At 61.8% G+C, this 57,671-nt stretch carries 50 protein-coding genes (1 of these 50 running past the window's edge); 22 read left to right on the top strand and 28 right to left on the bottom strand.

Going from position 1 to position 57,671, the window contains the following annotated elements:
* The 3 genes from ORL50_RS21720 to nahK form a co-directional block, all read left to right on the top strand.
* Positions 1 to 972, top strand: partial view of a porin gene (locus tag ORL50_RS21720; protein ID WP_266017906.1) — the 3' portion only. Its footprint begins 213 nt before the window's first position; 972 of the gene's 1,185 nt are visible here — the last part of the coding sequence; its start codon lies beyond the left edge, outside the window; the stop codon is at positions 970 to 972.
* A gap of 318 nt (positions 973 to 1,290) precedes the next feature.
* Positions 1,291 to 2,454 (top strand): nitric oxide-sensing protein NosP, encoded by a 1,164-nt coding sequence (gene nosP / locus ORL50_RS21715; protein ID WP_266017905.1) that lies wholly within the window; start codon positions 1,291 to 1,293, stop codon positions 2,452 to 2,454.
* Positions 2,423 to 5,017, top strand: a complete 2,595-nt coding sequence (nahK, locus tag ORL50_RS21710; protein WP_266018005.1) for a hybrid sensor histidine kinase/response regulator NahK/ErcS' — start codon at positions 2,423 to 2,425, stop codon at positions 5,015 to 5,017. The genes nosP and nahK overlap by 32 nt, the downstream gene beginning before the upstream one ends.
* 235 nt (positions 5,018 to 5,252) lie before the next feature.
* On the opposite strand, the gene ORL50_RS21705 is transcribed toward nahK, so the two are convergent.
* The 6 genes from ORL50_RS21705 to ORL50_RS21680 form a co-directional block, all read right to left on the bottom strand.
* Entirely contained in the window at positions 5,253 to 5,918 is a 666-nt protein-coding gene (locus ORL50_RS21705; protein WP_266017904.1) for a response regulator, read from the bottom strand.
* Positions 5,919 to 5,974: 56 nt separating this feature from the next.
* Positions 5,975 to 6,532 carry a PQQ-dependent catabolism-associated CXXCW motif protein gene (locus ORL50_RS21700; RefSeq protein ID WP_266017903.1) on the bottom strand — a complete coding sequence of 186 codons (558 nt, stop codon included), beginning with the start codon at positions 6,530 to 6,532 and terminating at the stop codon, positions 5,975 to 5,977.
* Between the two features lie 252 nt (positions 6,533 to 6,784).
* Entirely contained in the window at positions 6,785 to 7,576 is a 792-nt protein-coding gene (locus ORL50_RS21695) for an ABC transporter permease (protein ID WP_266017902.1), read from the bottom strand.
* Positions 7,573 to 8,304: an ABC transporter ATP-binding protein gene (locus ORL50_RS21690; protein WP_266017901.1), complete on the bottom strand. Its 732-nt coding sequence runs from the start codon at positions 8,302 to 8,304 to the stop codon at positions 7,573 to 7,575. Before ORL50_RS21690 ends, ORL50_RS21695 begins: the two co-directional genes overlap by 4 nt.
* Positions 8,301 to 9,260 (bottom strand): YVTN family beta-propeller repeat protein, encoded by a 960-nt coding sequence (locus tag ORL50_RS21685; RefSeq protein WP_266017900.1) that lies wholly within the window; start codon positions 9,258 to 9,260, stop codon positions 8,301 to 8,303. Before ORL50_RS21685 ends, ORL50_RS21690 begins: the two co-directional genes overlap by 4 nt.
* 42 nt (positions 9,261 to 9,302) lie before the next feature.
* The gene (locus tag ORL50_RS21680) at positions 9,303 to 10,487 is read right to left on the bottom strand and encodes an ABC transporter substrate-binding protein (protein WP_266017899.1); all 1,185 of its coding nucleotides are present in this window, start codon (positions 10,485 to 10,487) and stop codon (positions 9,303 to 9,305) included.
* Positions 10,488 to 10,606: 119 nt separating this feature from the next.
* Here ORL50_RS21680 and ORL50_RS21675 point away from each other — a divergent pair, with 119 nt between their 5' ends.
* From ORL50_RS21675 to ORL50_RS21665, 3 genes are read left to right on the top strand one after another with little or no spacing between them, the layout of a single operon-like run.
* Positions 10,607 to 10,768, top strand: a complete 162-nt coding sequence (locus tag ORL50_RS21675) for a hypothetical protein (RefSeq protein WP_266018008.1) — start codon at positions 10,607 to 10,609, stop codon at positions 10,766 to 10,768.
* 2 nt (positions 10,769 to 10,770) lie between these two features.
* A complete protein-coding gene (locus ORL50_RS21670) occupies positions 10,771 to 12,030 on the top strand; it encodes a sensor histidine kinase (protein WP_266017898.1) in 1,260 nt (419 codons plus the stop codon).
* Positions 12,030 to 12,668 (top strand): response regulator, encoded by a 639-nt coding sequence (locus tag ORL50_RS21665; protein ID WP_266017897.1) that lies wholly within the window; start codon positions 12,030 to 12,032, stop codon positions 12,666 to 12,668. Before ORL50_RS21670 ends, ORL50_RS21665 begins: the two co-directional genes overlap by 1 nt.
* 142 nt (positions 12,669 to 12,810) lie before the next feature.
* Here ORL50_RS21665 and ORL50_RS21660 read toward each other — a convergent pair whose 3' ends face one another.
* Positions 12,811 to 13,452, bottom strand: a complete 642-nt coding sequence (locus tag ORL50_RS21660; protein WP_266017896.1) for a pentapeptide repeat-containing protein — start codon at positions 13,450 to 13,452, stop codon at positions 12,811 to 12,813.
* A 125-nt stretch (positions 13,453 to 13,577) separates the two neighbouring features.
* The gene (exaA, locus tag ORL50_RS21655) at positions 13,578 to 15,470 is read right to left on the bottom strand and encodes a quinoprotein ethanol dehydrogenase (RefSeq protein ID WP_266017894.1); all 1,893 of its coding nucleotides are present in this window, start codon (positions 15,468 to 15,470) and stop codon (positions 13,578 to 13,580) included.
* Between the two features lie 254 nt (positions 15,471 to 15,724).
* Between exaA and pedF the strand changes: the two genes are divergently transcribed.
* The 11 genes from pedF (at position 15,725) to ORL50_RS21600 (ending at position 27,966) form a co-directional block, all read left to right on the top strand.
* Positions 15,725 to 16,186: a cytochrome c-550 PedF gene (gene pedF, locus ORL50_RS21650; protein ID WP_266017893.1), complete on the top strand. Its 462-nt coding sequence runs from the start codon at positions 15,725 to 15,727 to the stop codon at positions 16,184 to 16,186.
* Positions 16,187 to 16,189: 3 nt separating this feature from the next.
* Positions 16,190 to 17,068, top strand: coding sequence for a substrate-binding periplasmic protein (locus tag ORL50_RS21645; protein ID WP_266017892.1), 879 nt, complete (start codon positions 16,190 to 16,192; stop codon positions 17,066 to 17,068).
* Positions 17,065 to 17,826 (top strand): quinoprotein dehydrogenase-associated SoxYZ-like carrier, encoded by a 762-nt coding sequence (locus ORL50_RS21640; protein WP_266017891.1) that lies wholly within the window; start codon positions 17,065 to 17,067, stop codon positions 17,824 to 17,826. Before ORL50_RS21645 ends, ORL50_RS21640 begins: the two co-directional genes overlap by 4 nt.
* 16 nt (positions 17,827 to 17,842) lie before the next feature.
* Complete coding sequence (locus tag ORL50_RS21635; protein WP_266017890.1) at positions 17,843 to 18,781, top strand: quinoprotein relay system zinc metallohydrolase 1; 939 nt, start codon at positions 17,843 to 17,845, stop codon at positions 18,779 to 18,781.
* 266 nt (positions 18,782 to 19,047) lie between these two features.
* Entirely contained in the window at positions 19,048 to 20,826 is a 1,779-nt protein-coding gene (locus tag ORL50_RS21630; RefSeq protein WP_266017888.1) for a PQQ-dependent methanol/ethanol family dehydrogenase, read from the top strand.
* Positions 20,827 to 21,091: 265 nt separating this feature from the next.
* Positions 21,092 to 22,612, top strand: coding sequence for an acetaldehyde dehydrogenase ExaC (gene exaC / locus ORL50_RS21625; RefSeq protein WP_266017887.1), 1,521 nt, complete (start codon positions 21,092 to 21,094; stop codon positions 22,610 to 22,612).
* Between the two features lie 240 nt (positions 22,613 to 22,852).
* Entirely contained in the window at positions 22,853 to 22,924 is a 72-nt protein-coding gene (gene pqqA / locus ORL50_RS21620) for a pyrroloquinoline quinone precursor peptide PqqA (RefSeq protein WP_081499480.1), read from the top strand.
* Between the two features lie 128 nt (positions 22,925 to 23,052).
* Positions 23,053 to 23,805, top strand: coding sequence for a pyrroloquinoline-quinone synthase PqqC (gene pqqC, locus ORL50_RS21615; RefSeq protein ID WP_266017886.1), 753 nt, complete (start codon positions 23,053 to 23,055; stop codon positions 23,803 to 23,805).
* Positions 23,802 to 24,935: a pyrroloquinoline quinone biosynthesis protein PqqE gene (gene pqqE, locus ORL50_RS21610; RefSeq protein WP_266017885.1), complete on the top strand. Its 1,134-nt coding sequence runs from the start codon at positions 23,802 to 23,804 to the stop codon at positions 24,933 to 24,935. Before pqqC ends, pqqE begins: the two co-directional genes overlap by 4 nt.
* A gap of 219 nt (positions 24,936 to 25,154) precedes the next feature.
* Positions 25,155 to 26,318: an alcohol dehydrogenase-like regulatory protein ErcA gene (gene ercA, locus ORL50_RS21605; protein WP_266017883.1), complete on the top strand. Its 1,164-nt coding sequence runs from the start codon at positions 25,155 to 25,157 to the stop codon at positions 26,316 to 26,318.
* Entirely contained in the window at positions 26,302 to 27,966 is a 1,665-nt protein-coding gene (locus ORL50_RS21600) for a PAS domain-containing hybrid sensor histidine kinase/response regulator (protein WP_266017882.1), read from the top strand. Before ercA ends, ORL50_RS21600 begins: the two co-directional genes overlap by 17 nt.
* Here ORL50_RS21600 and ORL50_RS21595 read toward each other — a convergent pair.
* From ORL50_RS21595 to ORL50_RS21565, 7 genes are all read right to left on the bottom strand, one after another.
* Positions 27,963 to 28,835, bottom strand: coding sequence for an aldose 1-epimerase (locus tag ORL50_RS21595; protein ID WP_266017881.1), 873 nt, complete (start codon positions 28,833 to 28,835; stop codon positions 27,963 to 27,965). The genes ORL50_RS21600 and ORL50_RS21595 overlap by 4 nt on opposite strands.
* Before the next feature lie 165 nt (positions 28,836 to 29,000).
* The gene (locus ORL50_RS21590; protein ID WP_266017880.1) at positions 29,001 to 30,281 is read right to left on the bottom strand and encodes a TRAP transporter large permease; all 1,281 of its coding nucleotides are present in this window, start codon (positions 30,279 to 30,281) and stop codon (positions 29,001 to 29,003) included.
* Positions 30,282 to 30,809, bottom strand: a complete 528-nt coding sequence (locus tag ORL50_RS21585; protein WP_266017879.1) for a TRAP transporter small permease — start codon at positions 30,807 to 30,809, stop codon at positions 30,282 to 30,284.
* A 79-nt stretch (positions 30,810 to 30,888) separates the two neighbouring features.
* On the bottom strand, positions 30,889 to 31,860 hold the full coding sequence (locus tag ORL50_RS21580) for a TRAP transporter substrate-binding protein (RefSeq protein WP_266017878.1): 972 nt from the start codon (positions 31,858 to 31,860) through the stop codon (positions 30,889 to 30,891).
* Positions 31,861 to 31,913: 53 nt separating this feature from the next.
* A complete protein-coding gene (locus tag ORL50_RS21575; RefSeq protein ID WP_266017877.1) occupies positions 31,914 to 32,807 on the bottom strand; it encodes an SMP-30/gluconolactonase/LRE family protein in 894 nt (297 codons plus the stop codon).
* A gap of 45 nt (positions 32,808 to 32,852) precedes the next feature.
* On the bottom strand, positions 32,853 to 33,671 hold the full coding sequence (locus ORL50_RS21570) for an NAD-dependent epimerase/dehydratase family protein (RefSeq protein WP_266017876.1): 819 nt from the start codon (positions 33,669 to 33,671) through the stop codon (positions 32,853 to 32,855).
* A 128-nt stretch (positions 33,672 to 33,799) separates the two neighbouring features.
* On the bottom strand, positions 33,800 to 35,095 hold the full coding sequence (locus ORL50_RS21565) for an OprD family porin (protein ID WP_266017875.1): 1,296 nt from the start codon (positions 35,093 to 35,095) through the stop codon (positions 33,800 to 33,802).
* Positions 35,096 to 35,445: 350 nt separating this feature from the next.
* Here ORL50_RS21565 and ORL50_RS21560 point away from each other — a divergent pair, with 350 nt between their 5' ends.
* Positions 35,446 to 37,101: an MFS transporter gene (locus tag ORL50_RS21560; protein ID WP_266017874.1), complete on the top strand. Its 1,656-nt coding sequence runs from the start codon at positions 35,446 to 35,448 to the stop codon at positions 37,099 to 37,101.
* Positions 37,098 to 38,243 (top strand): HlyD family secretion protein, encoded by a 1,146-nt coding sequence (locus tag ORL50_RS21555; RefSeq protein ID WP_266017873.1) that lies wholly within the window; start codon positions 37,098 to 37,100, stop codon positions 38,241 to 38,243. The genes ORL50_RS21560 and ORL50_RS21555 overlap by 4 nt, the downstream gene beginning before the upstream one ends.
* A gap of 121 nt (positions 38,244 to 38,364) precedes the next feature.
* On the opposite strand, the gene copD is transcribed toward ORL50_RS21555, so the two are convergent.
* Together copD and copC are read right to left on the bottom strand one after the other, a co-directional pair.
* Complete coding sequence (gene copD, locus ORL50_RS21550; protein WP_266017872.1) at positions 38,365 to 39,225, bottom strand: copper homeostasis membrane protein CopD; 861 nt, start codon at positions 39,223 to 39,225, stop codon at positions 38,365 to 38,367.
* Between the two features lie 3 nt (positions 39,226 to 39,228).
* A complete protein-coding gene (gene copC / locus ORL50_RS21545; RefSeq protein WP_266017871.1) occupies positions 39,229 to 39,594 on the bottom strand; it encodes a copper homeostasis periplasmic binding protein CopC in 366 nt (121 codons plus the stop codon).
* 141 nt (positions 39,595 to 39,735) lie between these two features.
* Between copC and ORL50_RS21540 the strand changes: the two genes are divergently transcribed.
* Complete coding sequence (locus ORL50_RS21540; protein WP_122839627.1) at positions 39,736 to 40,356, top strand: TetR/AcrR family transcriptional regulator; 621 nt, start codon at positions 39,736 to 39,738, stop codon at positions 40,354 to 40,356.
* A 58-nt stretch (positions 40,357 to 40,414) separates the two neighbouring features.
* Here the strand turns inward: ORL50_RS21540 and ORL50_RS21535 are convergent, their stop codons facing one another.
* The 4 genes from ORL50_RS21535 to hydA all read right to left on the bottom strand — a co-directional run bounded on the left by ORL50_RS21535 (position 40,415) and on the right by hydA (position 45,874).
* Positions 40,415 to 41,428 (bottom strand): RHS repeat-associated core domain-containing protein, encoded by a 1,014-nt coding sequence (locus ORL50_RS21535; RefSeq protein WP_266017870.1) that lies wholly within the window; start codon positions 41,426 to 41,428, stop codon positions 40,415 to 40,417.
* 202 nt (positions 41,429 to 41,630) lie between these two features.
* The gene (gene preA, locus ORL50_RS21530; protein WP_266017869.1) at positions 41,631 to 42,905 is read right to left on the bottom strand and encodes an NAD-dependent dihydropyrimidine dehydrogenase subunit PreA; all 1,275 of its coding nucleotides are present in this window, start codon (positions 42,903 to 42,905) and stop codon (positions 41,631 to 41,633) included.
* On the bottom strand, positions 42,906 to 44,273 hold the full coding sequence (locus ORL50_RS21525; RefSeq protein WP_266017868.1) for an NAD(P)-dependent oxidoreductase: 1,368 nt from the start codon (positions 44,271 to 44,273) through the stop codon (positions 42,906 to 42,908).
* Between the two features lie 161 nt (positions 44,274 to 44,434).
* On the bottom strand, positions 44,435 to 45,874 hold the full coding sequence (gene hydA / locus ORL50_RS21520; RefSeq protein WP_266017867.1) for a dihydropyrimidinase: 1,440 nt from the start codon (positions 45,872 to 45,874) through the stop codon (positions 44,435 to 44,437).
* Between the two features lie 549 nt (positions 45,875 to 46,423).
* On the opposite strand from hydA, the gene ORL50_RS21515 reads away from it, so the two are divergent.
* Together ORL50_RS21515 and ORL50_RS21510 are read left to right on the top strand one after the other, a co-directional pair.
* Complete coding sequence (locus ORL50_RS21515; RefSeq protein ID WP_266017866.1) at positions 46,424 to 47,908, top strand: NCS1 family nucleobase:cation symporter-1; 1,485 nt, start codon at positions 46,424 to 46,426, stop codon at positions 47,906 to 47,908.
* 120 nt (positions 47,909 to 48,028) lie between these two features.
* Entirely contained in the window at positions 48,029 to 49,312 is a 1,284-nt protein-coding gene (locus tag ORL50_RS21510; protein WP_266017865.1) for a Zn-dependent hydrolase, read from the top strand.
* Positions 49,313 to 49,538: 226 nt separating this feature from the next.
* Here ORL50_RS21510 and ORL50_RS21505 read toward each other — a convergent pair whose 3' ends face one another.
* The 7 genes from ORL50_RS21505 to ORL50_RS21475 form a co-directional block, all read right to left on the bottom strand.
* On the bottom strand, positions 49,539 to 50,927 hold the full coding sequence (locus ORL50_RS21505) for an amidohydrolase family protein (protein WP_266017863.1): 1,389 nt from the start codon (positions 50,925 to 50,927) through the stop codon (positions 49,539 to 49,541).
* 12 nt (positions 50,928 to 50,939) lie between these two features.
* Complete coding sequence (locus ORL50_RS21500) at positions 50,940 to 52,295, bottom strand: nucleobase:cation symporter-2 family protein (protein WP_266017862.1); 1,356 nt, start codon at positions 52,293 to 52,295, stop codon at positions 50,940 to 50,942.
* A 128-nt stretch (positions 52,296 to 52,423) separates the two neighbouring features.
* Positions 52,424 to 53,461 carry a CobW family GTP-binding protein gene (locus tag ORL50_RS21495; protein WP_266017860.1) on the bottom strand — a complete coding sequence of 346 codons (1,038 nt, stop codon included), beginning with the start codon at positions 53,459 to 53,461 and terminating at the stop codon, positions 52,424 to 52,426.
* Between the two features lie 73 nt (positions 53,462 to 53,534).
* Positions 53,535 to 54,173 (bottom strand): UbiX family flavin prenyltransferase, encoded by a 639-nt coding sequence (locus ORL50_RS21490; protein ID WP_266017858.1) that lies wholly within the window; start codon positions 54,171 to 54,173, stop codon positions 53,535 to 53,537.
* The gene (locus ORL50_RS21485; protein ID WP_266017856.1) at positions 54,170 to 55,555 is read right to left on the bottom strand and encodes a UbiD family decarboxylase; all 1,386 of its coding nucleotides are present in this window, start codon (positions 55,553 to 55,555) and stop codon (positions 54,170 to 54,172) included. Before ORL50_RS21485 ends, ORL50_RS21490 begins: the two co-directional genes overlap by 4 nt.
* Positions 55,556 to 55,714: 159 nt before the next feature.
* Positions 55,715 to 56,620, bottom strand: a complete 906-nt coding sequence (locus ORL50_RS21480; RefSeq protein ID WP_053158646.1) for an amidohydrolase family protein — start codon at positions 56,618 to 56,620, stop codon at positions 55,715 to 55,717.
* 4 nt (positions 56,621 to 56,624) lie between these two features.
* Positions 56,625 to 57,554, bottom strand: a complete 930-nt coding sequence (locus tag ORL50_RS21475; RefSeq protein WP_266017853.1) for an amidohydrolase family protein — start codon at positions 57,552 to 57,554, stop codon at positions 56,625 to 56,627.
* Positions 57,555 to 57,671: the final 117 nt, after the last annotated feature.

Raw genomic sequence — 57,671 nt, 5'->3', positions numbered from 1 at the left:
AAGATGGGCTTCCTGCCCAACTACCTGGGCTTCAACATGGGCAAGCAGATCGATGACCTGAAACTCGGTGCGCGCGCCTCGTTCTGGGTGACCATCAACGACAGTGAAACCAACGGCACCGACACCGCGATCGATGTCCGGCAGTTCTACGGCACGGTCGCCAACCCGGAGTGGGGCGAGGTGCTGATCGGCAAGGATTTCGGCCTGTTTGCCCGGTCCAACATCCTGCTCGACGAACTGCTCGCCGGTTACGGCCAGGTCAGCGATACGCTCGGCCTGGTGGATGGCGGCGGCGTGTCGTTCGGCAATATCGGCAGCGGATATCCGTACCCGTTTCCGACCTCGCAGATTACCTACCGCACGCCAGTGATGGACGGATTGCGGGTGGCGGTGGGGATCATGGACCCGGTCGATACCAACGACAGCAGTCCGACCGGCAAGGCCTACCAGGAAAACCCGCGGACCGAGAGCGAGATCACCTACCAGTTCGACCTTGCTGGCGCGCAGTTCTACAGCTGGGTCAACGGCAGCTACCAGACCTCGGACAACACCGATTCCAGCGTCGAATCCGTCACCTCCAAGGGCGTCGGTTATGGCGTGCAGGCGAAGATGGGCGGGTTGTCGCTGACCGGTTCCGGCTTCCAGGCCAAGGGCATCAATCCGTTTTTCACCAACAACGCGGGTGAGCCGACCTTGCGCAACGTCGACAGCGACGGGTACCTGCTGCAAGGTTCGTACAAACTTGGCAAGAACCGCCTGGCGCTGTCCTACGGCAAGACCAAGGACGACGGCAACGGAGTGGTTGGCAGCGGAGCAGACTACGAGACTCGCGGCATTGCCCTGTTCCACGACGTCAACAGCAACCTCAAGCTGGTGGCCGAGTACAACCAGTTTGAAATCAACGGCCACGACACCAGTACGCAAAACGAAGATACCGACACGTTCGCGGTGGGGGCGGTGTTGACCTGGTAAACCCGTAATAACTGGGCTTGCGCAGAACCCTGTAGCAGCTGCCGAAGCCTACGTCGGGTCGGGCAGGGGCCCCTTTGTAGCAGCTGCCGAGGCACGAAGGCTGCGTCGCGTGTCCGCAGGACCGCCCTAGGGGGCTGCTTCGCAGCCCAACGCAGCCTCGTGCCTCGGCAGCTGCTACGAAAAGCCCATACGCCCCTGGTAGATTCGAGGGATCTCTAATCCCATCGAAGCGCCTACCCGCTACCCAAGTAGCATAGGTTGCCACCTGCCGCGTTCGTACACTCGTCGCTCATACACGCGCACCTGCGGGAGGCGACAATGCAGCAGGTTCAGAGTGACGGAGTGGTCAGTGCAATGTCCCAGGCCACGGACGCCCAGCAGGTGGCCCAGGAACTGGCGCGGCAGTTGTTGCATCCGCACCTGGGCTTCGTGCTGTTCTTCTGTTCCGCCGAGTACGATTTGCAAGCGCTGGGCCAGGCGTTGCAGCAGAGCTTCGGCGGGATTCGCCTGGTGGGTTGTACCAGCGCCGGGGAAATCACCCCGCTGGGCTACGGGCGCAACTGCGTGACGGCGGTGGGCTTTGATCATCGACATTTCTCCATCGATGCTGAGCTCATTGATGAGATGGAGCGCTTCAGCCTGATCGACGCCCAGCAGATGGTCGAGCGTCTGGTGAGTGGTTGCCGCAGCAATACCCTGGCGCCGATCAAGGGCAACAGCTTCGCCCTGACCTTGCTCGATGGTTTGTCCAGCCGCGAAGAAATGGTCCTGGCAGCCCTCAGCGCGGCGTTGGGCGATATCCCGCACTTCGGCGGCTCGGCCGGCGACGACAACTACCTGACCCATACCCACGTGTATTTCGGCGGCGAGTTCCACAGCGGAGCGGCGGTGGTGGTGCTGATCAACACCTGGCTGGACTTCGAAGTCTTCACCACCCATCACATCCAGCCGCGGGCCGAGAAGCTGGTGGTCACCGGCGCCGACAGCGCGTCGCGGCGGGTCTTCGAGCTCAACGCCGAACCTGCCGCCGAGGAATACGCCCGCCACATCGGCGTGCCGGTGGCCGAACTCGATCACCGGATTTTTGCCGCGCACCCACTGGCCGTGCGCATCAACGACCAGTACTACGTGCGGGCGATCCAGCAGGTTCACCCGGACCTGAGCCTGAGTTTCTATTGCGCGGTGGAAAACGGCATCGTCCTCACGGCCATGACGCCGGGGCCGATGCTGCCCAACCTGGAAGATTTGTTCGACGGCTTGCACGAGCGCCTCGGCGAGTTGCTGCTGACCCTTGGCTGCGATTGTTTCCTGCGGCGCATGGAGCTGGAAAACAGCGGCAACCTGGAGCAGGTCGGCGCGTTTTTGCGCGATCAGCGGGTGATGGGATTCAACACCTACGGAGAACAGTTCAATGGCATGCATATCAACCAGACCTTCACTGGCGTTGCCATTGCCCGGGGCCGCAACCCTGGACAGCGCTGAACTCCTGGCCCAAATCGCCAGCCTGCAGCACGACAATCACAAACTGCAGCGGATCAACAGTGCGTTGATCGAGCGCATCGAGTCGGGGGTTACTCGCGGCAATGACCCGTACGCGGCGTTCCAGCACTCGGTGGTGCTGGCCGAGCAGGTGCGTGAGCGCACCGATGCATTGAACCAGGCCATGGCCGAACTCAAGTCCGGCAACCATTTGCTCAGCGAAGCGCGCCTGCGTGCAGAAACAGCGCACCAGCATTTGATCGATGCCATCGAGAGTATTTCCGATGCCTTTGTGCTGTTCGATGCCGAGCAGCGCATCGTCCTGTTCAACAGCCGCTTCAAGGCGTTCTGGGCCAATAGCCGGGTGCGCATCAATGCAGGCATGCGCCTGGGCGAGGTCAAGCGACTGATGAGTGCCACCGGCCTGTTCACCGAAGAGCCTCGCGGACATGCCGACGAAAGCCTGCTGTACCGACTGCAGGACGGGCGCTGGCTGCAAGTCAGCGAGCGGCCGACCCAGGAAGGCGGGCGAGTGATCCTGTTCACCGACATCACCGACGTCAAACTCAGCGAGACCATGCGCCGCGAGCAGGCGGTGGCGCAGAAGTCGCACCTGTTGCAGCGTGCGGTCGACAACCTGTCCCAGGGCGTGGCGATGGTCAATGCTGACGGTGTGCTGGAACTGTGGAACCGGCGCTTTCTCGAATTGAGTGGCCTGGCGCCCGTAGCCGCCCATCGGCCGTTTGCCGAAGTCATCGCCGACAGCGAATTGCAGCTGCTGACCCCCGCCAGTCGCGACGTCAACGGGCGGTCGGTGCTGGAATGCGAACAGCGCCTGTACGATGGCCGGGTCCTGGAAATTCGCACCCACCCGTTGCCCACCGGCGGCTTCGTCAATACCTTCACCGACATCACCGAACGCTACCAGCACGCGCAAGCCCTGAGCGAGAGCGAGCGCTGGATTCGCCTGATCACCGATCACGTCCCGGCGCTGATCGCCTACCTGAATGCCGACCTGGTCTATGAGTTCACCAACAAGGTCTACGAGGAATGGTATTGCTGGCCGCGGGGGGTGATGCTCGGCCAAAGTTTGCGCGAAGTGCACAGCGAGCAGCACTACCAGCGCCTGGAAGCCTACGTGGCGCGGGCCCTGGCCGGCGAGAGCGTGACGTTCGAGTTCGCCGAGATCAACATCAACAACCAGGAGCGCTACATGTTGCGTTCCTACGTGCCTAATCGCCTGGCCACCGGTGAGGTGGTGGGGATCTTCGTGCTGATCCGCGACATCACCGAGCGTCGCCGCACCGCCGAGGCACTGCACCAGGCCTATCAAAACCTGGAATTGCGGGTGCGCGAACGGACGGCGGAACTGACCACGCTCAACGACCAGTTGCTGCGCGAGATCGATGAGCGCCGGCGAGTCGAGTCACGTCTGCGTGAGGCCAAGCTCGAGGCCGAACAGGCCAATCTGTCGAAAACCAAATTTCTCGCCGCGGTCAGCCACGACCTGCTGCAACCGCTGAATGCCGCGCGCCTGTTCACCAGTGCGTTGCTCGAGCGGCGCGAGCCGATGGCCAACGAGATCCTGGTGCGCAACGTCAGTAATTCCCTGGAGGACGTGGAAAACCTGCTAGGCACCCTGGTGGACATTTCCAAGCTCGATGCCGGGGTGATCAAGGCCGACATTGCGCCATTTGCCCTCAGCGAACTGCTGGAAAATCTCGCCGCCGAGTACACCCAGGTGGCCCGTAGCGAAGGGCTGGAGCTGCATTTCATCGGCTGTTCGGCGCTGGTGCGCAGCGACATCCAGTTGCTTGCCCGAATCCTGCGCAACCTGCTCAGCAATGCCATTCGCTACACCTGCAGCGGCCGGGTGGTGCTGGGCTGTCGTCGGCATCACCAGCGCTTGTCGATCGAGGTCTGGGACAGCGGCATGGGCATCGCGGAAAACCGTCTGGAGGAAATATTCCAGGAGTTCAAGCGCGGCGACGTGCAACGTCCGGATCAGGACCGTGGCCTGGGTTTGGGCCTGGCTATCGTGGAGAAAATTGCCGGGATACTCGGCCATCGGATTCTTGTGCGTTCGTGGCCGGGCCGGGGTTCGATGTTTGCCGTGGAGGTGCCGATCAGTGCCACTGCACCGAAGGCGCTGGCCAATCCGCTGATGAGTGAGCCGATGCTCGAGCGCCTGCGCGGCGCGCGGGTGTGGGTGCTGGATAATGACGCGGCCATTTGCGCAGGGATGCGCACTCTGCTGGAAACCTGGGGGTGTGTGGTGGTGACGGCTCTGTCGGAGCAGGACCTGGCGCGGCAGGTGGATAATTACCACCAGGACGCGGACCTGTTGATCGCCGATTATCACCTGGATGACGAGCAGAACGGTGTAGACGCCGTCGCCCGCATCAATGCCCGCCGGGCCTGCAGCATCCCGGCCATGATGATCACTGCCAACTACAGCAACGAGCTGAAACTGCAGATCCGCGAACTGGGCCACACCCTGATGCACAAGCCTGTGCGGCCGATGAAGCTCAAGACCGCGATGAGTCATTTGCTCGGCAAGCTGTAGCAGCTGCCGAGGCACGAGGCTGCGTCGGGCCGCGCAGCGGCCCCCGAGGGCGGTCCTGCAAACACAATCCATGTAGCAGCTGCCGAGGCACGAAGGCTGCGTCGGGTTGCGCAGCGACCCCCAAGGGCGGTCCTGCGGACACGCAACGCAGCCTTCGTGCCTCGGCAGCTGCTACAAAAAGGGCGGCTTCAAGGCTGGAGGCTGCGTTGGACTGCGCAGCGGCCTCAAGGGCGGCTCAGCGCCGCAGGTATGAACCGAAATCGATGTCGCCCGCACTCAAAATTGCCTGCACCCGGTTGTGCACGTTGAGCTTGCGCAAAATCGCCGACACGTGCGCCTTCACCGTGGTTTCGGCGATTTCCAGGGTGTAGGCGATCTGCTTATTCGATTCGCCCTTGGTCATGCGCTCCAGCACCAGCAGTTGTTTGCGGGTCAGCGCCTGCAGCAGTTCCGGAGGAAAGCTGGGCGTATCGTTCATCCGCCGGTGGGTCCCGCTCTTCTGTGTGCGGATGATGTCCGGCGGCAGGTACACATTGCCGTTGAGGATCTGCTGGATGGCCTCGGTCATCTGCAGCCTTGGCGAGGATTTGGTGATGAAACCCACCGCGCCATAGGTGATGGCTTGCAACACGATCTGTTTGTCCTGCTCGGCCGAGACGATCACCACCGGAATGGTCGGCGCCTCGTTGCGCAGGTTGATCAGGCCATTGAGGCCGTGCATGCCAGGCATGTTCAGGTCGAGCAGGATCAAGTCGAGGTCGTCGTGGTCCTGGGTCAACAGCAGGGCGCTGTCCAGGTCGGCGGTCTCCATCACTTCACTGCCCGGGAATCCGTCGCTGATGACGTTGTGAATGGCTTCGCGAAACAGCGGGTGATCGTCGGCAATCAGGATTTTGTACATAGCCTTTCACCTCATTATTTTGATTATGGTGGGGCAACAACACGCAAGCGTAAAGGTCAGGGAAAGGGTTCGGGCTGGGCGGGCGTCACGGGCAGGCTGGCTGCCTGCCAGGCGTCCAGGCCGTCGCGGTACCAATACAGTGTCTTATAGCCCAAGGCGGCAGCGCGCTTGACCGCGTTCCAGCTCAACCAGCAGTCGGAACGGCAGTAGAACACCAACGGTTGCGCCCGATCACCCTGGGTCAGTGCCTTGAGGTTACGCGCAAAATATTCATTCCAGGCCGGGGTCAGGTCACCGTCGCCGGTATTGGCCAGCCAGTGGCTGCCGGGCAGGTTTTCGTGAGGCTGGTCTTCGATGAACTTTCCCTGCAGCCATTGGCGGCGGTAGACGTCGATCAACACCGGCCGCGGGGTCTGGGTAAGCAGGGCTTGCAGGGCCACGGTGTCGATGATCGTGGCACCCTGGGCTTGAGCCGGGGTGGGGCTGCGGTACAGGCTGATGCGATAACCGTCGGCGGAGAACAGCGCGGTTTCAGCCTGCGCGGTACTCAGCAGCAGGGCCAGGGACAGCGCAGCGAGTGTGGGACGCAGAAGGCGACGTCGGGCACGGGGCATGGGTGCAATCCTTATAGTTATGCACCCATTACATGCCAGTCCTGGTGCATTGGGAATGCGACGATAGACAGGGAAAGCAGTACTAAAGTAGTAATTTGAACTCGCTCACCTGAATGGCCGGCCATGAATGAATATCCATTGTAGGAGTGAGCCTGCTCGCGATGGCGGATTCATATTCAACATCGACGTCGGCTGAATTAACGCTATCGCGAGCAGGCTCACTCCTACAGGGGTTAGTCTGCGGATTTCCAGTCAAGTTGATTTGCGCAGGGCCGCGTGTTGCGGGTTGAAGGTGAGGACGGCGAGCAGTGCGAATAGCAACGTCAGGCCAATGCACACCGCCAGCGCCAGCGGATTGAACTGCTCGTAAAGCGCAAACCGCACCAGCTCCACCGCGTGGGTGAAGGGATTGATCGCGCACAGCCAATACAGCCACTCACTCGACTCGCGCATTTTCCACAGCGGGTACAGCGCCGATGACAGGAAAAACAGCGGAAAAATCACGAAATTCATCACCCCGGCGAAGTTCTCCAGCTGGCGGATGGCGTTGGACAGCAACAACCCCAGGGCGCTGAGCATCAACGCCACCAGCAGCAACGCCGGCAGGGCGATCAGCAGGCCCATGGCCGGCGGCTGCACGCCGTAAACCCAGGCAATCGCGAGGAAGGCATACACCTGCAATAGCGAAATCAGCGAAGTCGCCAGCAGCTTGCTGCACAGCAGGAAGGTCCGCGGCAGAGGGCTGGTCAGCAGCACGCGCATGCTGCCCATCTCGCGGTCATAGACCATCGACAGCGAACCCTGCATGCCGTTGAACAGCAGGATCATGCAGGCCAGGCCCGGGATGATGTACACCTCGTAAGGGATGTAGGTGTCATAAGGCTCGATGATCGCGATCCCCAGCGCCGCGCGAAAGCCGGCGGCAAACACCAGCAGCCACAGCAGTGGGCGCACCAGCGCGCTGAGAAAACGCGTGCGTTGCAGCACAAAGCGCAGCCATTCGCGCAGCACGATACCGCTGAAGCATTGCCAATACGCATTCATCGTGAAGCTCCCGAACTGGTCAGGCGGGTGAAGGCCGAACCGAGATCGCCGCCGTGCTCAAGGCTCAGCGCATCGGCCTGGCCGCTGGCAACCAGGCGCCCTTGGTGGAGGATCAACAGGTCGTCGCCAGCGTGCACTTCGTCGAGCAGGTGGGTGGTCCAGAGCACGCTGATCTGCTGCTCGCGGCACAGGCTGCGGATGTGCTGGTTGAGGGCCAGGCGGCTGGCTGGATCGAGTCCCGCACTGGCTTCGTCGAGCAGCAACAGGCGCGGCTCGTGCAGCAGCGCCCGGGCAATTTCCACTCGGCGACGGTGGCCGCCATTAAGCTCGCGCACCCGTTCGCCACGCCGCGCGGTCAGACCCTGGCGCGCCAGTTCCGCCTCGATCCGCAGCCCGGTCTGACGGCGCCCCAGGCCATGCAGTGCAGCGTGATAGCGCAGGTTTTGTTCGACGCTGAGGTCCAGGTCCAGAGTGCTCTGCTGGAACACCACGCCCAGCTGCCTGAGTGCCGGGCGCGGGGCAGTGCGCAACGAATGCTCACCCACGATAATGTCGCCGCGCTGCAAGTCGTAAAGCCGGGTGAGCAACGCGATCAAGGTGGATTTGCCGGCGCCGTTGGGCCCCAGCAACGCGGCAAAACGACCCGGCGCCAGGCTGAAACTCACCTGGCGCAGTGCTTCCCGCGCGCCGTAGGCAAAGCTCAGGTCATGGACCTCTAGCGCGTTCATGGCGTAACCACCACGCCCCACGGATAACGCCCGACCTTGACCGACTTGCTGACCTTGAGGCTGTCGATGTCGATCACCGATACATCCCCGCTGACGCCATTGGTGGCGAGCAATTGCTTCTGATCCGGGGTAAACGCCATCTGCCAGACTCGCCGGCCTACCAGCAGGTAATCGAGGATCTCGAAGGTCTTCGCGTCAATCACCGCCACATGATTGGCAGGCCCTAGCGCGACGAAGCCGTACTTGCCGTCGGCGCTGAGCTTGATGCCCACCGGTTGCACTTTGTCCGGGTGCACGCCCTTGATCTGGAAGGTCAGGGTCTTGAGCACCTGGCGGGTCGCTACGTCGAGAATGGTCACCGTGCCACCGATTTCCGCCGAGGCCCACAGCTGCGCGCCGTCCGGGGCAAACTCGACGAAACGCGGGCGCTGGTCGACCAGCGTACTGTCCGCCAGCGTCTGAGTGCTGGTGTCGATCCAGTGCAGCATGTTGGTGGTCTCGCTGGTGTTGACCGCCCATTTGCCATCTGGACTGACGGCCATGCCTTCGGGCTCGACCCCGACGTTGATCTGGCCCAGCACCTTGGAGGTTTCGGTGTCGATCACCGTCACCAGCGCATCGTCCTCGTTGGAAACGTACAGCCAGCGATTGTTGGGGTGCAGGGCGAATTGCTCGGGGTCCTTGCCGGAGGGCAGTTCCTTGATGATCTTGCGCGTGGCCACGTCCATCACCTGCACGCGATCCGAGTCGCTGGCGCAGATGTACAGCAGCTTGTTGTCATGGGACAGCAGCAGGCCCCGGGGACGCTGGCCGACGGGCAGGGTGTCGATGACTTGCAGGGTCTGCATGTCGATCAGGCTCAGGCTGTTGTCCTTCTCGTTGGAGACCCAGGCAGTGCTGGCCGCGGCATGCCCGGCGGCGAGCAGCAGGGCGCATGAGAGCAGGGTGCGGCGCATGGCGGATTCCTTTTTGTTGTTGTAGTGGTTGAACGTCACGGGTCAGGGAAAACGACAGCTGACCTCGGCCTTGTCGTAGCCCAGGCTGTCCATCTCATTTGAGGGGTGCAGGAAACCGTCCTGGGGCGAAGTGCTGACCAGCGCCCGAGGTTGCACGATGGGAATGGGCTGGCGCAGTTGACCGTTCCACGCGCGATAACTGAGCTTGCGGCCCTTGAACCCGTCCAGGGGCAATTGATCACTGATTTGCAGCTGACGGATCGCCATGGGGTCGGCTTCGCGCAGTTTGCTCACGGCGCTGGCGATGCTGCGCACGGCGATCCAGGCGGCGAAGTCACGGTCGTTCATCCAGCGCCCGGCCATGGCTTCGAAGCGCTTTTGCAATTGCGCAGCGCCGTAGGTTTCCACGGTTTTGTGCCAGCCCACCGGGGTCAAGCCCTGTGTCCCGGCCACCGGGCGCGGGTACCAGGTCTGGTAGGGCACGTATTCACCAAAGTCGCCGCGCTCATCGGCCACCAGCACCACGTCGTACTCGGCGGTCTGGGTGAACAGCGGCATGTCGGCCTGGGCGCTGCGGCGTTGATCGTTGTCGAAACTCCAGGCTTTCTCCGCCACCAGTTTCAGCCCGAAGCGCTTGGTGGCGCGCCGCAGGGCTGCGGCATAGGCTTGATCGTCGGCGGTCGGGCCAACGATCAGCAAGGCCCGCTGCCATTTGCGCACCACCAGAAATTGCGCCAGTGCGTCCGCCAACATCGCCCGGCTGGGCAGACTGTGCAGCACGTTCGCCAGGCAGTCGGTAGTGCGCAAGCTGTCATCGGCACTGCCGGCATTGAACAACAGACTGTCGGGCAGGGCCGCACTGAGTTGGCGCAGGCTGTCCACCGGAGCGTTCACTACAAACAACCGCAGGCCTTGCTGGTGTTGCGCCTTGGCCGCGTCGAGCAAGGCTTGCGGGCTGTCGGCACTGGCGTCGACCAGGGTGTAGCCCTGGTTCAGAAAGCGCCCGGTGCTGTTGCTGTCGGTGATCGCCAGTTCAGCGCCACGCAGGCCGGTATCGACCGGCTCGGGAATGATGTTCGACAGCAGTGGACCCGGGTCGGGGCGGTAGCCCAAATAGCCGATACGCACCTGCAATGGCGCCTCGGCGGCCCGGCTCTGGGCGCACGGCAGCGCGCTGCAGGCGATCGCCAGCAGGCAGGTCAGGGCGTAGGGGGCTAGCTGGCGCATGGTGCACTCCGTTCCAGGTAGCGCCAGCATAGGAACCCGACGGGGGATAAGAAATATGCAGAAAGTACCAGTCAGCCAGTACCAAGGTAGTAACTCCACCTGCGCGGCGCGGTTTTAGCATGGGTTACACCCGCCACGACCTCTGGAGGCGCTCGGCGATGCGGATTTTCAAGGCGTTACTGTTGCCGTTTCTTCTGATCCTGAGCCTGATCGGCGTGGATAAACTGCATGCCCCGCGCCCTGCGCCGCTGGCCGCTTTCCCCTCGATGCAGGGACGCTAGGCATGTCGGCGCTCTGGCGAATCAACCTGTGGGTCTGCGGATTTTTCAGCCTGGTGACGCTGGCATGCGCAGGCTTGCTGCTGCATCAGGCGCTGGCGGATGTGGAGCGTGAACTGCAATCGGCCCAGGCCGTGGTCGAGTATCTGGCTGAAAGCGCCGAGCGCGACCCGGCCAGCCTGCAGCCTAGGCTCACCAGCAGCTTGCGGCATGTACGGGTGCACTGGCTGGAGCGCGGCGCAGCTCCACACCAGGGGCCTGAACACGGCCTGGATGCCTGGCTTGGCCGCCTGCTGTTCGCCCAGGCGCGGCACCCCGAGCGGGTGGTGGATTTGCAGGATGGTCGACGGGCGCAGATTGCCGTCGACCCGCGGGACGAGATCGAGGAGGTCTGGGATTCCCTGCAGCAACTCCTGGTTCTATGTGGCCTCGCGCTGGGCCTGAGCCTGTTGACTATTCGCTGGGCGGTGGGGCGGGGCATGGGCGTGCTTGATCAGTTGCTGCTGGCACTGCGACAAGTCTCGGCTGGCCAGCTCAGGGTGCGCCTGGTCGCCGAGGGTAGTGCCGAAGCGCGGCAACTGGCGACGCATTTCAACCAGATGGCCCAGGCGCTGGAGCAGGCTTGCGCCGAGAATACCGAACTGACCCGGACCTTGCTCGCGGTGCAGGAACAGGAACGCACGCATCTGGCGCAGACCCTGCACGACGACCTCGGCCAGTACCTGGCGGGAATCCGCGCCCAGGCCTGTCTGCTGCGCTGGGTAGCGGACCAGCCGCAGGCGGTGGAGCGCACCGTGCGCGAGCTGGAACACAACTGCGAGCACCTGCAGCAAGGCTTTCGCGCCTTGGTGCAGGACCTTTACCCAGTGGTGCTGCAGCACTTGCCCCTTGAGCAGGCCCTGGCGTTGCTGGTGGAGCAGTGGCAGGCGCGCCAGGGCATCGAATGCCAGCTGCGGGTCAGCCAGCAGATGCCAGCGTTGTCCGCGGCGAGTAAGACCCATCTGTATCGACTGTTGCAGGAAGCGCTCACCAACATCGTGCGCCATGCCGACGCCAGCCGGGTGCGGATCCGCCTGCAGCACCAGGGCGCACGTTTGCGTCTGCTGGTGCGCGACAACGGGCGTGGGGCCATGCAGCCGCAGCAACCGGGTGTCGGCTTGTACTCGATGTTCGAACGCGCCCGCAGCCTGGGCGGCGAGCTGCGCATCATCAGCCATCCCGGTGCCGGTTGGGCGCTGGCCTTAAACATGCCATTGGAGGTGTGATGAATATTCTGCTGGTCGATGACCATGCCGTGGTCCGCCAGGGTTACGCCAGTCTGCTGCGGGCGCTGTTACCAGCGCTGCAGGTGCGGGAAGCGGCCACTGGCGAGGAGGCCTTGGTTCGTGTGCAGGAAGCGGTGCCGAACCTGGTCATCATGGATTTCGGTCTGCCGGGCATCAGCGGCCTGGAGACCACCCGCCGCCTGCGCCAGCGCCTGCCGCAATTGCGCGTGCTGTTTTTCAGCATGCACGATGAATTGCCGCTGGTGCGCCAGGCGCTCGACGCGGGCGCATCGGGTTACCTGACCAAAAGCTCGGCACCCGAGGTGTTGATCGAGGCCGTACGGCGCATCCTTGCCGGGCACGCCTACATCGAGCAACCCTTGGCCACGCAACTGGCCTGCCATCCGCAACACGACGCCAGCGACCCGCGCCTGCAGAGCATGACCCAGCGCGAGCTGGAGATTTTTGTGATGCTTGCCAAGGGCACTCCGGCCCGGGTGATTGCCGAGCAGTTGAGCATCAGCGCCAAGACCGTGTCCAATCACCTGACCTTGCTCAAGAGCAAACTGCAGGTCAGTTCCCATGCCGAGCTGGTGCACTTGGGCATTGATATGGGGGTGGTGCGCAAGGCGGGGTAACAGAACACGCCCATTCCACACCCTGGGAGCCGGTTTGTGGGAGCAAGGCTTGCCCGCGATGACGGTGGAACATCCGCAATTGATGTGACTGAAACACCGCCATCGCGGGCAAGCCTTGCTCCCACAGGGGAGTGTGATCAATTCATTTATTCCACGTCGTTGGACACCCCGAACACCCCTCCATATTCGCATCCTGGAAATTGGCATAGTGCTGCCGCGATCCGCTGAGGTTGGCCTGCTCAAGATTGCTTTCACCGAATTTCGCCTCCTGCAGGTTGGCATCGGCCAGGTTCGCGCCCTTGAGGTCGGCCTTGCTCAGCCAGGTCATCTCCAGGTCTGCGGCGCGCAGGTTGGCATTGTGCAGCCTGGCCCCGGAAAGGCGGGCGAATTGCAGGTAAGCGCCGCCGAGGTCGGCATCCTTGAATTGCGCACCCTGGGCAAACATGCCCCAGCCCTGGATCGCCACCAGCGTAGCGCCAGTCAAATCCGCCAGGCGCAGGTTGCTCTGTTGCAAGCTGGCACGGGTCAGGTTGGCGCCTTGCAGCTGGGCTTTTTCCAGGTTGGCGAGGTCCAGGCGCGCGTGACGCAGGTCGGCTCCGCGCAGGTCGGCGCCGCTGAGGTTCATGTTGCGCAGGTCCTGATTGCTCAGGTTCGCACCCTGGAGATTGGCACCAGGGCACTGGCTGTGATCGGCGATGGTGCAGCCGTTGATGATGAGTGGGGAGTCGTCGTCGGCGAAAGCCGGGGTAGCGCTTAGCAGTAACAACAGGGGCAGGTACTTCATGGCGGGATCCTCTTCAAATGGGAGGGTGCTATCGCCAGCAAGCAGGCTCCTACAGAGGCAGCGGTGTCGCGGAAATTGAAAACAACGCGCTCTTTGTAGGAGCCGGCTTGCCGGCGATAGGGGTATCAGCGTTTCGCGGTCTGGTTATCCCAACTCGGAATCTTGAACACCCAGAATGAGCCGCCCTGAGCCACCGGCTTGGTCAGCTCGGCCATGTCGCCGCCCCACAACGGCACCGCGCCGCCGTAACCCACGGTCACGCCGATGTACTGCTCGCCATCCTGCTCCCAGGTGATCGGCGGCGAGACGATGCCGCTGCCGGTCTGGAACTTCCACAGTTCCTTGCCGGTTTTGGCATCGAACGCCTTGAAGAAACCGTCACCGGTACCGGTAAACACCAGGTTGCCCTTGGTCGCCAGCACGCCGGCCCACAATGGCAAGGCTTCCTTGTGTTCCCACACCACCTTGCCGGTGGTCGGGTTCATGGCGCGCAGGCTGCCGACGTGATCGTCGTACATGCGCTTGATCCGGAACCCCATCCCCAGATACGCCGAGCCTTTCTTGTAGCTGACCTCCTCGGTCCAGTACTCCTCTTTCCACTGATTGCCCGGGATATAAAACAGCCCGGTGTCCTGGCTGTAGGCCATGGGGTTCCAGTTCTTGCCGCCAAGGAATGGCGGCGAGACTTCCACCGGTTTGCCCTTGGTCTCACCCGGCAGCGGTTTGGCCGGTCGCTGACCTGCGTTTTCCACCGGTCGCCCGGTCTTGAGGTCGATGTGACTGGCCCAGGTGATGTTGTCGACGAAGGGGAAGGCGTTCTGCAATTTGCCGTTGTTGCGATCGACCACATAGAAGAAGCCGTTGCGGTCGGCGTGGCCGGTGGCCTTGACCGTCTTGCCGTCCTTGTCCTTGTAGTCGAACAGCACCAGCTCGTTGTTGCCGGAAAAATCCCAGGCGTCGTTCGGGGTGTGCTGGTAGAACCATTTCACTTCCCCGGTGCTCGGGTCGACGCCGACCTGGCCAGAGGTATAGAGGCTGTCGTAATCGTGGGGGTTGCCGTCCTTGGGCGTCCGCGCCCAGGTGTTCCAGGGGCCCGGGTTACCGGCGCCGACGATGATGGTGTTGGTTTCCGGGTCAAAGCTCGCACTCTGCCACGGCGCGCCGCCACCATGGCTCCACGCCTCGACCTTACCGGTTTCAGTGGTCGGGTCATTGGGCCAGGAGGGTGCCTTGACGTCGCCGGTGGGCGTGCTGTCCTTGCCATTCAGGCGACCCATGTGGCCTTCGACGAAAGGCCGCATCCAGACTTCTTCACCGGTGTCCGGGTCGCGGGCGAACAGTTGCCCGACCACGCCAAATTCGTCGCCGGAGCTGCCGTGGATCAGCAGCACCTTGCCGCTGGCCTTGTCCTTGATCAGCACTGGCGCGCCAGTCATGGTGTAACCAGCGGCATGGTCGCCGAATTTCTTGTTCCAGATGACTTTGCCGGTGTTCTTGTCCAGGGCGATCAGCCGCGCATCGAGGGTGCCAAAGTAGATCTTGTCGCCGAAGATCGCAGCACCGCGATTGACCACGTCACAGCACGGACGAATGTTGTCCGGCAGGCGATGGTTATAAGTCCACAGGCGTTTGCCGGTCTTGGCATCCAGGGCGAAGACCCGTGAATAGGAACCGGTGACATAGACCACGCCGTCACTGACGATGGCCTGGGATTCCTGGCCGCGCTGCTTCTCGTCCCCGAATGAATAGGACCACGCCGGCGTCAGCTTGAACACGTTCTGGTCGTTGACCTGGGCCAGTGGGCTCCAGCGCTGGGCGTTGGTGCCCATGCCGTACTGCAGCACGTCCTTGGTGGTCAGGTGATCGTTGGCAATGTCCTCCCACGAAACGTTGCGGGTCGGCGCGGCAGGCGCGGTGGCGGCATGGCTGGCAGCGCTCAACGACAGGCTGCTCACCAGCACGAAGGCCTGCACGGCAAGGGTCAGGGGGGAAAGGGCGGGTAGCGATCTTATTGTCATGGTTGCAGTTCCCAGTGGAGGTTTTGGCCTGCACAGGGTGCTGCGCACGGTGGGGCGGCGGATACGGAAAAAGTCCCGCTGAGGCCGGGAAAACTTCCCAAACGGCAGCTGATTTGGGAGTGCGCCACAAGCCCTACTACCAAGGGACTAGAAGGCGGCCACCAAAGCAGCATGGGGCTCTCGCCGGGTGCTTCCTAAGATGGTTGCCATAGCCTCTGTGAAGAGGTCTTGCGTGCAATCCTGAGGGCATAACAATGACAACAAAACGCAACGCCTTGCTTGTTGCCGGACTGCTGGCCGGTTTTATCAGCGCGGGTTCCGCCTGGGCCCACGGCAACGTCGTCCCCCAAGCCGTCGAAACCCAGGGGCTGACCCCGATCAAGGACGCTGGCGTGCCGCTTGATGCCGATGGCTGGGCTGCCGTGAACCCCTATCGATCCTCGCCGCAGCACGACAAGGCGGTGGAAATCGGCTCGTCGGCCTACAACCAGAACTGCGCCGCCTGTCATGGCCTGGAGGCCAAGTCTGGAGGGATTGCCCCGGATTTGCGCATGCTCGACGTCGGTGATGCCGGTGATGAATGGTTCGTCGAGCGGGTCCGCCACGGTGCCGTGCGTGACGGGCGGGTGTACATGCCGAAGATGGCCGATTACCTGAGCCAGGAAGCCTTGTGGGCGGTGCGCACTTACCTGGATTCGGTACACGTCGAGGAGTAATGCATGCGCCTGTTCACGCTGTTGATCAGTGCGCTGCTGCTGTGCTGCCAGACTGTCCAGGCGCAGGTGCGCACCTATGACGAAATGATCGCTGCCGGGGAGCTGAAAGTGGCGGTCTACAAGGATTTCGCCCCCTACAGTTTCCAGGAGGCCGGTCAGCCCAGGGGGGTCGATGTCGACCTCGCCACGGCGCTGGCCAAGGCACTTGGAGTGCAGCTGACCCTGATCTGGGCGCCGGCGGGAGAAAAGCTCGACGATGACTTGCGCGACTACATCTGGCGCGCCAGCCAGTTGCACGACCTGCAACTGGCTGACCTGATGATGCGCGTGCCCTACGACCAGGATTACGCGCGCAAGCGCAACGAGCTGGGCGAACTGGAAAACAGCCATGTGGTGATGTTCGGACCCTACCAGAATGAGCAATGGCAGGTCGCCTACGACCGCCGGCGCCTGGACAAGGTCGCCAGTGTCGCGGTGTTCGAGCATCACCCGATCGGCGTTGAGGTGGACAGCGTGCCGTCGTTCTACCTGACCTCGGTGTTCAACGGCATGCTCGCCGGCAAGACCCACCACTATCCCGGCGTGCCCCAGGCCTTTGCCGCAATGAAGGCGGGCGAAGTCGACGCGGTGATGGCCATGCGCGGCGAGATCGACTGGCAAGTCCACGAAGCCGCCGATCCCCAGGTCGCGCTGGCGGAAAATGCCTACCCCAACATGGGCAAGCAACTCTGGGAGATCGGCATGGCCGTGCACGAGAGCAATCGACAGCTTGCCTACGCGGTCGAAGAGGCGCTGGAAGGGTTGATTCGCGATGGCTCGGTCAAGGCGCTGTATGCCCGGTACGGCCTGCGTTATGACGTGCCAGAGATGTATCAGCAGTGAACTGGCGAGCGAACTGTCTCCTGGCCTGCTGGTTGCCCATTGCCGCCCACGCTGCGGCCATTGAGCCGGGTAAAGACCCGGTGCCGTCGGTGATGTGGGCTTTTTACCACAAGCAAATGCTCGGCGATGCGCCGTTCGTATTCGATGACCGGGTAAAACTGCTGGCGCCGCCGTTCGCCGAAGACGCCCGCCAGGTGCCGGTGGAAATCGACGCCCGGGCCTTCAAGGGTGAGGTGGTGAAAATCCTCGCCTGGGCCGAACTGAATCCGCTGCCGAAGATCGTCGACTTCCAGCCGGTGAGTGGGGTATTGCCCTGGCTGTCGCTGCGGATCCGCGTCGAACAGGCCACCCCGTTGCGCGCGGCAGTGCTGACCCGTGACGGCCTGTGGCATGTCGGCTCGACCCTGATCGACGCGGCGGGTGGCGGCTGTACCGCGCCCAGCGTGGTGCGTACACAGCCCGGTTGGGAGGAGCACATCGGCGAAGTACTCGGCGGTCGCTACCCGCGCGGCGAATTCAGTCGCCTGCGTCTGCAGGTGGCGCACCCGATGGACAACGGCATGGTCAGTGGCATCCCGGTGTTTTTCATCAATCATGCCGAGTTGCGTGATCGCAATGACCAGGTAATGGCTCGCCTGGAACTGTTTCCTGCGGTCAGCGAGAACCCCAACCTGACCTTCGACATCGAAGCGCCAGGACCGACCCGCCTGTTATTGCGCGACAACAGCGGCAATGAATTTGCTGCGGCCATTCCCTGACCCCAAGGAGCGCCTGATGCGCTGGATGTTGTTGCTGTTGCTCGGCATGAGCCTGCCGGCCCTGGCCGACCTTGAATACTCGCTCAAGCCCAGGCTCATCGCCGAAGACACCTGGCTGCTGGAAGGCAGCACCGACAACTTCGCCAAGGCCAACGGCGGCAACATCGTCAACACCGCGTTCATCGTCACCGAACGCGGCGTGGTGGTGATCGATACCGGGCCCTCCAGGCGTTATGGCGAAGCGCTGCGCAAGGCAATCGCCGCGACCACCGACAAACCAGTGATAGCGGTGCTGCTGACGCATCACCATCCCGACCACGTACTCGGCAACCAGGCATTCACCGACGTGCCGATTGCCGCACTGGCGGGCACCACCGAGTTGCTGCGCGAGCAAGGCGATGCCATGGCCGAGAACATGTATCGGCTGGTGGGCGACTGGATGCGCGGCACCGAAGTGATACTGCCGACCCGGACACTGGAATCGGGCGAGCACAGTTTTGGGAATCACGATTTACGCGTGCTGAGCCTGGGTGGGCACACCGGCGCGGATCTGGCTATTCTCGACCAGAAAACCGGCCTGCTGTTTGCCGGGGACCTGGTGTTTTATCAACGGGCACTGACCACGCCCAACAGCCCTGGGCTGGCGGTGTGGCTGGCCGACATCGCCACGCTTGAAGGCCTGCCCTGGACGCTGATCGTGCCCGGCCATGGTCCGGTGGCGACTGACGCCAGGCCCTTCGAACAGATGCGTGACTACCTGGGCTGGCTCGACCAGCTGATGCGCGACGGGGCGGCCAATGGCAGTGATATGGCGGAGATGATCCGCAGCCCGATTCCCGAGCGGTTTGCTGCAATCAGTCTGAGCCGGTACGAGCTGATTCGCAGCGTCAGTCATTTGTATCCGCGGTATGAGCGGGCGCAGATGACCCGAGTCGATTCCACCGCAGATAACTGACTCACACCGATCCCCTGTAGGAGCGAGCCTGCTCGCGATGAACCCGAGAACACCCAGGGGCGTCAGGTTTCCAGCGTTATCGTTGACCACCATCGCGAGCAGGCTCGCTCCTACAGGGGATCGCTGGTGGTCGGCATCCGACCCTGTACCAAGGAACTAGAAAACTCCACATTGCGAGCAATTGTTGTCCGGGCGCTGGCGACCAAGAATCTGCACCACATCGGGAAATATTCCCGGGTATAACAAAAACCGCAGAGGCAGCCGTCATGACCCAACCCGCACGTCGCCAACCCTTCGTCTTGAGCCTGTTGCTCAGCGCCATGCTGCTGTCCGGCCAGGCGCTGGCGGCCGTCACCGACCAGGAAATTCTCCAGGATCCCAAGAACCCGGAGCAGATCGTCACCAATGGTTTGGGCGTCCAGGGTCAACGCTACAGTCCGCTCGACACGCTCAACGTCGGTAACATCAAGGACCTGCGGCCAGTCTGGGCATTTTCCTTTGGCGGCGAGAAGCAGCGGGGCCAGCAAGCGCAGCCGATGATCAAGGACGGTGTGATGTACATGACCGGCTCCTACTCGCGAGTGTTCGCGGTGGACGCGCGCACCGGCAAGAAACTCTGGCAATACGACGCGCGCCTGCCCGATGACATCCGGCCTTGCTGCGACGTAATCAACCGCGGCGTTGCCCTGTACGGCGACCTCGTGTTCTTCGGCACCCTCGACGCCAAGCTGGTGGCCCTGAACAAGGACACCGGCAAAGTGGTCTGGAGCAAGAAAGTCGCCGACCACAAGGAAGGCTACTCGATCAGCGCCGCACCCATGGTGATCAACGGCAAATTGATCACCGGGGTGGCCGGTGGCGAGTTCGGCGTGGTCGGCAAGATTGAAGCCTACGACCCGAAAAACGGTGATCTGCTGTGGACGCGTCCCACGGTCGAAGGCCACATGGGCTATGTGTACAAGGACGGCAAGGCCGTTGAAAACGGCATCTCCGGTGGCGAGGCGGGCAAGACCTGGCCAGGCGACCTGTGGAAGACCGGCGGCGCGGCGCCCTGGCTCGGCGGCTATTACGACCCGGAAACCAACCTGCTACTGTTCGGCACCGGCAACCCGGCGCCATGGAACTCGCACCTGCGCCCTGGCGATAACCTGTACTCGTCCTCGCGCCTGGCGCTGAACCCGGATGACGGCACCATCAAATGGCACTTCCAGAGCACGCCCCACGATGGCTGGGACTACGATGGCGTGAACGAGTTGATCTCGTTCAACTACACCGAGGGCGGCAAGGAAATCAAAGCCGCCGCCACCGCGGATCGCAATGGTTTCTTTTACGTGCTGGACCGCACCAACGGCAAATTCATCCGCGGCTTCCCGTTCGTCGACAAGATCACCTGGGCCACCGGCCTGGATAAGGACGGTCGGCCGATCTACAACGAAGCCAGCCGCCCGGGTGCTCCTGGTTCCGAGGCCAAGGGCAGCTCGGTGTTTGTCGCGCCGGCGTTCCTCGGGGCGAAGAACTGGATGCCGATGGCCTACAGCAAGGACACCGGGCTGTTCTACGTGCCGTCCAACGAGTGGGGGATGGACATCTGGAACGAGGGTATTGCCTACAAGAAAGGCGCAGCCTTCCTCGGTGCCGGGTTCACCATCAAACCATTGAACGAAGACTACATCGGCGTGCTGCGTGCGATCGACCCGAAGACTGGCAAGGAAGTCTGGCGCCACAAGAACTTCGCGCCACTGTGGGGCGGGGTGCTGACCACCAAGGGCAACCTGGTTTTCACCGGCACACCGGAAGGTTTCCTGCAGGCGTTTAATGCCAGGACCGGTGAGAAAGTCTGGGAATTCCAGACCGGCTCCGGCGTACTCGGCTCACCTGTGACCTGGGAAATGGACGGCGAGCAATACGTCTCGGTGCTGTCCGGCTGGGGTGGCGCGGTGCCGCTGTGGGGCGGCGAAGTGGCCAAGCGCGTGAAGGATTTCAACCAGGGCGGGATGCTGTGGACGTTCAAGCTGCCTAAAGACCTGGTCGTGGCTAAACACTAATCCAGGTTCACCACATACCCCCTGTGGGAGCGGGCTTGCTCGCGAAAGCGGTTTGTCAGTCGCCATTAATATCGACTGACCCTCCGCCTTCGCGAGCAAGCCCGCTCCCACAGAGATTTTCACCACATTGGGATTTGTGGGCAAACCTACTACCAAATAACGAGAGCCCCCCTGCCAACGGCGCATTCGTCTAGTGGCCGGGGCTCTCTACTATCGGTTCATCGCCTGTTTGCCCGACAGGCATCGACCCAGACAGAGGCCCACCATGATCTACGCACAACCTGGCACACCCGGCGCCGTCGTTTCCTTCAAGCCGCGCTACGGCAACTTCATCGGCGGCGAGTTCGTCGCCCCGGTCAATGGCGAGTACTTCACCAACAGCTCGCCCGTCACCGGCGAAGTGATCGGCGAATTCCCGCGCTCCAGCGCCGCTGACATCGAAAAAGCGCTCGACGCGGCACACGCTGCAGCGGATGCCTGGGGCAAGACCTCGGCGCAGGATCGCTCGCTGGTGCTGTTGAAAATCGCCGATCGTATTGAACAGAACCTGGAAATCCTCGCCGTTACCGAAACCTGGGACAACGGCAAGGCCGTGCGTGAAACGCTCAACGCTGACGTGCCGCTGGCCGCCGACCACTTTCGCTATTTTGCCGGCTGCATCCGCGCCCAGGAAGGCGGTGCCGCCGAGATCAACGAGCTGACCACCGCCTATCATTTTCACGAGCCACTCGGGGTGGTCGGGCAGATCATTCCGTGGAACTTCCCGCTGCTGATGGCCGCCTGGAAACTCGCCCCGGCCCTGGCTGCCGGCAACTGCGTGGTACTCAAGCCGGCCGAGCAGACCCCGCTGTCGATCATGGTGTTCGCCGAACTGATCGCCGACCTGTTGCCGCCTGGCGTGCTGAACATCGTCCAGGGTTTCGGCCGCGAAGCGGGTGAGGCCCTCGCTACCAGCAAGCGCATCGCCAAGATTGCGTTCACCGGCTCCACCCCGGTGGGCGCGCACATCATGCATTGCGCTGCCGAGAACATCATTCCCAGTACCGTTGAGCTGGGCGGCAAGTCGCCGAACATCTTCTTCGAAGACATCATGAATGCCGAGCCGCAGTTCATTGAAAAAGCCGCCGAAGGCCTGGTGCTGGCGTTCTTCAATCAGGGCGAAGTATGCACCTGTCCTTCCCGGGCGCTGGTGCAGGAATCGATCTACGACGACTTCATGAAAGTGGTGATGCAGAAGATCGTCAAGATCAAGCGCGGCAATCCGCTGGACACCGAGACCATGGTCGGCGCCCAGGCTTCCGAGCAGCAGTACGACAAGATTCTCTCCTATCTGAAAATCGCCCAGGAGGAGGGCGCGCAGCTGCTCACTGGCGGCGCGGCCGAGCGTCTTGAAGGTGACCTGTCGACGGGTTACTACATCCAGCCGACCCTGCTCAAGGGGCATAACAAGATGCGCGTGTTCCAGGAAGAAATCTTCGGCCCGGTGGTGGGAATCACCACCTTCAAGGACGAAGCTGAAGCCCTGGCCATCGCCAACGACAGCGAATTCGGCCTCGGTGCCGGCCTGTGGACCCGCGACATCAATCGTGCCTATCGAATGGGCCGGGCGATCAAGGCCGGACGCGTGTGGACCAACTGCTACCACCTGTACCCGGCGCATGCGGCTTTTGGCGGTTACAAGAAGTCCGGAGTAGGGCGCGAGAATCACAAAATGATGCTCGACCATTACCAGCAGACCAAGAACCTGCTGGTGAGCTACGACATCAACCCGCTGGGGTTCTTCTAACCACGACCTCACCGACTATCCCTGTGGGAGCGGGCTTGCTCGCGAAGGCGCCGGTTCAGTCGACAACAATGTTGACTGACATGCCCCATTCGCGAGCAAGCCCGCTCCCACATTGGTTTCTGCGCAACACCCCCGACCAACGCACCCCGCCATCTCCTTCGAAAGTAGCATTCGGTCACCTCTCACCCCGTGCATTAATGGCTTTACCGGAATTGCCCGGCACAAGAAGAGGATTGATCCATGTGGCATAAACCCGCGTTTACCGATCTGCGCATTGGCTTCGAAGTGACGATGTATTTCGCCAACCGTTGATTGTTCACCCGGCCAGCCGTCGTGTTGGCCGGGTTTATCGCGAGAAGGCTCACTCCTACAGTTCTGTAGGAGTGAGCCTGCTCGCGATCGGGCCCGGCCAGACACTACAGAGCCCCAGGATGACCCCAATGACTGACACCCCGATGACCCCCGCCGAATTCGAAGCCGCGCTGCACGCCAAAGGCGCCTACTACCACATCCACCATCCCTTCCACCAAGCCATGTATGCCGGCCGTGCCAGCCGCGAACAGATTCAGGGCTGGGTCGCCAATCGGTTTTACTATCAGGTGAACATCCCCCTCAAGGATGCGGCGATTCTCGCCAACTGCCCCGATCGTGAAGTGCGGCGTGAGTGGCTGCAACGCATCCTCGACCACGACGGCGTGCCCGGCAGCGAAGGTGGCATAGAAGCCTGGCTGCGTCTTGGCGAAGCTGTCGGGCTCGATCGCCAGCAGATGCTCTCCCAGGAACTGGTGCTCCCTGGCGTGCGGTTCGCCGTGGACGCCTACGTCAACTTCGCCCGGCGCGCCTGCTGGCAGGAAGCGGCCAGCAGCTCCCTGACCGAGTTGTTCGCACCACAGATCCACCAATCCCGCCTCGACGCCTGGCCCAGTCATTACCCCTGGATCGACAGTGCCGGCTACGACTACTTCCGCACCCGCCTGGGCCAGGCGCGCCGGGATGTCGAGCATGGCCTGCGCATCACCCTGGCGTTCTACGACACCCTGGAGGGCCAGCAGCGCATGCTGGAAATCCTCCAGTTCAAGCTGGACGTACTGTGGAGCATGCTCGACGCCATGAGCATGGCCTATGAACTGCAGCGCCCGCCGTACCACACAGTCACCGCGCAGAAGGTCTGGCACCGGGGAATTGCCTTGTGAGCACCATCAAGCCGCAACCCGGCCCCCCCCTGTGGCTGCTGGCAGAGCTGACCTATCGCTGCCCATTGCAGTGCCCTTACTGCTCCAATCCGCTGGATTTTGCCCAACAGGGTGCGGAGCTGAGTACCGAGGAGTGGATTCGCGTGTTCCGCGAAGCGCGGGAGATGGGCGCGGCGCAGTTGGGGTTTTCCGGGGGCGAGCCACTGGTGAGGCAGGACCTGGCCGAGTTGATCAAGGCCGCTCGCGACATGGGTTATTACACCAATCTGATCACTTCGGGCATTGGCCTGACCGAGCAGAAGGTACGTGATTTCAAAGTGGCCGGGCTGGACCACATCCAGATCAGTTTTCAGGCGGCCGACGAGGCGGTCAACAATATGCTCGCCGGCTCGCGCAAGGCCTTCGCGCAGAAGTTGGCCATGGCCCGGGCGGTGAAAGCCCAGGGTTACCCGATGGTGCTGAATTTTGTCACCCATCGGCACAACATCGACCGCATCGACCGGATCATCGAATTGTGCCTGGAGCTGGAAGCGGACTTCGTCGAGTTGGCCACCTGCCAATTCTACGGTTGGGCCGAGCTTAACCGAGTCGGCCTGTTACCCACTCGCGAACAGCTGCAGCGCGCCGAGCGCATCACCAACCAGTACCGCGAGCGTCTGGAGGCCGAAGGTTATCCCTGCAAGCTGATCTTCGTCACCCCTGACTACTATGAAGAACGCCCCAAGACCTGCATGAACGGCTGGGCCAACCTGTTTCTCGACATCACCCCGGACGGCACCGCGCTGCCGTGTCACAGCGCCAGGCAATTGCCCGTGGCGTTCCCCAATGTGCGCGAACACAGCATCGAGCATATCTGGACCGACTCGTTTGGCTTCAACCGCTTTCGTGGCGACGACTGGATGAAAGAGCCGTGCCGCTCCTGTGATGAAAAGCACAAGGACCTGGGCGGGTGTCGATGCCAGGCGTTCATGCTCACCGGCGATGCCGAGAATGCCGACCCGGTGTGCAGCAAGTCGGCGCACCACGGCGTCATCCTCAAGGCGCGCGAAGAAGCGCACGCGCCGGGGCGTGGCATGGAGCACCTGACGCTGCGCAACGAAAAAGCGTCGCGCCTGATCTACCGCGGATAACCGCCATGCACACATCCCTTGTAGGAGCCCGGCTTGCCGGCGATGGCGGCCGCAATGGCAACGTACGACTCGCGGACCTCATCGCTGGCAAGCCAGCTCCTACAAGAGATCGTCGGCGGATGTGAAATCCGGGCGGCCTACCCATTGGTCTGATTGCATTCACCGCCGGATGGGTTAGTGTGGCTTTACCTTTCAAAACAATAAAAAACAGGCTTTCCAATGAGCCAGAGTCTCAGCCAGCTGCGTAAATTCGTTTCGCCTGAAATCATCTTCGGCGCCGGTTGCCGGCACAACGTCGGCAACTATGCCAAGACCTTTGGTGCGCGCAAGGTTCTGGTGGTCAGCGACCCCGGAGTGATCGCCGCCGGGTGGGTGGCCGACGTCGAGGCCAGCCTGCAGGCCCAGGGCATCGATTACTTTCTCTACAGTGATGTGTCGCCCAACCCGCGGGTTGAGGAAGTCATGCTCGGTGCCGAGCTGTACCGGGAGAACCACTGCGATGTGATCGTCGCCGTAGGCGGCGGCAGCCCGATGGATTGCGGCAAGGGCATCGGCATCGTCGTCGCCCATGGCCGCAGCATCCTCGAGTTCGAAGGGGTAGACACCATTCGCGTGCCGAGCCCGCCGCTGATCCTGATTCCGACCACCGCCGGCACCTCGGCGGATGTCTCGCAATTCGTGATTATTTCCAATCAGCAGGAGCGCATGAAGTTCTCCATCGTCAGCAAGGCGGTGGTGCCGGACGTGTCGCTGATCGACCCGGAAACCACCCTGAGCATGGACCCGTTCCTGTCGGCCTGTACCGGCATCGATGCCCTGGTGCACGCGATCGAGGCCTTCGTATCGACCGGTCACGGACCCTTGACCGATCCCCATGCGCTGGAAGCCATGCGCCTGATCAACGGCAACCTGGTGCAGATGATCGCCAACCCGACGGACATTGCCCTGCGCGAGAAGATCATGCTTGGCAGCATGCAGGCCGGGCTGGCGTTTTCCAACGCGATCCTCGGCGCGGTGCACGCGATGTCCCACAGCCTTGGCGGCTTCCTTGACCTGCCCCATGGCCTGTGCAATGCGGTGCTGGTGGAACACGTGGTGGCGTTCAACTACAGCTCGGCACCCGAGCGCTTCAAGGTCATCGCCGAGACCTTTGGCATCGACTGCCGCGGGCTCAATCACCGGCAGATTTGCGGGCGTCTGGTGGAACACCTGATTGCACTGAAACACGCCATCGGCTTCCACGAAACCCTCGGCCTGCACGGCGTGCGCACCGCTGACATTCCGTTTCTCTCGCAGCACGCCATGGACGACCCGTGCATCCTGACCAACCCGCGTGAGTCCAGTCAGCGGGATGTCGAGGTCGTCTATGGCGAAGCCCTCTGACGAGCAGCAACGGGCGCTGGCCGGCCTGCTGGGATTAGGCAGCCACTCGGCGCGCAAGAGTCATTATCCGGAACTGGCGGCGCGCCTCGACGAGTTGGAGGCTGAACGCAATCGCTACAAATGGCTGTTTGAAAATGCCGTGCACGGGATCTTCCAGGCCAGCCTGCTCGAAGGCATGCGCGCGGCCAATCCGGCACTGGCGCGCATGCTCGGTTACCAGGACCCGCAGGAGGTGTTGTTCTCGCTGGCGGACCTGGCGAGCAACCTGTTCGTCGGCGGTGCGCAGGAGCTGGCCAACATCGGCGAGATGCTCAGGCACCAGGGCAGCCTGCACGGCTATGAAACTCAGCTACGGCGCAAGGACGGCAGCAGCCTCGACGTGCTGATGAACCTGTTGCTCAAGCCTGATCAGGAAGGTTTGGTGGAAGGTTTCGTCGCCGACATCACCGAGCGCAAATTGGCCCAGGAGCACCTGCAACAGCTCAACGACCAACTGGAACAACGGGTCAAGGCGCGCACCGACGAATTGCTTGTAGCCCGGGACGCCGCCGAGGCCGCCAATCGCAGCAAGGACAAGTACCTCGCCGCCGCCAGCCATGACCTGCTGCAACCGCTCAATGCTGCGCGCCTGCTGATCTCGACCCTGCGCGAGCGCAAGTTGCCCGAGATCGAACAGGTGCTGGTGGAACGCACCCACCAGGCACTGGAAGGGGCGGAAGACCTGCTCACGGACTTGCTGGATATCTCGCGGCTGGACCAGGCCGCAGTCAAGCCGGACGTTGCGCTGTATCGGCTGGACGAGCTGCTCGGGCCGCTGGTGTCGGAGTTCCAGTCCGTGGCCGAGGCAGACGGCCTGCACCTGCGCGTACACATGGGTGACTACGCGATCCGCACCGACTTGCGCCTGATGACGCGCATCTTGCGTAACTTCCTCAGCAACGCCTGCCGCTATACCGACCGGGGCAGCATCCTCCTGGCGGCGCGGCGCCGGGGCGAAATGTTGAGCCTGGAAGTGTGGGACACCGGGCGCGGGATTGCGCCGGACCGCCTGGATTCGATTTTCCTCGAGTTCAACCAGCTGGACGTCGGCCGCGCAGCCGACCGCAAGGGCGTCGGGTTGGGGCTGGCGATCGTCGAGCGCATTGCGAAGATTCTCGAGTACCGCGTGCAGGTTCATTCGCTGCCGGGGCGCGGTTCCAGATTCAGCATCGAGGTGCCAATGTCCCGGGAGGTGCCGCTGCCCATCAGTCTGGCGGCGCCGCAACCGGGCACCGGTAATCCGCTGCCGGGACGGCGTTTGCTGGTGCTGGACAATGAGGTCAGCATCCTCGAAAGCATGCGCGCGTTGCTCGGCCAGTGGGGCTGCGAAGTGGTGACGGCCACCGACCAGGCCTCGGCGTTGAACGCATTGGCCGGGCAGGCGCCCGAGCTGATCCTGGCGGATTATCATTTGGACCATGGGGTGGTGGGCTGTGAAGTGGTCAGGCACTTGCGCGAGCATTTTGCCCAGGCGATCCCTGCCGTGATCATCACAGCCGATCGCACCGATCAGTGCCGGCGCTCACTGCAACGCCTCGGCGCGCCGCTGCTGAATAAACCGGTCAAACCTGGCAAGTTGCGCGCGGTGCTCAGTCAGTTGCTGGGCTAGGGCAGCGGGCGATACTGCAGGCTCAATCCCAGCTCGGCGGATTGCCCTTGCTCCAGCAGGCGTAAGCCAGGTCGTCCAGGTAGGTGATGGGCGTTGACCGGATGGCTCACCGGTTCAATACAGAAAAATCCCAGGCCAACCGGGCAGTACAGCAGGTAATAATCGCTGCCGCTGGCTTCACACTGCAGTTCGTAGCCGAGGTCCGGTTGCTGGATCAGGCACTGGCCGTCCCATTGGCAGAAACCGTTGTCGACCAGGGTGTCTGGCAGGGATTTGAGATGCCGGAAATCCCATTCGGATGGAATCGAGTCGAGTCGGGTCGGCAGTTTCGCGGCGTTGCACAGCCAGACCTGACTGGCTGCTGCCTGCAGACGGGTGTTGGCGCTACGTGGCAGATAGGGGTGCAGTCCCAGGCCGTGCCAGGCGGAATTTTTGTCCAGGTGAGTGACCTGCAGCTCGATGCTCAATCGGCCTTCGCTCAGGTGCAAGCGTTGTCGGGCGCGATAGGTGAAGGGGGTGCTGCAGTCGAGTTGCAGAACCACTTCGTTATCTGTCCGGGAAACTACCTGCCATGCCTGTTGCCAGGCGCTGCCGTGGATGGGCAGTGGGTCGGTGAGGCTGTTGGGCGTCAGTGCGAGCCAGCCGTCGGGGCAGTCGAAACCGCCTTCGGCGATGCGGTTGGACCAGGGCACCAGCGGGAAACAACCGAGCTTGCCCGGCAGGCCGGTGTGCAGTGCTTGCGCGTCGCTGTGGCGCAGCAGCGGCTGGCCGGTGCTGCGCACGCTCCAGTTGACGATGCTGCCGCCGAGTTCGGGGGCGAGGGTGAGGTGGGTGAGTTGGTCTTTGAGTTCGAGCAGTGTTGGTGTCATGTTCGCCCGCTATGTAGATCATTGATTGGAATGCGGTGGGCCACTGTGTAGGAGCCTGCTTGCTGGCGATGGCGGCACCGAAATCGCCATCGCCGGCAAGCCGGCTCCTACATGGGCTGGGGCGGCCTTGAGGTCGCCATCGCCGGCAAGGGCAGCATTTGCGGTTTACAACACCAAATGCGGCAACCAAAGCGACAATGCAGGAACGTAAGTCACCAACATCAACACCAGGAACAGCACGCCGTAGAACGGCAGCAGTGCCTTCACGGTTTTCTCGATACTGACTTTACCCACCGCAGACCCCACAAACAGTACCGCGCCCACCGGCGGTGTGATCAATCCGATCCCCAGGTTCACCAGCATGATCATGCCGAACTGCACCGGGTCCACGCCGATGCCCAGGATCACCGGCATCAGGATCGGCGTCAGGATCAGGATCAGCGGCGCCATGTCCATCACGGTGCCCAGCAGCAGCAACATCACGTTGATGCACATCAGGATCACGTAGCGATTATCCGACAGGGTCAGGAACATCGTGGTGATCTTCGCCGGGATCTGCATCAGGGTCATGATGTAGCCGAAGCTGGCGGCGAAGCCAATCAGGATCATCACGATCGAAATGGTCCGTACCGTGCGATGCATCAGCTTGGGCAGCTCGCTCCACTTGTAGTCGCGGTAGATGAACATGGTCACGAAGAACGACCACAGCACCGCAATCGCCGCCGACTCGGTGGCCGTGAAGATGCCCGACAGGATACCGCCGAGAATGATCACCATGGCCATCAGGCCCCACATCGCTTCGCCGCAGATCTTCAGCGCCTGGCGCAGCGGGATGACTTCGCCCTTGGGGTAGTTGCGCTTTTTCGCGAAAATCAGGCACAGCACCATCAGGCACGCGCTCATCAACAGGCCCGGCACCACGCCGGCCATGAACAGCGAGGCGATCGAAACCGTGCCGCCGGCTGCCAGCGAGTAGAGCACCGAGTTATGGCTGGGCGGGGTCAGCAGCGCCTGCACCGAACCGCTGACGGTCACGGCAGTGGCAAATTCCCGCGGATAACCACGGCGTTCCATTTCCGGGATCAGCACCGAACCGACCGATGCGGTGTCCGCTACCGAAGAGCCGGAGATGGCGCCGAAGAAGGTCGAGGCCATGATGTTGACCAGCGACAGGCCGCCGCGCACGAACCCCACCAGCACCCCGGCAAACGCTACCAACCGGCGGGACATGCCACCTTCGGCCATGATCGCGCCGGCGAGGACGAAGAACGGAATCGCCAGCAGGGAAAATTTGTTCACCCCACCGGCGACCTGGATCATCAGGGCCTGGAACGGGATGTCGATCCACCATGCACCGATCAGGGCTGACAGACCCAGGGCATACGCGACCGGCATGCCGATCAGGATCAGTGCGATAAAGCTGCCAAGCAGAATCAGAGCGTCCATTTATGCGGCACCTTCACTTTCTTCAACCAGGTCGAAACGCACGACCCGACGGTTGCTCTGGTCACCGAGCAAGAGTTTTTCCAGGACAAAAATCAGCGTCAGCAAACCGCCCACGGGGATTGGCATGTACGTGATGCCCACGCGCAAGGTGGGCATGGCGCTCATGAACTGGTTCCAGGTGGACATGCACAGCTTGGTGCCCCAGATGGTCATGAACAGGCAGATGGTCGCCATCAGCAGTTGCGAGAAAATACTCATGGCCCTGCGCACTTCAGGTGTCATGCGGTCGGTGAGCATCGCCACCGCCATGTGTGCGCCGGCGCGGTAGCTGGCGGCGGCGCCGATGAAGGTGAAGACCATCATCAGCAGAATTGCCGTAGGCTCGGGCCAGCTGGAGCCGGTGCCAAGGATGTAGCGGGCGAACACGCCCCAGGGAATGATCAGTGAGATGGCCAGGACCGACAGTCCAGCGACCCAGATGCAGGTCATGTAGATCTTGTCGTTGATGCGCAGCAGTAGATTCTTCATCGGGTTTCACCGTAACCGGGCGGGCGCTGACGTACACAGACGTCAGCGGCGCCGGCCTTTCATGGGTGCCAGGGTGGGGTTATTGAACCGCTTCGATTCGCTTTATCAGGTCGGCGTAGGGCGCGCCGTATTTTTCGCGGACCGAGGCGGTGGCCTCGTAGAAAGGTTTCTTGTCGACGGTGATGAACTCGACGCCAGCGGCCTTGAGTTTTTCTTCACTGCTGGCGGACTTCGCATCCCACAGGGTGCGTTCCTGGGCCTGGGCGGCCTTGGCGGTTTTCTTCACCAGCACTTGCTGCTCGGGGGTGAGCTTGTCCCAGGTGATTTTCGACATCACGATAGGTTCTGGCAGGATCAGGTGGCCGGTGAGGCTGTAGAACTTGGCGTTCTGGTAGTGGTTGTGTTCGAGCAGGGTCGGCGGATTGTTCTCCGCGCCATCGATCACCCCGGTCTGCAGGGCGCTGAAGATTTCCCCGGTATCCATCGCAATGCCGTTGCCGCCCATGGCGTTGATGGTTTCGATGAACATCGGATTGCCTTGCACGCGAATCTTCATGCCTTTGAGGTCTGCAAGGCTGCGCACCGGTTTCTTGGTGTAGATATTGCGCGTGCCGCCGTCCATCCATGCGAGGGCAACCAGACCGAACTCGGAGTCGGTGATCTTGGCGAGGATCTCATCGCCCACCTCACCGTCGATAACTTTACGCATGTGCGCCTGGTCGCGGAACACGAAGGGCATGTTGAACACGTTCACGTCAGGCACCACCGGGCCGACGATGCCGAGGCTGACCCGGGCCATCTGGATCGCGCCAACCTGGGCCTGTTCGACCACTTCCTTTTCCGAGCCGAGTACACCACCGGCAAACATCTTGAAGGTCAGCTTGCCGTCACTGTCGGCCACCAGGGTTTTGCCCAGCTGTTCTTCTGCGACGACGGTGGGGTAACCGGCCGGGTGGATGTCGGCAAACTTGATTTCCAGTGCCTGGGCGGCACTGCTGAGGGTGAAAGCCAGCGGGAGTGCAGCGGCGAGCAAGGTGCGTTTGAAGTCCATGGGGCGATTCTCCAGTCTTGTTGTTTTTTTTATTCAAGGCACAGCAGAGGTGGTTACAGCGAGTGATTGAATTGCGTTTCCGGCAAGCCCTGGACGCCCGGTCTGAGCGCGAACACTCCGCCGGCCAGGGACTGTGGGTCCTGATCGTCCCCGGGGCGGATCGAGGTCACGAACAGCGTGTCCAGTCGACTGCCGCCGAAGGCGCACATGCTCGGTTTTTTCACCGGCACCGCCAGGGAGCGATCCAGGCGGCCATCGGGGGTGAAACGATGAATCAGCCCGGCGTCATTGGCGCAGATCCAGTAGCAGCCCTCGGCATCTACCGCCGCACCATCCGGACGTCCCTCGTACTGGTTCATGTCGACGAACAACCGGCGGTTGGATGGGGTGCCGCTGTCGATGTCGTAGTCGAAGGCCCAGATTTGCTGGACCAGCGGGTGTGAATCGGAAAGGTACAGGGTGCGGCCGTCCGGGCTGAAACCCAGGCCATTGGGCACGATGAGGCCGTCCAGCGTGGCCTCGATAGGGCCCGTTTGCTCGGCGCTGTAGCGATAAAGGCTGCCGTTGGCGGCATTGGCGCCCATGTTCAGCACCATGCTGCCGGCCCAGAACCGGCCCTGGCGATCGCAGCGCCCGTCATTAAGGCGCATGTCCGCACGGGCATGCTCGACGTTGGCCAGCAGCTCGCTGTCCAGGCTGCCATCGCTGTGCGCTCGCAGCTGGTAGAAACCGTCTTCCATTCCGGCAACCCAGCTGCCGTCGCCTTGACGAGCGATGCAGGCGAGCATCTGCGGGGTTTTCCAGGCGTGCACGTGGCCGGTTTCAGCGCTCCAGCGTTGCAGGCCGCCGTTGGGGATATCCACCCAGTACAGGGCATTTTCCCCTGCGACCCATACCGGGCTTTCTCCAACGGCATTGCGGGCATCGACAATCAGTTCTGCGTGCATGGCCACTCATTCCCTTGGTTTTTGTTGTGGGGACTGTTGCAGGTCTCAGTCGCCGAACGGGCCAGCGGCGCAGAACGCCCCACCCTGGTAGATACGTGCCGGATCATCGGCGGCTGGTAGCGGTTGGGCTTCGACCTGGTCGCGGAATACTTCGGAGGTATCCTGCGCGACATAGCCAAGGCCCGCGGCGAGGCGGTTGTCCCACCACACCTCCTTGTTGTCGGACATGCCGTACACCACGGTGTGACCGACGTTGGGCGCAGTCAGCGCGCGTTCGAGCAGTTGGGTCAGGTCGCCGAAGCTCAGCCAGGTGCTCATCATCCGGCGGTTTTGCGGTACCGGGAACGAAGAGCCGATGCGGATGCTGACAGTCTCGATACCGTAGCGATCGAAGTAGAAAGTCGCCATGTCCTCGCCATAGGATTTGGACAGGCCGTAGTAGCTGTCGGGACGGCGCGGCGAGTGGGCGTCAAGGATCTCGCCCTGGCGGTAGAAGCCGATCACGTGGTTGGAGCTGGCGAAGATCACGCGCTTGACGCCATGCTTGCGTGCGGCTTCGTAGATGTGAAACACGCCGCAGATGTTGGCGCCGAGGATCTCCTCGAACGGACGCTCAACCGAGACCCCGCCGAAGTGCAGGATGGCATCCACGCCTTCGACCAGGCGGTCCACGGCTTGCTTGTCCGAAAGGTCACAGATGACGACTTCTTCGCGCTCATCCAGCGCCGGGGTGATATCGGCGATATCGGAAAGACGAATGACGTTGGCATAGGGCCGCATGCTTTCGCGCAGCACTTTGCCGAGGCCGCCCGCAGCGCCGGTGAGCAGCAGGCGGTTGAAAGGGGCTGTAGGGTGAGTAGTCATGGGAATCCCTGGACAAGCAGTCGTTATTGAATTTGTTGTAGGTTGTCGTACGACGCGCTGAAGTATCGGTAGAGTATTCCGGTATTGTCAACGCGACTTAAGTCAAAAAAGGACAGGGGGTCGTGTCTTTACAACAACGAGAGTGGGTAGCTGATGAAGATCCGGTTCTCATCGAACTCGTTGGTGCTGAAATCCTTGCGAATCGACGCATTGCGCCACTTCACGTTGAGGTTTTTCAGCGCACCGCTCTGCACGGTGTAGGCCAGCTCCGACTCGCGTCCCCATTCCTTGCCGTCGGTGATGGCGCCGGTGTGCACGTTATCGCCGCTGATGTAGCGGTTCATCATGGTCAGGCCAGGAATGCCCAGGGCAACGAAGTTGTAGTCGTGACGCAGCTGCCAGGATTTTTCCTTGGCGTTGTCATAGCTGGAGTTGTAGCTGTCGTTGGCCAGGGTGCCGCCGCTGGTGCCGTTGACACGCATCCAGGCGCTGTCGCCCGTCAGTTTTTGCAGGCCGACGTAAAAGGTGTTGCCGCCATATTTGGCCGAGAGCATGGCAAAGGTGGTCTTGTTTTCCATGTCGCCGGCCAGGGCGCTGCCATCTTCCTTGCCGTTGAAGAAGCCCAGGTTGGCCCCCAGGGTCCAGTCGCCCATTGGCTGGCTGTGGCTCAGGTTGAAGTACTGCTGCTGGTAGATGTCGCTGAGTTCCGAATACCAGACGCCGACCAGGGTGCGCTTGTCATTGAAGGTGTATTCACCGCCGCCGAAGTTGAAGCGGTCCGAGGTGAACGCGGCCCTGCCATTCATGGACATGTCTTCCATGCTTGCATCGTTGCGCGGGCTGTTCTGGCGGAACTGGCCGCCATAGAGGGTCAGGCCGCTGATCTCGGTGGAGGTGACCTGGCCACCGCGGAAAGTCTGCGGCAGTGAGCGGCCATCATCCGAACGCAACACCGGCAATACCGGCATCCATTCGCCGACCTTCACTTCGGTCTTGGAGATCTTGCCTTTGACTGCCACGCCCAGACGGCCGAAATTGTCGGCCGGGCGGCCGTCGTCGTGGATCGGCAGCAGTTGCGTACCACCGGTGCCTTTGCCGCCGTCGAGTTTTTGCGAGTACATGCCCAGCACGTCCACTCCGAAGCCGACCAGGCCCTGGGTGAACCCGGATTTTGCGTCGAGGATGAAGCTCTGCGTCCACTCTTCAGCCTTACCCTGTGGGTAGGCGGGGTTGGTGTAGTTGCGATTGAAGTAGGCGTTGCGCAGGTTTAGCGTCGCCTTGCTGTCATCGACAAAGCCTTCGGCCTGGCTGGTCAGCGGCAGGGCCAGGACAAGGCCGCCGAGGCTGATGATGCTGAGGGTGTTGCGGCGTGCGAAGGTCGGGCGTGGGGTGCAGGCGACGGAATGGCGGACGAATTGGCTCACAGTGACGCTCCCTTTGTTTTTTTGTTTTTATTGTCGTTATACGTCGTCGTACAACATGGTGGCGATTATTTGCGAGGTTTCCGGGGGTTGTCAATCGGAAGTTATACGATGACCTGATTGCCATCCGTGAGAAATAACCTGTGGGAGCAAAGCTTGCTCGCGATGGCGGCCTGCCAGTTAACGAGCTTGTGTCGGGTCCGGCGCCATCGCGAGCAAGCTTTGCTCCCACAGGGTTAAACCCAGAGCTCGGAACAGGGGCAGGCCTTAGGGTGATCGGCTATAGGCGCAATGGGTGTTGGCTAAGAGGGTTTTGCGGCAAACTGGCACCACCCCTCACACAAGGCCACTGAATGGATCACTACGCCCCGCGCGACTGGCAGCCCCACGAACGGCCCAGCTTGCCCGGTTCGCCTTCCACGCCGCTGCACTCCACGCCCAAGCGCCTGGCTTACGCGCTGGTCGGCTTGCTGGTGGCATTGACCGGTGGGTTGGGCAACTCGTTGGTAATCGCCAACCTGCCTTATCTGCAGGGTGCGCTGGGCGCGACCACGGCCGAGATGGCTTGGCTGCCGGCCGCGTACGTGATGACCAATGTGTCGATGAACCTGCTGCTGGTGAAGTTCCGTCAGCAGTTCGGCTTGCGCGCGTTCACCGAAGTGTTCCTGGTGCTCTACGCGCTGGTAACCTTCGGCCACTTGTTCGTCAACGACCTCAACTCGGCGATCGCGGTAAGGGCGGCGCACGGCATGGTAGGGGCGGCGCTCAGTTCATTGGGTTTGTACTACATGATCCAGGCGTTCCCGGCGAAGTGGCGGATGAAGGCGCTGGTGCTCGGCCTGGGAACATCGCAACTGGCGCTGCCGCTGGCTCGGCTGTTTTCCGAAGACTTGCTGCAGATCGCCGAATGGCGCGGGCTCTATCTGTTCGAGCTGGGCATGGCGCTGTTGTCCCTGGGCTGCGTATTCCTGCTCAAGTTGCCGCCCGGGGATCGCTTCAAGACCTTTGAAAAACTCGATTTCCTGACCTTCGCCATTCTTGCCAGCGGCGTTGCACTGCTCTGCGCGGTGCTGTCGTTGGGACGCATCGACTGGTGGTTGGAGGCGCGGTGGATAGGCGTGGCGTCGGCCGGATCCATCGCGCTGATATGCGCGGGCCTGGCCATTGAACACAACCGCAGCAACCCGATGCTGATGACTCGCTGGCTGGGCAGCGGGGTGATGATTCGCCTGGCCCTGGCGGTGGTGCTGATTCGCATGGTGACCTCGGAGCAGTCCACCGGCGCAGTCGGTTTCATGCAGACCCTGAACATGAGCAGCCAGCAACTGCACAGCCTGTATGTGGTGATGATGATCGGCAGCATCGCCGGACTGGTCACCAGCGCTCTGACCATCAACCCCAAACACCTGTTCAGCCCCTTGATCGTGTCACTGGCACTGATGGCCGTAGGCTCGGTGATCGACAGTCATTCGAACAACCTGACGCGTCCGGAGAACCTGTATTTCAGCCAGTTTTTGCTGGCATTCGGCAGTACGTTTTTTCTCGGCCCGACCATGGTGCTCGGCACGCGCAACGTCTTGACCAACCCGCGCAACCTGGTGAGTTTTTCGGTGCTGTTCGGGATCTGCCAAAACCTCGGCGGCCTGATTGGCGCCGCGCTGCTGGGCACTTTTCAGATCGTTCGCGAGAAATTTCATTCCAGCAATATTGTCGAACACCTGGTGTTGACCGATCCCCTGGTGGCCGCCCGGGTCCAGAGTGGCGGCAATGCCCTGGGCTCGGTAATCGCCGATCCGGCCCTGCGTAATCTTCAGGGTATCCGGAGCCTGGCGACGGCCGCCACGCGCGAGGCCAACGTGCTGGCTTACAACGACGTGTTCATGCTGATCGCCGTGATCGCGGTGCTGACCATGATCTGGATTTCGATCCGCGCCCTGTGGCTGATGAGCACTAGCAAAAACGTCAATCCAACGCCTTCCGACTCCACCAGCGGTGCCACTTCTTCATGACCGAACCGACCACGACGACCACCAACGCCATTGCCGCTACCCCCGAGGGTGTCGCGCCACCGTCCACGCCGGCCACCGAGCCGCGCTCGCTGCGGGTGCGGGTGCTTTCATCGATGGGCTTTGCCGCCATCGCCCTGGTGGGTGTGCTGATCGTGTTGTATGCCTGGCAGTTGCCGCCGTTCAGCAGTGCGATCGAGACCACGGAAAATGCCTTGGTGCGCGGCCAGGTGACCATCATCGGCCCGCAGCTCAGCGGTTATGTCTACGAAGTGCCGGTCTCGGACTTCCAGTTCGTCAAGACCGGCGACTTGCTGGTGCGCCTGGATGACCGGATCTACCAACAGCGCCTGGATCAATCCCTGGCGCAACTGGCGGTGCAAAAAGCTGCCCTGGCCAACGTGGTGCAGCAGCGCAACAGCGCGCAAGCGACGATCAAGCTGCGCCAGGCGGCAGTCGCCGACAGCCAGGCCCAGGCACGCAAAAGCGCCGCCGACCTGCGCCGCAACAACGAGCTGGTGCGCGATGGCTCGGTGTCCAAGCGCGAGCTGGACGTGAGCCTCGCGGCGAACGCACAGACCATTGCCGCCGTCGCCCAGGCCCAGGCCAATCTGGAAATCGCCCGCCAGGATTTGCAGTCGGTGATCGTCAATCGCGGCTCGCTGGAAGCGGCAGTGGCGAGTGCCGATGCGGCAGTGCAGCTGGCGCGTATCGATCTGTCCAATACCCGTATCCTCGCGCCCCGGGACGGCCAGCTGGGCCAGATCGGCGTGCGCCTGGGCGCCTATGTAAACTCCGGCGCGCAGCTGATGGCCCTGGTGCCGCATCACCTGTGGGTGATTGCCAACATGAAGGAAACCCAGATGAACAACGTGCGGGTCGGCCAGCCGGTGACGTTCACTGTGGACGCACTGGACCATCGCCAATTCAAGGGCCGGGTGCAGCGAATTTCACCGGGTACCGGCTCTGAATTTGCCCTGCTGCAAGCGGATAACGCCACCGGCAACTTCGTCAAGATCGCCCAGCGGGTGCCGGTGCGGATTGCCGTGGATGAGGATCAGGCAGAGAGCGAGCGGCTGCGCCCGGGGATGTCGGTGGTGGTGAGTATCGATACGGCGGCCCCAGGCGATCCCGAGCCGCATTGATCAACTGTAGGATGTACGCGGGGATTGGGCTGGGCGCAAATCCGTAGGAGCCCGGCTTGCCGGCGATGGCGATCTTGCGGACGCTATCGCTGGCAAGCCAGGCTCCTACCGAGGGGGAGTGTCAGGAAGCTACCATCGGCGGCATGGTCCCCAGTAACGACACTGCCGCCACCGCGCCAATGCCCAACAACCACTCCAGGATCACGCTGGTTTTCAACGCGCCCATCCGCTGCTCGCAATCCTTGATCCGCAACCGGTTGAACAATGCCAGCCCCAGCATTACCAGCACCAGCGCGACCTTGATCAACAGAATCAGGGCAAATCCCGACCATAATGGCGTCGGCCAGAGCTGTCCGGTCAGCACTCGTACGTTGATCAGCCCCGTCAACACCAACCCCGCTACCAGCGCATAACCCACTGCGCTGAATCGCTGGAGAATGGCGCCGATTGGATGTGCCGGCGGCTGGCGCAAAACCATCACCAGCAGCATCAACCCTCCCAGCCAGATCCCGACGCACACCAGGTGCACGATCTGATTGAGGATCAGCAGCTGGCCGCTCAAGCCATCGAGCATGGCTCCATGGCCAACGGGTGCGAGAGTCGCCAGCAGCAAGCCACCCAGCACCAGTCGCGGCAACAGGCGGGCATGCCAGGGGCTTAGCAGCAACACCAACAGCAGCCCGTTGAGCAGCAGGTGCCAGCGCCACACCTGGCCAAAAAACGTATTACCCATGACCAGTCGCAGAGTCGGCCCATCAAACGCTGCGGCCCAGTCACCGGCCATGCTGGCGGTAATCAACAGCAACCAGCAGACGCCGCTGACCAATGCCAGCGCCGCCAGCCAACGGCTGATCGGCGTCAACGGCTGATCCAGCGTAGTGGCCGCGCGTCCCAGTAACAGGGGCCTGAACACCCAGGCCCCGACCAGCATCAGCACCACGGTGAAATGCAGAAAGCGGCACAGCACCATCGCGCTCGTCATGAATTACTGGCCAACCTTGAAGCTGTAGGCGCCTTCACTTTTATGGGTGTCGACGGACACGGCGTGCCATTCAACCTTGTACGCGCCGGCGGTCAAAGGTGCTGCGGGGGTGACCACCAGGATCTTCTTGTCGCTGCCTTCAGTGGCCAGGTTTTTCACCGGCACGTTGGCGCCGTCCTTGCTCAGGGTCACTTTGGTGAAGCTCGCTTCGACGCCCTCGGAGAACACCAGGCGCAGCTCCGCGGGTGCGCTGACCGTGCTGTCGGCAGCCGGGGTCTGGCTTTTCAGGTGGGCGTGAGCGAACACCGACGAGGCGGCAAACAGCGAGCCGAGGAGGGCGACGGTGGTCAGGGTTTTCTTCAGTGTCATGATGGAATACCTCTGGGGCAGGATCGAAAGAGGTTGGCAGTTTACCTTCCATGGCGAGCCGCGACTAAGTTTCGTTTTCCCCTGTCGCCGCGAGGTAGAGCGGATGCTAGTCTTGGACAACGCTGTCGCCAGGGAGCCCTCATGGGCAATCACAAGATCGAGATTCGTCGCAGTAACGTCGAGAAGATTCTGCTGGGCGCTGAAAAGGTCTTTGCCGAAAAAGGCTTCGGCAGCACCGCCATGGCCGACATCGCCGCTGAAGTGCAACTGCCGCGCTCCAACCTGCATTACTACTTCAGCACCAAGAGCGAACTCTACAGTGCGGTGCTGTTCGACCTGCTGGAGGTCTGGAAACAGGACGCCCTGTGCTTCGAGATGTTCGACGACCCGCGCGTGGTCCTCAGCAGCTACATCCGCGCCAAGATGCAGCACTCACGCAGCCGACCCTATGGCTCTAAGGTGTGGGCCAACGAAATCATCCACGGCGCGCCGACCCTGGGCGAAGCGCTGGACGCCAGTCTGTATGACTGGGCAAAAATGAAAGAAGCGAAAATCCGCCAGTGGGTGGAGGACAAACGCATACTGCCGGTGGAGCCTTCCAGTTTGCTGTACATGATCTGGGCTTCGACCCAGCATTACGCTGACTTTGATCATCAGGTGAATATCTTGAATGATCATCAGCCGTTGTCGGATATGCAGTTCGAGCGGGCGGTGCAGACGGTGACTAGTGTGATTCTGCGGGGGATTGGGTTGGAGCCGTAGATATCTCATATGAGGCTATGCGTTGCTGTCAAAGCCTGATCGGGGCTGTATGCGCTTATTAATCACGTATTGTCGCGTTCTGCGTTTCAATCGCCTTCATAATGTCAGCCTTGAAATTACGCTGACGTTTGAGAATTGCCTCTTTAACCTTGATGATTTCTTCTTTGGGTCGTTTATTTATTATTTGTTGATTTGAATATTCGACTAACTGCACGTGTTCTCTGTAGGCCGGATAGTCGACGTCCGCCTCGAAAGGTTCGCCTGCCATATCCCGGTCAAACTTTATGACGTAGTCGCGAACGAGGTCATGGTTACGTTGTTTACGAACGCTTGACACTCGATCAGGTTTTGGTGGTCGTGGCTTGCGTTGCGCTGGAGGCAAATGGAGCGCAAGTGGTTTCGCGGCCGTTTCAACAGAAGTGCTTGCGGTCGAGGAGAGTCTACCGACGGAAGGATTGGTTGGGTCCATGATTTTCTTTGGGCGAAAATTGCGCGTACGTTGTCCGAGAGCGCTAAGCGAAGGGGAGGTGTGTACTAGGACTTTGATATTTGCCGTAGGATCTTTGAAATTCAGCGGGTCATTTGCGCAATAAGCATATGAATTAACACCCCCTTCACCAAAAGGGCTTAGTTCGTCCGGAGAGTTGAAACGCATCAAAATCGGGTTGAAAGCTCTTTTTCCGAGCCCGAGTAGATAGTGCCCCGTTATTGCGTCGGGGCACTCGCCATTAAATCCCACCAGTCTGCCCAAACCGCTTTCCAGCGGGTGGTGGCCGTAGGCTGTGTAGGCGAATTTTTCCGAGTTGGTTTGCGTCGATGTTTGTAACAACGAATGGGCTTCGTCCGTCGCGAACAGTGTGGTTTCGTTCGAGCCAACTCCGGCTTCGTGCTGTGCCAGTGGCTGAGCTTCATGGCGAACAATCGTCCGCTGGGAATGCTCGCCCAGTTCGGTCACCAGGTGGTCGCGCTGGTAGAAGCGCTGGGTGCTGGCGAGAGTTGAAAGGCCAGTGGCTGACAGACGATCTATCGCATCGTAGACGTACCTTTGGAGGATTTTCAAGGAGGAAGGCATGTGGTGTAGTCCCTGGAGATGACGAGCTCTCAGAATCTGATTTTAGTTGCTCCTCGTCTACTAGCAGAACTGATAGTCCTTACATCGGTGTTGCGCTGGAAAGATCGCAGCCTCGTTGCACTCGGCAGCTCCTACGCGAACCCAGGGGCGCCCTGTAGGAGCTGTCGAGTGCAACGAGGCTGCGATCTGTTGATCTTACAAATCAAACCGCAACGTGGTACGGATTGCGCGGATCGTGGTTCCAGTCGAGGAACGGCTTGCCGCTGTCGATCGGCACCATCTCGATGCAATCCTGCACCGGGCAGGTGATCTGGCACAGGTTGCAGCCGACGCATTCGTCGTCGATCACTTGATACTTGTGGGTGCCGTCCGCCTGCTTGAGGCTGGCCACCGCCTGGTGCGAGGTGTCTTCGCAGGCGATGTGGCAACGACCGCAACCGATGCAGGCCTCCTGGTCGATTTTGGCGATGACTTGATAGTTGATGTCGAGGTACTTCCAGTCGGTGGTATTGCCCACCGCACGCCCCGAGAAATCGGCGATGCTCGTGTAGCCCTGGCTGTCCATCCAGCGCGACAGGCCGTCTTTCATTTCCTCGACGATGCGGAAGCCATGCAGCATCGCGGCAGTGCACACTTGAACCGAGCCGCTACCCAAGGCGATGAACTCTGCAGCGTCGCGCCATGTACCAATGCCACCGATGCCGGAAATGGGCAGCCGTTGGGTCTGTGGGTCGCGGGCGATTTCGGCAACCATGTTCAAGGCAATCGGCTTGACCGCTGAACCGCAGTAACCACCGTGGGTGCTCTGGCTGCCGACCACGGGGTTGGCGACCATGCGCTCCAGGTTGACGCTGGTGATGGAGTTGATGGTGTTGATCAGCGACACCGCATCGGCGCCACCGCGGTGTGCGGCGCGGGCTGCGACGCGGATGTCGGTGATATTCGGCGTGAGCTTGACGATCACCGGCAGCGAGCAATAGGTCTTGCACCAGCGCGTGACCTGTTCCACATACTCCGGCACCTGGCCCACGGCCGCGCCCATGCCGCGTTCGGGCATGCCGTGGGGGCAGCCGAAGTTGAGTTCGATGCCATCGGCACCGGTGGCTTCCACCAGCGGCAGGATGAACTTCCACGACTCTTCGACGCAGGGCACCATCAGCGAGACGATCAGTGCGCGGTCCGGCCAGTCCTTTTTGACCTGGGTGATTTCCCGCAGATTGATTTCCAGGGAGCGGTCGGTAATCAGCTCGATATTGTTGAAGCCCATGACCTCCCTGTTAGCCCCGAAGTGCGCTGAATACCGCGACGACACGTTAACCGCCGCCGGGTCTTCACCCAGGGTTTTCCAGACCACGCCACCCCAGCCGGCCTCGAACGCGCGGACCACGTTATAGGCTTTGTCAGTCGGCGGGGCGGAGGCCAGCCAGAACGGATTGGGAGCTTTGATGCCGGCGAAGTTGATCGAGAGATCGGCCATTTACGCAGCCTCCACATTGAGCATGAGTTGGGTATGGATAGCCTCGGCAGCCAGTTTGCCGTGTTGCACTGCTTGCACCGTGAGGTCCTGGTCGAGGCTGGTGCAATCGCCGCCCGCGTACACGCCCGGGATACTGGTGCGCAACTGTTCGTCGACCTGAATCCGATCGCCCTGGCGTTTCAATTCCCGCGCCAGTGGGTCGGCGAGGGCGCTGGCGTCAAAGGCCTGGCCGATGGCTTTGAAGATGGCGTCGGCCGCCAGCTCGAAGGTTTCACCCGTGGTTTGCAGGCGTCCTTCCACCAGTACCGTGCGAGCGAAACGCATGCCGCGGACGTTGCCCTGGTCATCGAGCAACACTTGCTCCGGTTGTGCCCAGGTCAACAGGCGCACCTGATTGGCCTTGGCGATATCCTGTTCGTGGCCGGTGGCGCCCATGTCTTCCACGCCACGGCGGTACACCAGGTTGACGTCGCGGGCTCCAAGGCGGGCCATTTGCACGGCCATGTCGATGGCGGTGTTGCCGGCGCCGAGGACGATGCAGCGATCAGCCAGGGGCAATAGGCTCAAGTCGTCGGCCTGGCGCAATTCACGGATGTAGTCGGTGGCGGCGAGCAGTCCCGGGGCGTCTTCGTGCGCCAGGCCCAGCTGCTTGCTGGCGTTGAGGCCGATGCCGAGGAACACCGCGTCGAATTGCTGGTGCAGCTCGCTGAGGGTCAGGTTCTCGCCGAGTTTTTGCCCGTGACGAATTTCGATGCCGCCGATTTGCAGGAGGAAATCCAGCTCCTGCTGGGCGTAGTCGTCCACCAGTTTGTACTTGGCGATGCCATATTCGTTGAGACCGCCGGCTTTCTCCCGGGCCTCGAAGATCACCACGTCATGGCCGTGCATGGCACTGCGGTGGGCGCAGGACAGCCCGGCGGGACCGGCACCCACCACCGCGATGCGTTTGCCCGTAGCCGCCGCGCGGGCGAACGGATGCTCACTGAAGTGTGCGTTGTCCACTGCGTAACGCTGCAGCAGACCGATCAGCACGGGTGCGCACTCGTGAGCGTTGTTGCGCACGCAGGCTTGCTGGCAAAGAATTTCCGTGGGGCAGACCCGCGCACAGCTACCACCGAGAATGTTCGCGGAGAGAATTTTCTGGGCGGCGCCTTGCACGTTGTCCGCGTGGATATTGCGGATGAACGAGGGGATGTCGATTTCGCTTGGGCAGGCATTCACGCAGGGCGCGTCGTAGCAATACAGGCAGCGTGAGGCCTCCAGGTGCGCCTGGCGGTCGCTGAGAGGGGGCGCCAGGTCGGTGAAATGACCGGCGAGGGTGGCTGCATTCTCATGGGGGTGCGGGAGGTGGTTCAGGCTCTTGATCACGGTTTTGGCCTCACGGTTATTGAGGTGCTGCCTCTGGTGGGCAGTGGATTTTGTTGTGTCTGGGCGGGCCTCATCGCGGGCAAGCCTTGCTCCCACAGGGACTTTGTGGGTTCACAATCTGTGGGAGCAAGGCTTGCCCGCGATGGCCGAATGCCTGGATTTCAGCGCTTCACTGCAGCCGGCCTGGTCATCTCCGCGCGCTTGCTCAACAGATCAAACACCGCCGGATACGCCGGCCGTTCGACATACCGCCCGGCACCGCGCTCAGCTCGCAGGTCGCCATCGGCCCAGACCACCCGGCCCTGGCTGATGGTATGGCTGGGCACGCCACGCACGGTCTTGCCTTCGAAAATATTGAAGTCGACCTGCTGGTGGTGAGTTGCTGCCGAAATGGTCCGGGTACCGTGCGGATCCCACAGCACCAGGTCGGCATCGGCACCCACGCGAATTGCGCCTTTGCGCGGGTAGAGGTTGAAGATCTTCGCGGTGTTGGTTGAGGTAAGGGCCACGAACTGCTGCATCGAGAAGCGCCCCGTGTTGACCCCTTCATCCCACAGGACGGCCATGCGGTCTTCGATACCGGCGGTGCCGTTGGGGATCTTGCTGAAGTCATCACGACCGGCGGCTTTCTGCTCGGCGCAGAAGCAGCAATGATCGGTGGCGGTGGTGTGCAGGTTGCCCGATTGCAGCCCGTGCCACAGTGCCTCCTGATGCCCGCGTGGACGGAAGGGCGGGCTCATTACGTAGCCGGCGGCGGTCTGCCAGTCCGGGTGCTGGTAGACGCTGTCATCCAGCAGCAAGTGCCCGGCCAGGACCTCGCCGTAGACCTGCTGACCTTTGCTGCGGGCATAGGTGATTTCGTCCAGGGCTTCCTTGGTCGAGACATGCACCAGGTACAGCGGGGTGCCGAGGGTTTCGGCAATCCGGATCGCCCGGCTGGCTGCTTCGCCTTCCACTTGGGAAGGCCGCGACAGTGGATGCGCTTCCGGGCCGGTGATGCCCTGGGCCATCAGCTTGCGTTGCAGGTGGTACACCAGCTCGCCATTTTCAGCATGCACGGTCGGCACGGCACCCAGTTCCAGGCAGCGTTCGAAACTCGCCACCAGCGTATCGTCGGCCGCCATGATCGCGTTTTTATAAGCCATGAAGTGCTTGAAGCTGTTGACCCCGTGCTGGCTGACCAGCTCGGCCATTTCTTCGCGAACCTGCTCGCTCCACCAGGTGATGGCGACATGGAAGCCGTAGTCCGAGGCCGATTTTTCCGCCCAGCCGCGCCACTGGTGGAAGGCTTCCATCAGCGATTGCTGGGGGTTGGGAATCACGAAGTCGATGATTGAGGTAGTGCCCCCGGCGAGACCCGCCGCAGTGCCGCTGAAAAAATCTTCGCTGGCCACCGTGCCCATGAAGGGCAGCTGCATGTGAGTGTGCGGATCGATACCACCCGGCATCAGGTATTGGCCACTGCCGTCGAGCACTTCGGCACCCGCCGGGATATCCAGTTTTTCACCGATGGCTTTGATCACGCCGTCGGCGCAATAGACGTCGGCGCGATAACTTTCATCATGGGTAACAACGGTGGCGCCACGGATCAACAGAGACATTCCGAGTTCCTCGCAGGCAATGACCGACTTGTGCCGGTTCTAAATGTTTTATATGAACCAGACGCAAACAGGTGTATTCCTGTCAACGCTGTCAGGAATAGAAGCTAGTCCGAGTTAAAGGAATGAGCAAGATTATTTTTTATAAGCTTATAGCGTTACTAACGCATTGATAAACATAATAAAAATAGAGCATTCACCAATTTGGTTCAGCCTTTCACCATTTTGACGCACTTGACAGGTTGCCAAAATAGACGAGATTTCCTATGTGAAATCAGCTGCTTGAGAAGCGTCTATGGTTAACGCGCAAAGCTGCAAAAAAGTTTGATGCACCAGATTGAGTCCTGACTGTTTGGACAACTTGCCTTGCATTCGGCCTGAGCGCTGGGCAGGAGTACCGGGGACTTGTCGTTGATATAAATAAAAATGATCAGTTTCAGACAGTTAAAGCTTTTTATGGATCTGCCCGATGCGCAAGCGGGGCAACCGGCATGTTTATTGATGTCGCCAGCCCCTGATGAGCAATAAATCAAAAATAACAGTGGAGCGGCCATGCAACAGATCAGATCGCACGTGACCGAGCGCAACGGCTTGTATGAGCTGGAAGCCGGCAGCGACGTCCTCGACAGTCCCCGTTACAACCACGACATGGCACCGACCAAGGTGCGCGAACGAACCTGGAACAAGTGGCACATCACGGCATTGTGGGTCGGCATGTCGATCTGCGTACCAACCTACACGCTCGGGGGTGTGCTCACTGCCTACTTCGGTTTGAGCGTTGGCGAGGCGCTGCTGGCCATTCTGTTTGCCAACATCATCGTGCTGATTCCATTGACGCTCAATGCATTCCCCGGCACCAAGTACGGCATCCCGTTTCCAGTGTTGCTGCGCTCCTCATTCGGCATCCTCGGCTCTAACATTCCGTGCCTGATCCGCGCCCTGGTGGCCTGCGGCTGGTTTGGCATCCAGACCATGTTCGGCGGCCTGGCAATTCACCTGTTCCTGGGCTCGGTATTCGAGGGCTGGAAGTCGCTCGGTGGTACCGGTGAAGTGATCGGCTTCATGGTGTTCTGGGCGCTCAACCTGTGGGTGGTGATTCGCGGTGCCGAGTCGATCAAGTGGCTGGAAACGCTGTCGGCGCCCTTGCTGGTGCTGGTGGGTGTGGGGCTGCTGGTCTGGGCGATGCCCAACGTGTCGATGACCGAGCTGATGTCAATTGCGCCCAAGCGTCCGGAAGGCGCAAGCGTCGTCAGCTACTTCGCCGCCGGGCTGACCGCCATGGTCGGCTTCTGGGCAACCTTGTCCCTGAATATCCCTGACTTCAGTCGTTATGCCAGGAGCCAGAAGGACCAGATAGTCGGGCAAATTATCGGCCTGCCACTGACCATGTTCCTGTTCGCCGCGCTGGGTGTGGTGATGACCGCAGCCTCGGTGAAACTGGTGGGAGTGACCGTGTCCGATCCGGTGACTTTGATCGGTCACATCCAGAGTCCGGTCTGGGTGGCGCTGGCCATGGCGCTGATCATTATCGCGACTCTGTCGACTAACACTGCGGCAAATATCGTGTCGCCGACCAACGATTTCCAGAACATTGCGCCCAAGGTGATCAACCGCACCAAAGCGGTGTTGCTGACCGGTGTGGTTGGGCTGGTGCTGATGGCCCACGAGTTGTTGAAGAAGCTCGGGTTGATCGTCTCCGACGTCAGCCTGGAGACCGTATATTCCAACTGGCTGCTAGGTTATTCGAGCTTGCTGGGGCCGATTGCCGGGATCATGGTGGTGGACTATTTCCTGATCAGGAAACAGCAACTGGACCTAGCGGGACTGTACCGCGATGACGTGTATCCGGCGTGGAACTGGTTTGGCTTTATCGCGTTTGGCGTGCCCGTGGCGCTGACCTTGCTGTCGTTGGGCAGTGACGCGTTCAGCTGGTTCTACAGTTATGGCTGGTTCACCGGTTCGGCATTGGGTGGGGTTATTTATTACGGGTTGTGCGTGATGCGGCCTAGCCAGGCTGCCGTGAAATCTGCGGTGTGAGTGCCGGCCTCATCGCGAGCAGGCTCACTCCTACAGGGGGTGAGCCTGCTCGCGATGAGGCCCCCAGCACACTTGAGAGTTATCTGAAAAAACCTATAACAACTGCCTGAGGAGATCATCATGAACGCTGCTGTAGACGTTCTGCAGTCCACCCATCAGCACATCAACCGCGACCGCCTGTGGCAGTCGCTCATGGAACTGGCCAGGCTCGGTGCCACGGTCAAGGGCGGCGTCTGCCGCCTGGCCCTGACTGACCTCGATCGTCAGGCCCGGGACATCTTCGTCAAGTGGTGCGAGGAGGCGGGCTGCACCGTCAGCATCGACGCCGTCGGCAATATCTTTGCCCGTCGCCCCGGGCGTAATCCGGACCTGCCACCCGTGATGACCGGTAGCCACATCGACACCCAACCCACCGGTGGCAAGTTCGATGGATGCTTTGGTGTACTGGCCGGCGTCGAAGTGCTGCGCACGCTCAATGATCTCGGCGTGGAAACCGAGGCGCCGCTGGAAGTGGTGGTCTGGACCAACGAAGAAGGCTCGCGCTTCGCCCCGTGCATGATGGGCTCCGGGGTGTTTGCCGAAAAATTCACCCTGGAAGAAACCCTGGCCAAGGTCGATGCCGAGGGTGTCACCGTCGGCGAAGCACTGAATGCCATTGGCTATGCGGGCCCACGCAAAGTCAGCGGCCATGCGGTGGGGGCGTACTTTGAAGCGCACATCGAGCAGGGCCCGATTCTCGAGGACGAGCGGAAAACCATCGGCGTGGTCATGGGCGCCTTGGGGCAAAAGTGGTTCGACTTGAAGTTACGCGGAGTCGAGGCCCACGCCGGTCCGACGCCGATGCACCTGCGCAAGGATGCCCTCGTTGGCGCGTCCATCATCGTCGGCGCGGTCAACAGTGCGGCCCTGGGTCATCAACCGCATGCCTGCGGCACGGTCGGTTGCCTGCAGGCTTATCCTGGCTCGCGCAATGTCATTCCCGGCGAAGTGCGCATGACCCTGGATTTCCGGCATCTGGAACCGGCGCGCCTCGATTCGATGATTGCCGAAGTTCGCCAGGTGATCGAAACCACATGCCAGAAGCATGGCCTGAGCTATGAGCTGACGCCCACCGCCGATTTCCCACCCCTGTATTTCGAGCAGGGCTGTGTCGAAGCAGTGCGCAATGCGGCGCAAGGCCTGGGCCTGTCGCACATGGATATTGTCAGTGGCGCCGGGCATGACGCGATCTTTCTGGCGGAACTGGGGCCGGCGGGGATGATTTTTGTGCCATGCGAAGGCGGGATCAGCCACAACGAAATCGAAAACGCTGCACCGGATGATTTGGCGGCGGGGTGTGCGGTGTTGTTGCGGGCGATGTTGGCGGCTTCGGCGGCAATTGCTCGCGGGCAACTGGCGGCTTGAAGTTGACCCCTTGTAGGAGCCTGGCTTGCCAGCGATGACGGCATTCAATTGACCACCGCAATCGCCAGCAAGCAGGCTCCTACGGATTTGTGGGGTCGCGCAATTCTGCGAACACCCGCGCAATCTGTAGGAGCTGGCGAAGCCTGCGATCTTTTGGCAGCCTTGAAGATTGCCAAAATCAGGAGCAAAAGATCGCAGCCTGCGGCAGCTCCTACGGGGTTGGTGGTCAGTCGTCGATGTGCATCAATTGCTGCACGCCTTCCCAGGCTTCGGCCCGCATGCGCTCCAGGTCCAGCCCCGGGATCACTCCGTCGTCGACCACCACCCGGCCACCCACCAGGCTGTAGCGCACGGCAATCGGTTCGCCCGCGACTACCGGCGCCACTGCAAGGTCGTGGAAACCGAAGAAGCGCGGGTGATCGAGGCCGTAGATCACCAGGTCTGCGGCCTGTCCAACCTCCAGCGTGCCGACTGCGCCGAGCCCCAGCACCTGAGCGCCGCCCGCAGTACCCCAGTGGATCACATCTTCGGCGGTGGTAGCCGATGCGCCTTGTTCGGCCCGGTGAATCAGCCACGCGGTATTCGCTTCACCGACCATGCTCCCGGACTCGTTCGACGCCACTCCATCCACGCCGAGCGAAATCGGTACGCCGGCCTCGACCATCTGTGGCACTGGCGCAATACCGCTGCCCAGGCGCGCGTTGCTCACCGGGCAATGGGAAATGCCGGTGCCGGTCTGCGCGAGCATGCGAATTTCGCCAGGTTGCAGGTGGACCGCATGGGCGAACCACACATCCGGGCCGAGCCACTCGTGTTCGGCGACGAATTCCACCGGCAGGCAATTGTATTTCTCGCGGCAGAAATTCACGTAGTTCTGCGTCTCCGACAGGTGCGTGTGCAGGCGCAGGCCAAGGCCACGAGCCGTGTGCGCCAGCTCACGCAACAGGGTCGGCGGCAGGGAAAACGTCGGCGTGGTCGGCGCTACCACGACCCGGCGCATGGCGTCCGGAATGTCCTGGTGATAACGCGATTTCAAGCGCTCGATATCACCGACCATTTGCTCCAGCGACTCTGGCTGCAGTGCGGTTTTCGAGAACCCCGGGTGCGCACTTGCCGACTCCAGGGCTCCCCCTCGGCAGAGCACGAAGCGCAGGCCGAATTCGTCGGCCATGTCGAACAGCAGGTCGCCGGTCTCGGTGCTGCCATGGGCGTGATACAGGTAGTGGTGGTCGGCGCAGGTCGTCACCCCCGACAGTAGCAACTCAGCCATGCCCAGCCGCGCGGCGATGCGTGACAGTTGCGGGGTGAAACGGTTGAGACGCGGGTAGGGCACGCTGGCGAGCCAGCCTTGCAAGTCCTGGTTCAAGCCCTCGGGGACGGCTTTCAGCAGGTTCTGGAACAGGTGGTGGTGAGTGTTGATCCAGCCTGGGTACACCAGGCTGTTGCGGGCATCGATCACCCGTTCTCCAGGCTGCGCCTGCAGGCCCGCGGCCATTTCGGCGATGCGCCCGTTGACCACGCGGATGTCGACGCTGCCAGCCCGGGCGCGTGCGCCGCGCAGGCCGGTCATCACCGCCAGCGGGTTCTTGATCAGGATGTTTTGAAGTTGAGTCATGGACTTCTCCGGTCAGAGGCTGTGGGAGGCTGATTTGCTGGCGGCGCTGTCAGGCGCGCTGACGCCGTTGAGTGCTGCGTTGAGCAGCACCGACACCAGGCAGGCGATCACGACGCTGCTGTGCAGGAACGGCTGGCTCCACTCGGGCAATTGCTTGAACAGCGCCGGGGCCAGCACCGGCACCAGGGCGGCGGCGATGGTGAAACCGACGATCAGCACGTTGTAGCGATTGCGCTCGTAGTCGACCTTGGCCAGGGTCTGAATGCCGGCCGCCGCGACCACGCCGAACATCGCGATGCCGGCACCACCCAGGGCTGCAGTCGGCATCGAGGCGATGATCGCGCCGGCTTTGGGCACCAGGGCGACGCTGCACATGAGCAGCCCACTGACCGCCACCACCCAGCGACTGCGCACGCCAGTGAGGATCACCAGGCCGACGTTTTCCATGAAGGCAATGAACGGAAAGGCGGCGAACATGCCGGCGATGGTGCTCGCCAGGCCGTTGGCGCGCAGGCCGTTGATCACCTGTTTGTCTTCCACGGGTTTGTCGACGATGTCGCCAATCGCGACAAACAGCCCCATGGACTCGACCATCTGCACGATCATCACCACCACCATGGTCGCAATCGGGATCAGGCTGAAGGTCGGCAGGCCAAAGTAGAACGGGTAGGGCACGGTGAGCCAGGGCGACTCACCGACGCTGCTGAAACTGCCCATGCCGAGGCCGTAGGCCAGGCCCGCGCCCACCAGCATGCCCACCAGCACCGCCATGTTGCGCAGCATCGGGCTGCCGTAGCGGTTGACCAGCAGGATGGTCAGCAACACCACGGCAGCCACCGCCAGGTACGCCGGCGCGCCGAAGTCGCTGGCATGCCGCCCGCCACCGACCCACTCGTAGGCAATCGGGAACAATTGCAGGCCAATCACGGTGACGATGCAGCCGGTAACCACCGGGGGAAAGTAGCGCCGCAATCGGCCGACGAAGGGCGCGACCAGCATAGTGAAAATTCCCGCGCCGATCACCGCTCCACAGACTCCGGCAAACGCCACTTGCGGGTTGCTGCCAATAGCGATCACCGGGCCGACGCTGCTGAAAGCCACGCCTTGCAAAATCGGCAGGCGTACGCCGAACTTCCAGAAGCCCACGGTTTGCAACAGCGTGGCGATGCCTGAGCAGAACAAGGTGGTGCTGATCAGCACCACGGTGTCGGCCTGGGACATTTTCAGGGCGCTGGCGACAATCAACGGCACGGCGATGGCGCCGATGTACGAGACGGCCATGTGTTGCAGGCCGAGGGTGAGCATTTGCCGGACTGGCAGAACCTGGTCGACCGGGTGGATGGTTGAATGGGGAGTGGCTGACGACATGGGAATCACCTCTTGCTGTTTTTATGCTGTAGAGAGGGGTATTCGTGTTGATGCCAGATACAGGGAACTCGCCCTGGCTGGCATCTATGTGCCCGGAGCCGCCATCCACCGGCTCCGATGCCGTTGTTTCAGCCTGCCAGGCAGGCGGCAAAGCCCTGGTTCAGCGCCGCGCGGTCCAGGTCGCGGCCGATGAACACGATCTTGCTGGAGCGCGGTTCGGTGCCCCACAAGGTCGATGCGCGAAATTCCACCAGGCTGTGTACGCCCTGCAGCACGTAGCGCTGATCCTGGTCCTGCACCGCCAGCACACCCTTCATGCGGTACAGGTTGTCTGCCTGTGCGCTGCGCAGTTCGCTGATCCAGCGGTGGAATGCGCCGAGGTTCACCGCGCCGTCCACGGCTATGCCCACCGACGAGACACTGGGGTCGTGGGCGTGATCCAGGTCGTGATCATGGTCATCGGCGTGATGGTCATGTTCGGCACCGATTTCCATGAGCTTTTGCGTGGACTCGAAAGCGCCGATGCCGAGGATTTTTGTCAGGTCGATTTCGGCGTAGCTGGAGGTCACCAGATCCGCTGTCGCGTTCAAGCCACGGATCTTTTCGCTCAATGCGGCCACTTCGGCGCTGCTCACCAGGTCCACCTTGTTGATCACGATCCGGTCGGCGCAGACGATTTGGTCCACCGCCTGGTTGTCGACTCCGTCGAGTTGCAGGTCTTCCAGATGCTGGGCGATGTGCTTGGCGTCGACCATGGTCACGATGGCATCGAGTTCCACTTCATTGGCGATCGGATCGTTGATGAAAAAGCTCTGCGCCACCGGGTACGGATCGGCCAGGCCACTGGTCTCGATCAGGATGTGGTCCAGCCGCACCGGGCGCGCCACCAGTTCGCGAACGATGCGCACCAGGTCCTCGCGGACCTCGGCCGTGCAGCACACACAACCGTTGACCATCTCGTAGATCTCCTCGGTTTCGGAACTGAGGACCAGGTCACCGTCGATCCCGACCTCACCGAATTCGTTCTCGATCACGGCGATTTTGCGCCCGTGGTTTTCCTTGAGGATGTAGTTCAGCAGAGTGGTTTTGCCTGCGCCGAGGAAGCCGGTAAGGATGGTCACCGGAATTTTGGTGTTGGGGGTTGGGGCGTTGAATGGGCTGTTCATGTGATGCTCCTTTGGAACCAATGGGTCGGATACTTTCCCCTGTAGGAGTGAGCCTGCTCGCGATGGCGGTTGATCAGCCGACACCTATGCTGGCGGTGATGGCCTCATCGCGAGCAGGCTCGCTCCTACAGGGGTCAGGTTTGGGTGAGGTCTCGCCCCAGCGCAACGCAGTCCCGGCGTCCAGGCCGAACAGGTCGAGGACTCGGCCGAGGCTGTGATCGACCATTTGCGCGAGGTTTTGCGGGCGGGCGTAAAACGCCGGGACGGGCGGGGCGATGATCCCGCCCATCTCGGTGACGGCAGTCATGTTGCGCAGGTGCGCCAGGGTCAGGGGCGTTTCCCGGGCCATCAGCACCAGGGTGCGGCGCTCCTTCAAGGTCACATCGGCGGCGCGGCCGATCAGCCCTGCCGAAGTGCCTGTGGCGATCTCTGCCAGGGTGCGCATGGAACAGGGCGCCACCACCATGCCCAGGCAACGGAACGAGCCACTGGCGATGCCCGCCGCGACGTCGTCGGCGCGGTGGTAGTGACTGGCCAGGGCAGTGACGTCTGCCAGTTTGTAGTCGGTTTCATGGGCCATCGTCAGCAAGGCCGCCCGGCTGATGATCAGGTGCGTTTCGATGTCGAGCCTGGCCAGCAACTCCAGGAGGCGCACGCCGTAGATAAACCCCGACGCGCCACTGATACCGACCACCAGGCGCCGGCGGTTCATGACCGGTAGCCCTGCAACAGGTTGCGCGCGCGCTCCAGGACAGCCTGGTCGAGTTGCGCCTTGATGCCGTCGAACCCCGCGCCGCGAGTGGCATCCAGGCCCATGCGCGAAGTGGTGCCGTTGACCGAGGACGAAGGGTCCAGGGGACTGCCGGGCAGGCCGTCGATCACGAAGATGTCCTGATGCGGCTGGAAGTGCGTGGCCAATGCCCAGAGCACCTGGCTGTCATCACTGATGTCGATGTCACTGTCCACCGCGATCACCGATTTCAGGTAAGGGTCCCAGCCCAGCAGCGCCAGCATGATTTGCCGGGCCTCGCCGTCACGGCTCTGGTCCAGGGCCACGTAGCAATGAAAATGCGTGCCGGAGTTGGGGTAGTGCACGGCGGTCACAGCGGGAAAACGCGCCTTGAGCTTTTCACTCATTTCCGCTTCCCGCGGCAGGCGTGCCAAGGTCAGGTGCTCGGCATAACGTCCACCGACCACATCCACCAGCCAGGCGTCTTTGCGGCGCATCAGGGTGTCGACGCGCAGCACGTTGTTGGTCGAACGATCCGAGGAATAGCCGCTGAACTCGCCGAACGGACCTTCTTCGGCATACGCCGCTGGGTCGATTGCGCCTTCAAGCACAAATTCGGCGAAAGCCGGCACGCCGATGCCGTAGCGCGGTGTCTTGACCAGTTCCAGGGGTGCGCCGAACAAGCCGCCTGCAACTGCACGCTCGTCACTGCCAAAGGGTAATCGCGCGGCAGCGGCGAGCATGAACAGCGGATGGGCGCCGACGACCATGGCCACGCGCAATTCTTCCCCGCGCTCCCTGGCGGTTTGCAGCATGCGCCACAGGTGACCACGCGAATGCAGGCTGGTGGCGAGGGTCTGGCGAGCATGGCGCATGGAGCGGTGATAGCTCATGTTGGCGATGCCGGTCACCGGGTCCTCGGCAATGATGATCGCGTTGGTAATGTAGGGGCCGCGGTCGCTGTCGAAGTGCTTGAGCATTGGCAGCAACGCCAGGTCCACGGCTTCGCCTTCGAAGATTTCGTCCAGTATCGGACCGGTTTCGACATAGCGCGGGGCGATGGGCTGGTTGGCGCGCTTTTGGAAAGTCTCGTGCAGTTGCGCCGGGGTGACGCCGAAGATCCGGGCGATGCGGGTGCGGGAAGCGAACAGATTGGTGGCTACCGGTACGCCGAGGTGGCCGACCTGTTCGCAGATCAACAAGGGGTCGCGACCTTGGGCAGCGAGGGTGTCGACCAGGGCGGTGACGTCCTGGTCAGCGCTGAGGGAATCGCCAATGGTCAGCACATCGTCCGGATACTGCCGGCGATAGGCGTCGATGAATACGTGAAAGTCCTGGGTATCGCCAAGCGTCGAAACGGTCATGGTTTCACCTCGTAAAAAGCAGGCGCGCAGTGTTGAAGGCGGCGGGTGATCAATTGGCTGTTGGCCTGCCGATCGATCAAGTGCCGGTCATCTTCGCGCCTGTAAAGTCGCTGTGTTGCGTCTTGACACTGTCCCCTGTGGGAGCGGGCGCGTGTCTGCTTACAGGTAGGTAGTGGTCAGGCGAATGTCCGCCTCGATAAGGTCCTTGGGTGGCGGCGTCGGTTCGATCCCGCACAGCCGGGCGATGTTGTTGCCCAGATAATCCTCGAGGTGATCCTCATCGATGCCCAGGCCTTGCGGCGCAGGCGAGCACAGCACTTCCAGTTCGCGCAGCCACATACCCGGCTCGTTCGGCGGTGAGTCGGTGCCGAAGACGATCTTGTTGCGTGGCAGGTCCTTGGCAAATTCGACGATCCGCGACTGGAAGCACCAGCCGGATTCGCAATACACGTTCGGCGTATCCATCGCCATCCAGAAGGCTTCGAACGAATAGTTGCCGCCGGTCTGGATGCCGAAGTGACCGATGATGAAGTTGACCATCGGGAACTCACGGATGATTGGGTAGAACATCGTCGGAATGGTGTACGGGCCGTCCCCGGTGTGGATCAGCACCACGATGTTGTACTTGGCGCAGACCTTCATCGCCGGGCGCAACCAGTCCAGCGCGCGGTCGGGGCGATACCCGTGCATGTTGGCGTGCAGCTTGAGCATCTTGAAACCGTATTCCTTGATGTGGAATTCCAGCTCCGCCGCGCCGTTTTCCGGTCCCCAGCGCGGGTTGAAGTTGAAGTTGCCGATGAAGCGATCCGGATACTTCACACACAGTTCGGCAACGTACGACATGTAGTCGCGCACGCCTTCGCGGCCCCGGCGGTTACCGTCGCGATAGCCGGTGTTGCCCGGTGGCGGCTGGATGAAACCCATGTCGATCCGGCGCGGTTTGCCGTTGATCATGTAGGGGCCGTCCATCAGCTTGAGCATGCGCTCGCCGGTGAACGGTTCGCCGGTGTGGCGCCAGGCCTCGTCGACCAGGTTGGTGGGGTGCAGATGGGTGTCGATGATCATCGATTCAGCTCCTGGCCAGTTGGGTGGTGACTGGGCGCTTGAGTTGCGCCTGCGCTTCGGACACGGAACGCGGCGGCGGGCTAGGCTCAAGGCCGATCATCCGCGCGGTGTTGTTGCCCAGGTAGTCTTCGAGGGTGTCCTCGTCGAGGTTCAGGCCCTGCGGCGGCTCATGGCACAGCACCTCCAGCAGGCGCAGCCACATGCCCGGCTCGTTGGGGGGCGTATCGGTGCCGAAGAGGATCTTGTGGGTCGGCAAAACCTTGGCGAATTCGACGATCCGCGATTGCAGGCACCAGCCCGATTCGCAATAGACGTTGGGCAGTTCCATCGCCCATTGCATCGGTTCGAATACGTAGACGCCGCCGGTCTGCACACCAAAGTGCGCCATGATGAAATCGACGTTGGGGAACTCCTTGATCATCGGCACCCATTCCGACGGGATGCTGTAGGGGCCGTCGCCGGTGTGCAGCTTGACCGGGATGCCGAGCTCGGCGCACTTCTCGAAGCATGGGCGCACCCAATCCAGGGCGCGATCAGGACGGTAGGCGTGCATGTTGGCCTGCATCTGCACCATCTTGAACCCGTGTTCCTTGACGTAGCGCTCGATTGCCTCGACGCCGTTCTGCACGCCGCAGCGCGGGTTGTAGACGAAGCAACCGATGAAGCGGTCGGGGTAGGTCTGCACCATTTTCAGGGTGTAGGCCATATAGGCGTCGATGGACTCGCGGCCCGTCAGGTCGCCGTCGGTCCAGGTGTAGATGGTGTTGCCCTGCGGTGGCTGGATGAAGGCTTTGTCGATGCGGCGAGGTTTGCCGTTGACCATGTACGGGCCATCCATCATCTCCAGCAGACGCTCGCCGGTGAACGGGTCACCGTCATGCCTCCAGGCGAGGTCCACCAGGTCGGTGGGATAGCAACTGATATCGATGATCATTGAAGTCGATCTCCTGATAGCGGAAAGGGAACCTTGCGGTTCGCTAGCAGCCACGTCCGGGCAATCGGCCATTTCTATGCGCAGACAACTGCGCATTCCCTCGCCTGGTCGCATCCG

The organism is Pseudomonas sp. RIT-562 (assembly GCF_026241895.1).
Classification (GTDB): Bacteria; Pseudomonadota; Gammaproteobacteria; order Pseudomonadales; family Pseudomonadaceae; genus Aquipseudomonas; species Aquipseudomonas mandelii_F.
The sequence above is the reverse complement of the archived record's forward strand: the minus strand, read 5'-3'. Positions and strand labels throughout refer to the sequence as shown.

Excerpts from the sequence above, each read along its gene's own strand:
- exaC (WP_266017887.1), top strand. The coding sequence starts at position 21,092 with ATGATCTACGCACAACCTGGCACACCCGGCGCCGTCGTTTCCTTCAAG.
- ORL50_RS21490 (WP_266017858.1), bottom strand. The coding sequence starts at position 54,173 with ATGAACCGCCGGCGCCTGGTGGTCGGTATCAGTGGCGCGTCGGGGTTT.
- preA (WP_266017869.1), bottom strand. The coding sequence starts at position 42,905 with ATGGCCGATCTCTCGATCAACTTCGCCGGCATCAAAGCTCCCAATCCG.
- hydA (WP_266017867.1), bottom strand. The coding sequence starts at position 45,874 with ATGTCTCTGTTGATCCGTGGCGCCACCGTTGTTACCCATGATGAAAGT.
- ORL50_RS21680 (WP_266017899.1), bottom strand. The coding sequence starts at position 10,487 with ATGCGCCAGCTAGCCCCCTACGCCCTGACCTGCCTGCTGGCGATCGCC.
- pqqC (WP_266017886.1), top strand. The coding sequence starts at position 23,053 with ATGACTGACACCCCGATGACCCCCGCCGAATTCGAAGCCGCGCTGCAC.
- ORL50_RS21560 (WP_266017874.1), top strand. The coding sequence starts at position 35,446 with ATGGATCACTACGCCCCGCGCGACTGGCAGCCCCACGAACGGCCCAGC.
- ORL50_RS21645 (WP_266017892.1), top strand. The coding sequence starts at position 16,190 with ATGCGCCTGTTCACGCTGTTGATCAGTGCGCTGCTGCTGTGCTGCCAG.
- ORL50_RS21660 (WP_266017896.1), bottom strand. The coding sequence starts at position 13,452 with ATGAAGTACCTGCCCCTGTTGTTACTGCTAAGCGCTACCCCGGCTTTC.
- ORL50_RS21675 (WP_266018008.1), top strand. The coding sequence starts at position 10,607 with ATGGGTTACACCCGCCACGACCTCTGGAGGCGCTCGGCGATGCGGATT.
- ORL50_RS21485 (WP_266017856.1), bottom strand. The coding sequence starts at position 55,555 with ATGACCGTTTCGACGCTTGGCGATACCCAGGACTTTCACGTATTCATC.
- ORL50_RS21575 (WP_266017877.1), bottom strand. The coding sequence starts at position 32,807 with ATGCACGCAGAACTGATTGTCGATGCCCGCAATGCCGTTGGAGAAAGC.
- exaA (WP_266017894.1), bottom strand. The coding sequence starts at position 15,470 with ATGACAATAAGATCGCTACCCGCCCTTTCCCCCCTGACCCTTGCCGTG.
- copD (WP_266017872.1), bottom strand. The coding sequence starts at position 39,225 with ATGACGAGCGCGATGGTGCTGTGCCGCTTTCTGCATTTCACCGTGGTG.
- nosP (WP_266017905.1), top strand. The coding sequence starts at position 1,291 with ATGCAGCAGGTTCAGAGTGACGGAGTGGTCAGTGCAATGTCCCAGGCC.
- ORL50_RS21690 (WP_266017901.1), bottom strand. The coding sequence starts at position 8,304 with ATGAACGCGCTAGAGGTCCATGACCTGAGCTTTGCCTACGGCGCGCGG.
- ORL50_RS21585 (WP_266017879.1), bottom strand. The coding sequence starts at position 30,809 with ATGAAGAATCTACTGCTGCGCATCAACGACAAGATCTACATGACCTGC.
- ORL50_RS21665 (WP_266017897.1), top strand. The coding sequence starts at position 12,030 with ATGAATATTCTGCTGGTCGATGACCATGCCGTGGTCCGCCAGGGTTAC.
- ORL50_RS21580 (WP_266017878.1), bottom strand. The coding sequence starts at position 31,860 with ATGGACTTCAAACGCACCTTGCTCGCCGCTGCACTCCCGCTGGCTTTC.
- ORL50_RS21635 (WP_266017890.1), top strand. The coding sequence starts at position 17,843 with ATGCGCTGGATGTTGTTGCTGTTGCTCGGCATGAGCCTGCCGGCCCTG.
- ORL50_RS21700 (WP_266017903.1), bottom strand. The coding sequence starts at position 6,532 with ATGCCCCGTGCCCGACGTCGCCTTCTGCGTCCCACACTCGCTGCGCTG.
- ORL50_RS21600 (WP_266017882.1), top strand. The coding sequence starts at position 26,302 with ATGGCGAAGCCCTCTGACGAGCAGCAACGGGCGCTGGCCGGCCTGCTG.
- ORL50_RS21590 (WP_266017880.1), bottom strand. The coding sequence starts at position 30,281 with ATGGACGCTCTGATTCTGCTTGGCAGCTTTATCGCACTGATCCTGATC.
- ORL50_RS21570 (WP_266017876.1), bottom strand. The coding sequence starts at position 33,671 with ATGACTACTCACCCTACAGCCCCTTTCAACCGCCTGCTGCTCACCGGC.
- ORL50_RS21535 (WP_266017870.1), bottom strand. The coding sequence starts at position 41,428 with ATGCCTTCCTCCTTGAAAATCCTCCAAAGGTACGTCTACGATGCGATA.
- ORL50_RS21515 (WP_266017866.1), top strand. The coding sequence starts at position 46,424 with ATGCAACAGATCAGATCGCACGTGACCGAGCGCAACGGCTTGTATGAG.
- ORL50_RS21500 (WP_266017862.1), bottom strand. The coding sequence starts at position 52,295 with ATGTCGTCAGCCACTCCCCATTCAACCATCCACCCGGTCGACCAGGTT.
- ORL50_RS21540 (WP_122839627.1), top strand. The coding sequence starts at position 39,736 with ATGGGCAATCACAAGATCGAGATTCGTCGCAGTAACGTCGAGAAGATT.
- copC (WP_266017871.1), bottom strand. The coding sequence starts at position 39,594 with ATGACACTGAAGAAAACCCTGACCACCGTCGCCCTCCTCGGCTCGCTG.
- ORL50_RS21595 (WP_266017881.1), bottom strand. The coding sequence starts at position 28,835 with ATGACACCAACACTGCTCGAACTCAAAGACCAACTCACCCACCTCACC.
- ORL50_RS21475 (WP_266017853.1), bottom strand. The coding sequence starts at position 57,554 with ATGATCATCGATATCAGTTGCTATCCCACCGACCTGGTGGACCTCGCC.
- ORL50_RS21685 (WP_266017900.1), bottom strand. The coding sequence starts at position 9,260 with ATGCGCCGCACCCTGCTCTCATGCGCCCTGCTGCTCGCCGCCGGGCAT.
- ORL50_RS21630 (WP_266017888.1), top strand. The coding sequence starts at position 19,048 with ATGACCCAACCCGCACGTCGCCAACCCTTCGTCTTGAGCCTGTTGCTC.
- ORL50_RS21495 (WP_266017860.1), bottom strand. The coding sequence starts at position 53,461 with ATGAACAGCCCATTCAACGCCCCAACCCCCAACACCAAAATTCCGGTG.
- ORL50_RS21555 (WP_266017873.1), top strand. The coding sequence starts at position 37,098 with ATGACCGAACCGACCACGACGACCACCAACGCCATTGCCGCTACCCCC.
- ORL50_RS21510 (WP_266017865.1), top strand. The coding sequence starts at position 48,029 with ATGAACGCTGCTGTAGACGTTCTGCAGTCCACCCATCAGCACATCAAC.
- ORL50_RS21480 (WP_053158646.1), bottom strand. The coding sequence starts at position 56,620 with ATGATCATCGACACCCATCTGCACCCCACCAACCTGGTCGACGAGGCC.
- ercA (WP_266017883.1), top strand. The coding sequence starts at position 25,155 with ATGAGCCAGAGTCTCAGCCAGCTGCGTAAATTCGTTTCGCCTGAAATC.
- ORL50_RS21695 (WP_266017902.1), bottom strand. The coding sequence starts at position 7,576 with ATGAATGCGTATTGGCAATGCTTCAGCGGTATCGTGCTGCGCGAATGG.
- pedF (WP_266017893.1), top strand. The coding sequence starts at position 15,725 with ATGACAACAAAACGCAACGCCTTGCTTGTTGCCGGACTGCTGGCCGGT.
- ORL50_RS21705 (WP_266017904.1), bottom strand. The coding sequence starts at position 5,918 with ATGTACAAAATCCTGATTGCCGACGATCACCCGCTGTTTCGCGAAGCC.
- ORL50_RS21505 (WP_266017863.1), bottom strand. The coding sequence starts at position 50,927 with ATGACTCAACTTCAAAACATCCTGATCAAGAACCCGCTGGCGGTGATG.
- ORL50_RS21670 (WP_266017898.1), top strand. The coding sequence starts at position 10,771 with ATGTCGGCGCTCTGGCGAATCAACCTGTGGGTCTGCGGATTTTTCAGC.